Origin of the sequence: Burkholderia sp. L27(2015), assembly GCF_009765705.1 — a bacterium.
In the GTDB taxonomy this organism is placed as follows: domain Bacteria; phylum Pseudomonadota; class Gammaproteobacteria; order Burkholderiales; family Burkholderiaceae; genus LMUX01.
Window position 1 is genome coordinate 26,172 of sequence record NZ_LMUX01000024.1, and the last position, 57,101, is coordinate 83,272.

A 57,101-nucleotide genomic window follows, 5' to 3' on the forward strand; every position below is an offset into this window, starting at 1 on the left:
CTGTTCGCCTCGATCACCGCCGCGCCGTTCAAGGACCCGACCCATGCACGATGTCACCGAGCCCACCCTGTTGCGTCCGACCCAAGCGAGATCGGTGCAGGATTATATTGACGAACGCCCGATGTGGCCCGATGGCACGCATGTGCTTTCGGTGCCGATGACGGGCATGCAATGGCGTATCTGGGCGCTCGCTGCAGCGGGTAAATTCTTCGAGGGCTTCGTCGTCTTCATGACTGGGGTCGCGCTGCCGTTGATTTCGCGCCAATTCGGCATAGGCCCCGCGCAAAACGGTTTCATCAGCGCGGCGAGCCTGATGGGCATCTTGGTCGGCGCGGTATGCCTGGGCGGGATGTCCGATCGGTTCGGGCGCAAGCTGATGTTCATCGCCGAGATGATCATCTTCTGCGCGTTCCTGGTGCTGCTCGTGCTGTGTACCAACTTCACTTCCTTGGTCATCTGCCTGTTCGGCATCGGCCTGGCGCTGGGTTGCGATTACCCGACGGCCCATATGATCATTTCGGAAAGCATTCCGAGCACCAGCCGCGGCAAGCTGGTGCTGGCCGCGTTTGGCTTTCAGGCGCTGGGCGCGCTAGGTGGCACGGCAGTGGGCTATCTAGTGCTGACCGCAACGCCCAATCTGGACGCCTGGCGTTGGATGTACGGCACGGCCATCGTGCCGGCGCTGGCCGTGACCATCGGGCGTTTTTTCATCACCGAAAGCGCAAGCTGGTTGCATGTGCGCGGCGCGGTCGAAAAAGCCGAGCAGGTGACAAAACGGTTGCTGGTTCGGGTGCCGCAATATCCGAGCGAGATCACACTATCGCGCGAAACCGTGCTGGAAAAGGCTGGCCATCAGCAGGGCGGCCTGGGTAGTTTTATTGCCCTGTTCGACAAGCGCAACCTGCGTGCGACGATCTTCGCCTCGGTGCCATGGTTCCTGCAGGATCTGGGCACCTACGGCATTGGTATTTTCACGCCGACCATCCTGGCTGCGGCGATCGGCAACAAGCCCGACCACGTGCGCAGCGTTAGCGACTTGATCCTCAATGACATTCTTGCCGCCAAGGGTGCGGCTTTGATCACGCTGCTGCTCATCGTCGGCATCATCTTCGCCGTGCTTCTGGCCGATAAGGTCGGGCGCATCTGGTTGCAAATACTCGGCTTTATCGGTTGCGCCGCCGGCTTGCTGATCGCCTCGTTCGCGGACGATTTCAGCGGCGGCTCGAAAACCACTGTGATCTTCGTCGGCTTCATGCTGTTCAACTTCATGACCAACATCGGCCCCAACGCGCAGACTTATCTGCTGGCGGGGGAGGTGTTCCCGACTGCGATTCGTGGCACTGGCGCCGGTTTCGCGGCCGCGTTCGGCAAGATCGGTGCGGTTGCCACTGCATTCCTGTTCCCCATCCTGTTGGTGGGTATTGGCACCGCGCCGCTGTTATACATCCTGGTGGCGACTTCATTGATCGGCGCGGTGGTCACCTGGTTGTATCGAATCGAAACGAACGGCGTGAGCCTCGACGCCATCGGGCGTTGAGTGATGAGCGAAGCCCAGGAGATACTCATGAGTCACCCGAGCAAACCGCAAGCCTGCGGTTCGATCCGTCGCCGCACTACCGCCGCTGCCGCCGTCTCCGCCTTCGCCTTGGCCTTCGTTACCGCGGCGCTGCCGATGCTGGCGATCCTGTACGCACCCAATGTTCAAGCCGAGGACATCGCGTTGAGCGAAACGGGCTCGACGTTGGTGTATCCCTTGTTCGGCACCTGGATCGCGGCCTATAAGACGACCCACCCGGGCGTGCAGATCACGGCCGCCGCGACCGGCTCGGAAGCCGGCGTCACACAAGTGATTGCCAGCAAGGCACAGATCGGGGTTTCCGACGCGTATCTGTCGGATGCCCAGGTGAAACAGAACCCGCAGCTCATCGACGTGCCGCTGGCGATCTCGGCGCAAACGGTCAACTACAACGTAGCGGGCCTGAACGCCGTCAACCTGAAGCTCGACGGCCCGACGCTCGCGGGCATCTACACCGGCACGATCCGCGAGTGGGACGCGCCGGCCATTGCCGCGCTCAATCCGGGCGTGGCGCTGCCGCATCGGCCCATCGTTGCGATCCACCGCGCGGAAGGCGCCGGCGATACGTTCATCTTCACGCAGTTCTTGAGCTTTTCGACGCCTTCGTGGGAGGACGACAAGGGCTATGGCACCACGATCGCATGGCCAACGGTAGCGGGCAGTCTGGCAGCCACCGGCAATGCGGGGATGGTACAGACGATAGCCGCGACGCCCGATTCGATCGGCTACGTGGGAGTGAGCTTCAGCGCCGGGATAGCCGACGCCAAGCTCGGCACTGCGGCGCTCAAGAATGGTGCGGGGGAATTCGTGCTCCCGACCAAGGAGACGATTACCACGGGTGCTGCCGCGCTCGGCCCACGTACGCCTCCCGACGAGCGCCTGAGCCTGGTCTACGCTCCGGCGAGCGGCGCTTATCCGCTGGTCAACTACGAGTATGCGGTCGTCTCGACTCGTCAACCGAGCCCCGCTGTGGCAGCGGCCTTGCGGCAGTTCCTGTCATGGGCGATCGTGCCGTCCGAGACCAAGGCACGCTATCTCGACGCGGTGCATTTCATCCCGCTGCCGCCGCATACGTGGGAACTGAGTCAAACCCAGATCCAGTCGATCAAGTAAGGGCCGCGTTTCGGTCGGCCGCGGCAAGCCCCAATTGCCGCGAGATAGGTTCCAGCGAATTCAACGTGACGTTGTACTGCATCAGAGCGCAAATAGCCGCTGCCTTTTTTGGAGTGGCAAAATTTGTGTCAACGCAGCAGTTGGGAACGCGGACACCGAATCCGGCGCTTGGGCCGGTGAAGGCCTGAACCGCGCCGCTGAAGACCGCTTACTAATCCCTTATACACTGGACCTTTCCGGGAGAATCCATGATTTCAAGCCGCAATGAAGTAACGCAGATGATCGTCGCCGCGAAGGTGGCCAAGGGCATCAAATGGGCTGAAGTCGCCAAGGCGGTTGGCCAGAGCAAGGAATGGACCACCGCTGCCTGCCTGGGACAAATGACTTTCAACAAAGGCCAGGCTGAGGTGGTGGGGCGGCTTTTCGCGTTGCCCGACGAAGCGGTCGCGTGGCTGCAGATTGTGCCGTATAAAGGCTCGCTGGAAAATGCCGTGCCGACCGATCCCTTGATCTATCGTTGGTATGAGATCGTCAATGTGTATGGCACAACCATCAAGGAACTGATCAGCGAAGAGTTCGGCGATGGGATCATGAGCGCGATCGATTTCTCGATGGATATCCAGCGTGAGTCGGATCCTAAGGGGGACCGCGTCAATGTGGTGCTATCGGGTAAATTCCTGGGCTACAAAACGTATTGAGGGCACCGCGCCTGACTCCGCACGGCGCCGGGCCGAGTTGGCGTGGCTGCGGCGCGGCTTGAGCCCGGCGCAGACCACGCTTCGGCCTTGCAGATCAAGCTGGCTTCAGCCGTGCCCCAACGCGGTGGTATCCCCATACGCGGATACCACCGTGCGAGGGCACGGCACCTGGAAACTAAATATTCAACGCCCGCTTCTGCACCGCGAGCGCTGCCTCGCGCATCACTTCCGACAGCGACGGATGCGGGTGGCTGATCATGCCGATGTCTTCCGACGAAGCCTTGAACTCCAGTGCAACCACCGCTTCGGCAATGAGGTCTGATGCGTTTGCGGAAATGATATGGATGCCCAGCAACTCGTCGGTCTCGGCATCGGCAATCATCTTGACGAACCCCTCCGTTTTGCCGATCCCCATCGCGCGGCCGTTGGCCAGCATGGGAAACTGACCGGTTTTTATCGCCCGGCCTTCAGCCTTCAATTGCTGCTCGTTTTTGCCGACCCAAGCGATTTCCGGCTCCGTGTAGATCACCCACGGAATGCAGTTGTAGTCGATATGCGGCTTCTGACCATCGATGATCTCTGCAACCATCACGCCTTCGTCTTCCGCTTTATGGGCGAGCATCGGACCGCGCACTACGTCGCCGATGGCATAGACGTTGGGAACGCTGGTCGCGCAGTGCTCGTCCACGGGAATGAACCCGCGCTCGTCCACCTTCAGGCCTATCGCCTCCAAGGCGAGATTGTCCGTGTTGGGCACACGGCCGATCGATACGATCAATCGGTCGGCCTCAAGGGTTTGGGCAGCACCGTCTTTATCGGTGTAGGCAATCGATACGCTGTTTTTGGTGGTCTTGACTGCCCCGATCTTCACGCCCAAGTGGATAATCAAGCCTTGCTTTTTGAACTGCTTCGCGGCTTCCTTCGCGATCGTATCGTCGGTGGCGCCGAGGAAAGCGGGCAACGCTTCCAGCAAGGTGACCTCCGCTCCAAGGCGACGCCAGACCGAACCCAGTTCCAGGCCGATCACCCCGGCACCGATCACCGCGAGTTTCTTCGGCGCCGAGTCGAATGCGAGCGCGCCTTCATTGTCGGACACGATCTTGTTGTCTACCGGCACGCCTGGGAGATGGCGAGCCTTGGATCCCGTGGCGATGATCGCGTCCTTCGCCGTATAGGTTTTCGTGTCGCCTTCACCGCTCACTTCGATGCGGATATTGCCTTCGGCTTTGCCGACAAATTTGCCATGACCTTTGAGCCATGTGATCTTGTTCTTGCGGAACAGGAACTCGACGCCGCCGGTTATCTTTTCGACGATGGCTTCCTTGCGGCCTACCATCTTGGTCACGTTGAGCGTCACATTTTCGACGTCCACCCCATGATCGCTGAGATGGTGCAAGGCGTTTTCATATTCTTCGGACGACGCCAGCAGCGCTTTGGACGGGATGCACCCTACGTTCAGGCAGGTGCCACCGAGCTTGAGTTTGCCGGCAGGGTTTTTCCACTCCTCGATACAGGCCACCGACCTCCCAAGCTGGGCCGCGCGGATGGCGGCAATGTAGCCGCCCGGGCCCGAACCGATCACGATGACGTCGAAATCGGCGGGCGTACCCGACTGCTGCGCTGGGTTCGTCGAAGGACTGGCAGCGGGTGCAGCGGCTGGTGCGCCAGCGGCGGTAGCGGCAGGGGCGGCCGCCGCGGGTGCCGGTGCAGCAGCAGGGGCCGCGGCTTTCGGCGCAGCAGCCGGCACGGCTGGCGCAGCGGCGACGGCCTTGCCCGAGCTGTCGATGGTCCCAATGACCTCTTCCGCGAGGACGGTGTCGCCGTCGTTACGCACCAGCGTTGCCAATGTTCCAGAAGAAGGCGCCGGCACTTCGAGCACGACCTTGTCGGTTTCGATTTCCACCAGGATTTCATCTCGCGTAACCGAGTCGCCGACTTTCTTTTTCCATTGCAGCAAAGTACCCTCTGAAACGGACTCCGAAAGCTGGGGAACTTTGATTTCTATCGTAGCCATTGTTGTTTTCCTGACGGGCGCGGACTGCGCGGTTGAAAGTTGGGGTGACGATCATCGTTGACAGAATACTCGCAAATGCATGACGTGCGCTCGGATGCAGCGGGGCGTGGATTCAACATCGCACGATGCGAGATTGGCAATCGCCCACTATGATTAGACTCAGCGAGTCTATTCAATTGGGGCGCTTACTTTGTGAAATACGGCTGATTTTGAGCGTGTCTGCTAAAGAAACGCTAAAAAACCGCTGTGAGCATCTCGGTGGACTCTATCGCGCTAAGATCTGAGCTTGGCTTCGCGGGTCTGCTGCTGCGCACCGGCACAAGCATACGCAACGAAGCCGTCCGTTCTACCTTTCGGAGTACAGCCATGACGAAAGCCAAGAAAAGCACCGCTGCCGAAGCCGCAATCCTATCCACGCCGCTTTCCGGATATCAACTGCTGGCCGATCCGCTACTGAACAAGGGGACGGCTTTTACGGAAACAGAGCGTGATGTTTTCGAGCTGCACGGTCTGCTACCACCGAATATCGGAACGCTCGACGAGCAGGCTTCGCGCCGGCTGCAGGTGTTGCGCGGCTTTGAGACCGATCTCGATCGCTATGCGTTTCTAAGAGATCTGCAAGACACCAACGAGACACTGTTCTTCGCGTTGCTGGTGCAGAACATCGAGGAATTTCTACCCATCGTCTATACGCCGACGGTCGGCGCCGGATGCGAGCAATTCAGCCGGCTCTTTCGCAAGCCGCGCGGGTTGTTCCTTACCCTCACGCATAAAAAGCGTCTCAAGCAGATTCTCGCCAATCCACGCTTCGACAACGTCGAGGCGATCGTCATGACCGACGGCGAGCGCATCCTCGGTTTGGGCGACCAGGGTGCCGGCGGCATGGGGATTCCCATCGGCAAGCTAGCGCTTTACACCGGTTGCGGCGGCCTCAATCCCGCAACGACGCTGCCGATCCATCTCGATGTCGGCACCGACAATCAAGGATGCCTGGCAGACCCGCTCTATATCGGCTGGCGCCACGAGCGCGTGCGCGGCAAAGAATACGACGACTTCGTCGAGGCCGTCGTGGAGGCGATCGCCAAGCGCTGGCCGCATGTGCTCTTGCAGTGGGAGGACTTCGCCAAGAATAACGCGACCCGGATGCTGGAGCGTTACCGTGACCGGCTTTGCACCTTCAACGACGATGTTCAGGGCACGGCAGCGGTTGCAACCGGCACATTGCTGTGCGCGATCAATGTCACCGGCGTGCCGTTGACGCAGCAGCGTATCGCCGTGCTTGGCGCAGGCTCCGCCGGCTGCGGCATCGCCAGCCTGATCCTCAAGGCGATGGTCGAGGCAGGCTTGGCGGAGAGCGAGGCGGCGAAGCGCTTCTGGATGGTGGACCGCGATGGCCTGCTGGTTGACGGGATGGCCGATATCGCATCGTTCCAGCAACCGTTCTTGCAAGACAAGTCTTCTACCGCGGATTGGGAAACCGATCATCCTGACAAGATCGCGCTGCTCGACGTGGTGCGCAACGCGAAGCCCACAGTGTTGATTGGCGTCTCGGGGCAGCTCGGTGCCTTCTCCGAGACCGTCGTGCGCGCTATGGCCGAATGCAATAAGCGGCCGGTTATCTTCCCCTTGTCGAACCCGACTTCGCGGGCCGAGGCGACGCCCCAGGATCTCGAAGCCTGGAGTGAGGGACGAGCGGTGATCGGCACGGGTACGCCGTTCCCGCCGTTGATGCGTAACGGCAGCAAGTTCAAAGTCGACCAGACCAACAATTCCTACATCTTCCCAGGCGTCGGTCTCGGGGTAATCGCGGTGCGGGCCCGGCGCGTCAATGACGCAATGTTCCTCGCCGCGGCCAAGGCGCTGGCCAACGTGTCGCCGGCTCGGATCAATCCTGCCGCCAATCTGCTGCCGCCTGTCACCTCGCTGCGGGACGTTGCGATCGAGGTCGCGCTCGCGGTGGCGTTGCAGGCCCACAAGGACGGTCTGACCAAAGGCATCGAGACCGACGAGATCGAGGGTTTGATTCGCGCCAAGGTCTGGACGCCGCAATACCAGAGCTATGCTCGTATCTAGGCAGCGCTGCCTGGGCATTCAAATTTGCATCCGAACTCGCATTCGAACTCGCAACCCAGCGCCAACGACGAGAAAGCCAAATGATAACGACGATACTCAACGGGTTGCTGCCTGTCGCCTTCGCCATTGTGCTCGGCTGGCTTTCAGCCCGACTGGGCTTGTTGAAACATGAAGACGCTGGGGTGTTGGCAACCCTTGTGATTCGGTTTGCGCTTCCGCTCGCGCTGTTCGAAGGGGCGGCCTCGACGACTCCGGATAAGCTCGAGAATGTGCCTTTCGTCTTGTGCCTCATACTCGGGTTGATGGGCACGTACCTGATTGCGCTCATGGTCGGCCGCTTTGTCTTCAAGCATGATCTTCGAACCAGCACGATGCAGGCGCTTGTTTGTTCGTTTCCGGACATGGCTTATTTCGGTGCGCCAATTCTTGCGGCAGTCTTTGGGCCGGAGGGGTTTCTCGCCGTGTTGGTTGGCAATCTCGTCACCAGTATCTTCATGCTGCCGCTGACCATCATCCTGACGCGCATTTCTGACAAGACCGAAGCCGGGCATAGCTGGCGTGAAATGGGGCAGATCTTGGCCCACAGTCTGATGGGGGCTGTCACCAATCCGATTGTGTGGCTGCCGATCTCGGGAGCGGTGCTGAGCTTTGCGCATGTCAAGCTCCCGGGCCCGGTTCACGAGTCGGTCGAATTGGTTGCGAAGGCGGCGGGCGGAACGTCGCTCTTCGCGCTTGGCCTGATGCTCTACGGCGAGCGTTTCCGGATCAATGCGGATGTGCTGACGAACATAGGGCTAAAGAATTTCGTGCAGCCTGGCCTGATGTTTCTGGGCGTATTCATATTCGGCGTAACGGGCGCGGCCGCTCATCAAGTGGTTATCACCGGCGCGGTGCCGACGGCGACCGCAGCCTCGATGTTCGCGCTCAAGAACAATACTTACACTGCGGATGCGACTTCGACGATCTTGATCAGTACGATCCTCGGCATCGTAACGGAGGCTTTGCTCATCGCGCTGCTCTCCGTCGGACATTGACGGGATCCGACGCATGAGCCGCGGTCGGCATCGCCGAAGGCGCTTTGTCGGTGATGCCTGATACCGTAAACACCGAAACCAGCTGATTCATTTTACTGGCTTGCTCTTCCAACGATTGAGCCGCTGCGGCAGCCTCTTCGACGAGTGCCGCATTTTGCTGCGTCACTTCATCCATCTGGCCAACCGCCCGATTGACCTGCTCAATCCCATGCCCCTGTTCCGCAGACGCAACTGCGATTTCTCCAATAATATCGACAACCCGACGCACCGCCAGTCGTGCCTCGTCGGTGGTCTTGCCAACCGCTGCAGCTTGACTGGAACCTTCCTGGATGGTCTCGATCGAAGTTGCGATAAGCCCTTTGATTTCCTTCGCGGCAGCGGACGAACGCTGTGCGAGCGAACGTACCTCGGCCGCGACGACCGCGAAACCGCGTCCCTGTTCTCCTGCTCGTGCGGCTTCCACAGCCGCATTCAACGCGAGAATATTGGTCTGAAACGCGATACCTTCGATAAGTGCGGTGATCTCGCCGATTTTGCTAGAGCTCGCGGTGATGGCTTCCATCGTCGCGACCATACGCCCGACAACGTGGCTACCCCGGTCAGAAATTTCCGATGCGCTTATTGCCAGCGTGCTGGCTTGACGCGCGTTATCGGTATTTTGATTTACGGTCGTTGTGAGTTCTTCCATGCTTGCCGCAGTTTGTTCCAGCGATGCCGCCTGTTCTTCGGTGCGTGCGGAAAGATCGACATTGCCCGTGGCGATTTGCCTTGAGGCAATACTGACGGAGGCTGCCGACTGACGCACCTCGCTCACGACCTCTATCACTCGAGTCAGCAGCGCGTTGAATGCAATGGCAGTGCGGCCAATCTCGTCCATACGCGCGACTTTGGCGCTACGCGTGAGGTCAAGGGATACGCTCACATCTTGCAGCGTCCCCTGGAGGTTACCCAGACCGCTATTGATCAAGCGGTAAAGACGAATGCCCGATGTGCCAGTGACGAGCAAAACAAGCGCGATACTGCTGACAAGCAACCAGAAGGCCCGCGTGTAAGCCGTGTTGTTGGCTAGCCGTATTTCACTGCCAAGTTTGCTGTTGTAGTCAGCATGCTTATCGAAGCCGGTAACAAGCGCCTTGGACGCAGTGTCGACAGCGCCTCCGTCCAGAAGAATCGATTTCGCACCGTCGATGTCACCGGCCCGCGCTTTTTCGATAAGGCCGAGTCTCGCTGAGCGGAAGGCGGTGATATGAGTCTTGTCGGCCTCCAATAATTCTCTATCTGTGTCATCTGAAATGTCATCGCGCTCGTAAGTGGCGATGTGCTTGTCCAAACTCTGGTCCAAGCCAGCCATCGCTGTCTCCACACCTGCCTTTGCGGCGGCGTCGGTCAGGATCAGGTATCGATAGTTGAGTCTGCGGAGATCGGCCACATCGTTTTGCGCATCCGTGAGTTCTTTGATACTGGGCATGATGTCCGTCTGGACATTCTCGAATCGCTGCTGCGCTTGTTTCAATTCCCAAACCCCGAAACTTCCTAAGGAAATCAATGCTATTAAGGCGACAGTCAGTGTCAGGATCAAGCGTTTCGAAATGGTCATAAAACCTAGAAAGATTTGAGTGCGACGTTGAGTACAAAGCGGACGTCGTGTGCCGAAAACGCTGTAGGCACATCGAAAGAATGGGGGGCAAATAACAGCATCAAAAATTGTACAATATATATTGTCGACAAAAGACGCTATTCAAGATCGAGGAGGGCTTACGATGGTGTTTCAATTGGGTGCAGACGCTTTTTGAAGCTTCGTTCAAATACGTTGTAGCCACAGCCCTTTGAGGTACTCGCCTTCGGGAAATCCTGTGAGCAGCGGATGATCGACGCCGGCGCCAAGCCGACCAAGGATGCGCACGTCCACGCCTGCGTCGGCGGCCGCACTAGCGACTATCTTCTGAAACAGCGACGCGTCGACTGCGCCCGAGCATGAATACGTGGCCAGCAGGCCGCCCGGGCGCAACAGCTTGAGCCCGGACAGGTTGATGTCTTTATAGGCTCGCGCAGCGCCCTCGATATGGTGCTGCGACGAGGCAAACTTCGGCGGATCGAGCACCACGAGATCGAAGCGCTCGCCATCGTCGTGCAGCGAGCGCAAGGCCTTGAACGCGTCCGCGTCGAGCCACCGCGCTAGCGCCGGATCGAAACCGTTCGCGACGATGTTCGCCTGTGCGTGCGTGAGCGCCTCGCCCGATGAGTCGATCGACACCACGCTTCGGGCACCCCCTTTCAATGCGGCCAGCGAGAATCCGCCGGTGTAGCAGAAGCAGTTCAGCACCTCGCGTCCTGTTGCATGACGTGCAATCAGAGCGCGATTGTCGCGCTGATCGATGTAGAAGCCGGTCTTGTGGCCCCGCCGCACGTCGATCTGATAACGGACACCGCCTTCGTCGACCAACAGCCATTCGGGCGGCTCATCGCCGGCCAGGACACCTGCGATTCGTGGCAATCCTTCTTTGTCGCGCACCGATACGTCGGAGCGTTCGTAGACGTTCGTGCAGCCGGTCGCATCGATCAGCGCATTGACGATGGCGGGCTTCCATATCTCGACGCCCGTTGCGGTGAACTGGCAAACCAGTTGTTCGCGGCTGCCTTCAACCGACCGGTAGTGATCGACGGTCAGGCCCGGCAACCCATCCGCCTCGCCGAAGATCAGCCTGACCGCGCCGGTGCCTGACACCATTGCCGTGCGATGCGCGACCGCACGCTGGATACGACGCTTGAAAAACGCATGGTCGACGGCTTCATCGGCGTCGAAAGTCCAGACTCGCGCGCGGATCGTGGAAATCGGGCTGAACGATGCGCGAGCCAAGAAACGGCCGTTGTGCGCACGAACCAACACCGTTGCACCGGAGGCCAGGCTGCCCTCGGCGCGATCGATCGCATTGGAGTACAGCCAAGGATGCCGGCGTTGCAGTGATTTCTCCTTGCCCGGTGCTAACGTCAGAATATTCATTGCGCGGGCACCAACGGCGGAAGTCCGATGGCCCGTCGCAGCCGCTGACAATCGGGATTGGGCGTGCCGTCGTCTAGCCATACGCGATATTCGCGGCACGGTGTCGGGCGTCGGTCGTATATCGCGCAACGTACGCCAGGCTCGCCGACTGCACCGTGCAAAGCGATACAACGCCCATGGCCGGCTTCCGTTCCCTTCATGCAAACAATGAAGGGATTGACCACGCTGACTAATTCATCGGGTACGGTGCCGCCCGGTGAGCATGCCATTTCGCCGTTGTACATCGATACGCGAAAATGTTGGCAACAGGCGCCGCATGACAAGCACGGGTTGGCTTCGTCGTCGGCCATATCCGCGAAGATACGGTTATCGTCCTGTACGTCGAGACGTTGAACGATGTTGTATTGCGTCATAGTTCACTAGCTGCGTTGCCGGGTGGTGCTGTTAGGGTTTAGAAAGTCAAATGCTGCGTATCGGGTTCTGCGGCGCACGCACGGTAAGCGGCTGGCAAATCGAAGAGCCTAGAGGGTAGTGGTTGCGATGTATCGCATTTGTAAAATTCGTGGCGCGGGACATTAAAAGTCCGCATACGGCGAGGCGGATGGACTACCCAGGCGAGGAGGGGGCTTGGCGAGCTGGACGACGCGATCCGAGCTGGCGAAAAGGCTTGGACGCGGCAGCGCGATGAAGCAATGCGCGGCGGCATTTCAGATACTGCTCGCGTCCAATCGTTGTCAAACCGTCCGACGGTGAATCTTGATCGATCGTGAACTACGGTCGATGTTTTTTTTCACTAAACTTCTGCCTTTCTTACCATGACTAGGCGTGGCGCCTGTCTAGCGGCCGTTGCTCGTTACCTTGGTCGCGTTCTGCTGGGCCAGGTGCTGTTGTTGCATCTGCTCGACGACCTTGGCATAGACCGGGTTGATGTCCGGGTATGAGGTGTCGGTGATGTAGTTCAGGCCATTGTTCTGCGCGTCCACGAGTTCCTGATAGACCTCTGCGCGCGTTTTACTTTGTGCAAATGCGCTTGACGACGCGAGGGTGACCAGAAGAATTGAAATGGCGATCTTGTTCATTTTGGACTCCTTAGAAATTGTGCAGTATGCACATCTGAAAGACACGGGTTCGGTGCACTCTATTCCCGATTTTTATAAAAAAGTGATACGCCCCAGCACAAGAAAATTTCCCCGTATCACGTCGTTGGCCCTTCTAGCAGGTGTGTCATACGTCTACGCTCACGCCAGTTGCGCAACTGACCGATGAGGAAAACGCCAATGATCAACGACAGGTAGATAACGTCCAGATTGTGACGCCATGCATTGAGCGCGACTTGATGAGCGAGCAATTTTGGGTCGAGTGCCGGGAGCGCGGGATGGGCCATTGCGACGTCTCGAATCATCTGGATAAAGCCGGCCGCTGACAGCAACGGTAGAAGGACGAACAGGGCGATCAGCACAGGTTTTGCGCGGCGCACCGTCGTATGATGCTGCAGACGCAGCCACAGTCCGATGCCCCCATGCATCCAGCCGGGTGCCAGTAGCCCCAATTGCAAACCCTGCGTGCCGCTGGTGATCAGCGAGACGACGATACGTTCATAGCTCGGGTCGAAACCATAGAAGGAGGCAGCGAGGCGGGTCATGACCGCATGCCGGATCAGCAGGAGAGGCAGGCTGAATCCGGCCCAAAGACGTACCCATTCTGTCGGAGACAGTGTCCAACGGCGACGCGCGTAGACCGTTCGCATCGCCAGGGCGAAATGTAGGGCGGCGGAACCGTACAACAGGATCGTCCCGGGCATGCTGTGCCAGAGTTGCATCGCCAACGTGAGACCGCGCTCGGCAAGCTCCAGCGACCAGATGCCGAGGGCGTGATTGATAAGGTGCAGGAAGATGTAGAGCAGCATGACCAAGCCCGATCCGAGCTGCAAACGACGCAGAATTGGCGGCATACGCGTTTCTCCTGGTGCGCCCGGTTCCCGCACTCCGGGTTCGGGATACTGGGTTTGGGAAGCCGGGTTTGGGATGTCATGCCCACTTCAAGCTACGCCGGCTGTTATAGCCGCGTATCTATTCGACGGTGATCGTCGCCTTCATATACGGATGGATACCGCAGAAGATCTTGTAAACACCGGGCTTATCGAACTTGAACGAGTAGGTATCGTTCCGATCGAGCGCGCCGGAGTGGAACACGCCAGCGTCATCGACAACCGTATGCGGCTCATCATCGAGATTTTTCCAGGTCACGGTCGAGCCGGCCTTGATCGTGAGCGACATCGGCGAAAACATGAAATTCTTTATCACGACGGCATTGGTCGCTTGCGCTTGTGCTTCTGCGAAGGAGAAATCAGCGGATGCCGCCACGAGCATCACGGCCCCGAAGGAAGCGACGAAGGCGCGGCGGAGGATAGTCGTTAGCATGATTTAGGTTCCGGTTTGTGAGTGGTATCTGGCGAGTCAGGCGAGCGTGGTGTCGGCGATCGTCGCGCCCAGCGGGTCGTGCATGATATTGACGCTGGTCACGCCCAGCATTTTGGCGAGCTGATCGCTCGGCACCTTCAATGGAACAGGGCCGGGGCCATTGCCTGCTGTCGGTTGCGGAAACGCTGTCGAGCGCGCGGTATGGAACGTGACATTGCCTTCCACCTTCGACACGATCTGATGGATATGGCCGTTCAAGACGGTGACCGAACCGAAGCGATTCAGATAGCTCATTGCCTGATCGGCGTCGCCGGTGCCCCAGCCCCACGGCTGATAGATCGTCCACATCGGCATGTGCGCGAAGACGACGATCGGCGTGCTGGACGAGCGGCCCTTCAGATCGGCTTGCAACCAAGCGAGCTGTTCGTCGCCGAAGCTTCCCAAACCGTTCGGCTTGAAATGCATCACGTTGACCAAGGCAATAAAGTGCACACCGTTGTGATCGAAGCTGTAATAGCCTTTATTGTTGGAGGCTTTGCCGAAACGGCTGAAGTACTCCGTGCCTGCGCCATCGGTCACATCATGCTCGCCGGGCACCGTATGCAACTCGGTGATATTCAGGCCCGACAACAATTGGGCCGCTTGGTCGAACTGCTCCGGCTTCGAAAGATGCGTGATGTCGCCAGTGTGTATCGTCAGCGCCGGCTTGATCGGCATGGCGTTGACATAGTCTATCGTCTGCTTGAGTGTGCCCGCCACGTCGGGATTGGCTTCCTGCTTGAAACCAATATGCGTGTCGCTGATCTGCAGGAACAAGGGAATGTCCGAGACAGCCAATGCATTCTTCTGCGTGGCCGCGAGGGCTAAATCCACCGGCGCGAGAATGCCGCCGGCCAAGACAAACAAAGTGCCTGCGCCGCCGAAAGCAAGGCATTTCAACGCGCCGCGCCGCGACGGATTAGATGGGAGATCGGATGACATAGTGGCCTCACGGTTAAGTTCGGAGGTCGACCGACGGAGTATCCGACGGGCCTCTCGACTGGGTTCAACCGAAAGACTGCGGGGCGATTCGTTTTATTCCCGGCGACAGCCATTTCTACCAAGTATCTGATCCTCGCCGAGCCGGTGTGCACTTCCGGTAGCGACACAACACACGAGCGCATCAATTAACAACTCTTTACTTGCTTGAGGCCGGGGCGCATCGTAGTGTGACTCGGAGGCGAGTGCCCAAACACTTTGAATGGAGGTCCCAGAAAATGATGAACATCACGAAGAAAGAAAACGGTCTGATCCGTCACTCTATTCTCGTCGCCATCTTGCTGACAGCAAGCGCTGCACCCGTCGTAACGTTTGCACAGACTGGCAGCGACACGACCGCAGCGCCGACGACATCCGGCAATGTGACACAGCCCATTACCCGCAAGGAATACAGAAAGGCCAATCACGCCCTGGAAAAAAGAGTGCGTACCGCGCTGATAAAAGCAAAGGTCGACCCGGTAAGCGTGACAGTCTTGGCCAAGGGCGGTGCGGTGACTCTGGTTGGCTCGGTGCCGCAAACTGATCAGGTCGATCGCGCCGGCAACGCGACGAAGAGCGTCGCCGGAGTCACATCCGTGGACAATCGCTTGATTCAGTCGGACGAGCACCATTAGCCTTGATAGTCGACTCTGCACAGGGGATGCTCCTCGCTGCGGTTTTACCCGGGCGGGGGCTAACTCTTGGCAAAAGGGCGCTGCTTACGCTCGGAACGGATTGCCGGCCCCGACTCGACTATTATCCGAAAGTGCAATAAACCTTTACGCAGAACGCGGTTTTTCCGACTCGAGGTCTCGCTTATATTCGAGGCCAAGGATGCGGTCGACGCATCCACCCAATCGGAGTCGATCATGAAACTTATCTCTTTGAAATCTACCGTCGCTATTGCCGCAGTCGCCGGCGCCGCATTGTTGGCCGGGATTGCACCTGCTCAAGCCCAGACCACGCGTGCTGAAGTCAAGGCCCAACAGGCTGAACTGGTCGCTGCCGGTTACCGCTCGAACCTTGATGAAACGCAATACCCGAGCAATCTGCAAGCCGCCGAAACACGGGTTCAGGCCCAGGAAGTTGCACGTGCCGCGGCAGCTCACGGCCAGACCTACTCGGAAAGCCAGCCGCGAGTACAGCAGCAATAAGGACTGCAGCGGGCGACTTCAGCTTGGCCGTAAGGCGCCCGCTAGCCGAACCAGAATGGATCTCGGCCCTGTAGTTAGCCTCGCGGGATCTTTACATGGATCCCGTTTTCACCCCTCCTCAAGCGCACCACGGTGCCGCACCCCATAGGCTGAGCGTGCAGCGTTTGCTTTAGCCGCGCTTCCGAATCACGCCCCATTTCTTTTTCACGGTGATGTCTCGCAATCCACCGATCATCGGTTTATCGGCACTCTCGAAGCCGGGGCCGACGGCGTTCATATTGCGCTGTTTGACGCACAAATCTCCCCAAAATCGGCGGTTAACAAGGATTAACTAACGCGCGCAGATTCGGCGAGCTACGATAAAGGCATCTGTAAATTCCACTGTTACTGAAATCGTGTGGATAGCGGGAGTTGTTAAAGCAGGTTAGCGAGGCTTGATTAAGCAGGTTAGCGGGGCTTGATTAAGCAGGTTAGCGGGGCTTGATTAAGCAGGTTAGCGGGGCTTGATTAAGCAGGTTCGATTGAACGTCAAACACTAGGAGAGGGAAATGAATGCAATCCTTGAAATGAATGCAATCCGTAAGGCCGGAATAGCCGTCTTACTAGCAGTCGCCATGGCGCCCGCCGCAACGTTCGCACAGAACAGCAGCGACGCCACTGGAACGCCGTCGGCAACCAGTGCACCGCAACCGCATACCAGCAAGTCAATCAGGCAAGCTAACCGCCGCCTGGCAAGTCGAGTTCGCACGGCGCTCACCAAAGGGAAAATCGACGCGCGTTCCTTGACCGTTCTAGCCAAGGGCGGTGCTGTGACATTGCTCGGTGGGGGGCAGGACACGGCGCAGATACAACGCGCCGGCGAGATTGCGAAACAAGTCCCCGGCGTGACCTCGGTGGACAATCGCCTTGTCCAGCATAGTGACCAGCAATAGCATCAGGACCGCTGCGATTGCGACGGCAACGCCGCCCGACGCTCGTCGAGCAGCGTCGGGTTCTCGGGCCTAGGAATGCAATATAAAATGCAAGCGCGTTCAAACGTGCGCTATCGACGACACGACCTAGACAATGACGAGGCTTAAGTTATGGATACGCTTGCAGTTCTGGTGACGGGGGCATCGAAAGGCATCGGGCTTTCCGTAGCGCATAAATTGTCCGCGCAGGGCTACGAGGTTATAGGGCTGGCCCGCAACACGCAGGGCGTCAGCTTCCCCGGCACGCTCATTTCCTGCGACCTTGCCAAGATCGACGAAACGGATGCTGTTTTACACACTATTGCCGAGCGATTCGAAATCTATGGCATCGTCAACAATGTCGGCGCGGTTTCTCCACAGCCGCTCGGCGCGATTGATCTGGAGCTCTTGCAGAGTACCTTCGATCTGAATGTCCGCGTTGCTGTGCAAGTGACGCAAACTCTTATTGACGCCATGAAGCAGCGCCGCAAGGGACGAATTGTGAACGTATGCAGCCGCGCCCTCCACGGTGCTATTGATCGAACCGCCTACGCCGCGGCCAAGAGCGCACTGGTCGGTTGCACGGGAACATGGGCATTGGAGCTCGCCGAACACGGGATAACCTCGAACGCCGTTGCGCCCGGGCCCATCGAAACGGAGCTATTCCGCAAGAGCCGACCAGTCGGGAGCGACGGGGAAAAGCGCATACTTTCGAGCATTCCCATGCGACGACTAGGAACCCCGGATGAAGTTGCCGCAGCCATCTGTTTCCTATTGTCCGAGGAAGCGAGTTTTATCACCGGACAAGTGCTCGCCGTCGATGGCGGCGGCAGCTTGGGCGGCCGGTAACAGGTGCGGTATCAGTGAGTAAGTTGGACTCTTGCCAGAAATAGGCATGTTCTCGTCACTCCCCCTTTTCGCTAAACGCTCGAGTGGCAACTCTTACTTCGAGCTCGCCGAGCTGTTCGCGAAAGAACGCTCGCATACTGTCCAGCGACGGCGCATCGGATAACAACCGCTCGTACCCTTCATCCGCCGGGTCTGGTCTACAGGCTCGCAAATGCATCGCGGCTATTTCGTAGAGATTCAAGACGGATAGCCGTTCGTAGACCGCATAGAAATCGTCCATCGTGAAGCCGTGCTGGGTCAGCAGCACATAGAGGTCGAACCAGTCTCTCGTCGTCGATCGCTCGGCGCACAAAAGCGCGTTAGTCGCGAATATCTCGTTAAGCGTAGCTACGCGCAATGGCACGGAGGGTGCGCCTTGTAGCACCCGATAGGCGGGGGGGCCAGTACTACGAACGAGATTTTTACCGCGTCATTTGCAATGTAATTTTGCTGATAGTTGGCGAGTTCTAGTCCTGAGTTCATGAAGTCCTCTTCGTCGAGCGGACTCGGATTAGGCGCCAGGGACACGCCCAAGCGATCGAGATCACGCGCGAGCGCCTGAAGCCGCACGCGAGGCAGATGCTTTTCCGTAAACGCGAAGTCGAGGTCTTCGCTCACTCGGTGGCCAATGTGCAGCATCAATGCTGTCCCACCTATCAGAACGAAACCGTTGAGCATAGGATGCCCCTCAAGTTTCTCCCAGACTAGGCGAGTATCAGGCCGAAGCTTGCTCGTATCCACGGCGTAAAGTCATAAGAATGCGGTCGGTCGACGCAGAAGCCCGGGTCACCTCTCTGGAAGCTTCAATCTTCAACGTTGCCCATTCGTTTTCCAGCGTCGGCAGTCCGAACTCAAGCGCTGCGTCGAGCAGCATCGGAAAACGTGGGGCGAGTAAGGCGCGGCGCATATACACGGTGTCGGGCGCGTTACTGTTTGAAAAGACCAGCGACCGGTACTTGTCTCTGAAGCGCCGGGATTGCTGGTGCGTCGAGTCAACAGCGACGCCAGGTGCAACAGCGGCGGAAACATACGATTGCGCCACGACGTGCATGCCTGCAGCGTTCGCCAGCCGCTCTATCGCCTCAAGCTGTCCGGAACCCCGTTTCTTCATACGAGAGAGCCCGGCTTCGGAAATGCCTGCGCGTTGTGCAAGCTTCTTTTGCGTTAGGCCTTGTTGTTCCGCGTGGGCGATAATTTCATCGATTAGTCGAAGTGTTCGTCCTGTCATGACAGACCTCTTGAGCAAAGCGTCAATTATTATCGTACTGAAATTGCTGTTTCAGTCAATTAATACCCGATGCAGACAATTTTGCCGACGAGTCGACCATGCTGACCAACGCTCGCCCAGATCGTCTTGTCTTTCATCGCCCACACTTCATCTCCGCGGATATGAATACGCTACGAACACCGTCCAGGGCTATCATTGCGTCTCTGTTTGCCCAAGTTACGCGAGCCTGCCAATACTTCTCGGAGATGTGTATGGTTTTTTCACAGACAGTTCGGACCGGCGCGTTCGCCGCGCTTATGTTGCTTGGCTTGACCGGGTCTGCTACCGCCCAAGTGGCGCGTGGCCAAGCCGCCAGCAACGCAACGGCAGGTTTGGACACCCCGTCGTCAGAACTCGTCGTGACACCCGGCTTCAGTGGCGACGATCCGTCGGCCGTACGCGATACCTTCATCGGCAAGGAAAATGGAAACGGCGCCAATGGCGGCGCCCCCAGCTCGACGCGCAGTCACATCAAGGAGTGGGTCGGGAAGGTACTGCCAAGTAACCGCACGGTGTCAGCCCTGCTCGGAGACAACCCGGGACGCGAGCTTGCGTTCGTTGCCCCCGTATCGCGTGGAATTCTCTACAGCTCAACGACCCATATCATGAAGGTGGATGTCAGCTTCTCGGACGAGAGCCATCCCGATGACATCATCCTCAGAAGGGTCGTGTCCGGGCCCGATGGACAAAAATTGACTTTTGCCGCGCAAGCCAAATCCGAAGGCTTCGTCCAGACGATCGATCTGATTGACATACAAGCCGCGGGCAAGCGCGATGAAACCACCGTGCATGGACGCTTTGCCCTATCGTCGAGCGCATTCGCTCAAGCCGACGGAAACCTCGCGGTGGTATTTATCTGCCGCGTCGTGCCGCCTTACCTGACTGAGCAACATAGCCATCGTGACGCCACCGATGACGAACCGACCGATATCACCACGCGAACCTCGACCCTCCATGTCGCGGTAGACGATATCTGGTTGATCGATCAAACCAAGGGCGTGGTAATCGAGAAGGGCCTGCGGCTGACGAAATAGTGGCCCGCAACCTCGGGCCTGGCGTTCAACGTTACAGCATGCTCTCCGGTACCAACGGCCCGAGCAGTTCGACTTCCACGCGCTCCCACTCACTGGTGTTCGGCTCATGATCGATCAGTTGCACATAATCTTCCGATGAACCCACCCACTGAAGATGGCCGCTACTCGTCAAACGCACGTTATATGCACTGCCTAAATCGATCAGCGAGTTGACTTCCGCGGTGAGTTCGGGGCTATTGACGATGACGGCCACCTCGGTGTTCAGGTTGGCGGAGCGATTATCGAGGTTCATCGAACCAATGAACAAGGTCTTGCCGTCCACGGTAGCCAATTTGGCGTGAAGCTGCGCACGCGAGGCACCAAAGTCGCCGAATTTGCCGCGCTTGAACGGCTGGGTGGGATTGAGCTCATAGAGCTCGACACCCAAATGCAGCAGACGGAATCGATAACGCGCATAACCGATATGCGCCAATATCGTGTCGTTGGACGCCAACGAGTTGGTGAACACCAGCACCCTCACGCCGCGCTCGCGCATCGCGGCAATATGCGCGATGCCTTCCTTTCCTGGGACGAAGTACGGTGAGATAGCCATGAACTCATGTTGCGCCGTGGCCGCCAGAGCGGAAAACTCCCGACGCACGGTATCGCCGTGATCGCGCCGGCCAGACCCGGCAATTTTATCGGGCATATCCGCCACGACGCGTGCCGGAGCTTGGATCAGCGGCACGGAATCGCCGCGCAACTGATCGATCAGCGCTTCGTAACGCTCCATGCCGAGATTCATTCCCGGGGGATCCGGTTTCATCACCTCGCCGGTTTGGTCCATGAAGTACTGATCGGATCGTCCGCGCGGGCTTGACGAGGCAATCTGTGCAATCGGGTAGGCATACTCGCTGTTCCAATACGCATCGAATGATTTGGACAGATCCCGCACTATCGGTCCGGCCGCGAGCAAATCGAGGTCGAGAAAATTATGATCGGGTTTGCGCAGGAAATATTCGGCCGCGATATTGCGCCCGCCCATGATGGCGAACGTGTTATCGGCGATAAACAGTTTGTTGTGCATCCGATGATTGGTGCGCTGCAGATCGGTCAACGAGCTGGCGAAGCGCAGGGGAATGGAGGAGCGCCCCGCCGGGAAGGGATTGAACAGACGTACCTCGACGTTCGGGGTCTCCGCGAGCGACGACAGCAGTGCGTCTTCACCCACTGTATGCAGATCGTCGATCAAGACGCGCACCCGCACGCCGCGGCCGGCCGCCCGATATAGCGCGCGTAGAAAATACTGACCGGTGGAGTCGGCCGCGATTTCGTAGTATTGAACGTCCAGTGTTTTCTCGGCCCGATCGGCAAGGATCACCCGGGCGGCCATCGAGCCATAGGAAATCGGCAATATCTGGAATCCGGAATCGCCCGGGGTGTGGAGCGAATTCGCGGCGAGCCGCGCCAATTGCGAGTCGGCCGGCGGCTCGAGCGCTGCCGTGGGTGCAGGCTGAGCAAGCGGTGGCAGCGAGGCACAGCCGGCCAGGCTGATAACGAATGCGAAAAGAATGCCAAGCTTCATGAGGGCTTCCTATTCGTTGATGGTCGTGTGCAGGCGGCGTTTGAACTGTTCCAACGACCATTTAATTGGAATTTTCCTCGCAGGTTACATTACTTTACTCCGACCCGTCCGTTCGACAGCTCAGGTGTCGGGCAGCGCTTAGAAAGCGCTCTGACAGAATCCCAACGCAGTCGTACACACCATTGCGTAGGGCGCAAAGATCAATCAGGTCTGGGACGTCGACGCCATCACCGGTCGTCCAATCGTGAGGAAACGAGCCAGCGCCAGCACGGGAAAGAGCGTTCCTACGATAGCCACCCAAGCCCAGCCACCATGCTCATACAGCTCGCTCGCGAGTGCGGATCCCACGGCACCTCCGATGAAGATGCTCGTCATATAGAGGGCATTCAGTCGGCTGCGGCTTGGGGCGTGCAGCGCATAGATTTCGCGCTGTCCAAGCACCATGTTCATCTGCACGGCGAAGTCCAGGATGATCCCCGTCATGACGAGTCCGATCACACCAAGGCGAGGATCCACAAGCACCGGAAGGTAGCTGAAGCAGCCCACACCCAGTGCAATGAGTGTGGCGCGACGGGTATGGCCTGCGTCGGCGAGACGCCCCGCGATTGGCGCCGAGGTCGCTCCGATCGCGCCCACCAGCGCGAATACGGCGATAGCCGACTGCGAGAGCCCGTAGTGGTGCATCAGTTCAACCGGCACCGCGGTCCAGAACAGGCTGAACGAAGCAAACATCAAGCCCTGAAACAGCGAGCGCTGGCGTAGCACGGGCATGCTTGCGACGAGTGACTCCAGCGATCTGATCAGCTGAAAATAGGTCGCCTTGTGGTCGGGTTGACGGCTCGGGATGGTCAGCGCAAGCACTGTTGTTACCACCACCATCAGCACGGTCGCGTACCCGAATACGGCGCGCCAGCCGAAATGGTCGGCGATAACACTGGCGATCGGGCGGGAAAGCAGAATGCCGAGCAAGAGCCCGCTCATGATCGTGCCGACCACCCGCCCGCGCGATTCATCAGAGGCCAGGTGCGCCGCGAGGGGGATCAGCAACTGAACCGCCACCGAACTGAATCCGATCAGAAAGGAGATGGCTAGAAAAGCGCCCGGTTGGTGGACGAATGCCGATGCCGCGAGACTTACGATGGCTACCAACGCCGTCGCTATCATCAGCTTGCGGTTTTCGAGCAGATCGCCCAGTGGCACCAGGAAGAAAAGCCCCAACGCGTAGCCAATCTGGGTAAGCGAGACAATCAGGCTCGCGGTGCCCCCGGACATATGGATGTCGGCGGCAATCAGCGCGGTAATCGGCTGCGTGTAGTAGAGGTTGGCGACAATTGCCCCGCAACAGAACGAAAATAGCAGGATCAAGCCGCGCGTCATCTTGACGCCGGGGTTTTCTGGAGCGAGTGTTTCAACGCGAGTGTTCATTTAACGCCCTCTATCACCTTAAAAAGATTTGACCACAATAATCGATGCGGTCCATGAGAAAACATACGTGCAAGCGACGAAGCTGCATGATACGGTCACCGAGTGAGATGCCAAGCTCCGACATGCTGATGCCGAGCCGTCGTTGCTGCAATTCCCAACGGGATAACGCGGACTGCAGGTGATTGTCTTCGCTGGACAGGGCATGCGCCAGCGCAACCGCGTTCGCCGCTGCTTTCGCGGTGCTTCCTGCGGTATGCGGGCGCGGCACGTACGCAGCGTCCCCAAGCAGGATTGTCCGGCCGAAGACCATTTTATGCACCCGAAGGTCCTGAATCGCTTGAACGAACGGTTCGGCAGTCGCCCTCACCAGGGCCCGCAGCGTCGGGGCGAGCCATTTTCCGGCGGCTGAACGGAGTTCGGCGATATCCTCGTCCTTGGTTATACCCGGCGGCAATGACGTGCTGCGTTGCGTCCCGTTCCTGTCCAGCATCAACGCGCTGAGGCGTTCGTCAGATAGAGGGCGATACCAGACCCAATTCCAACGCCGCTTGCCGACCTCGGTTGCACCGTCTTCCCCAGGGACGAGATAGACCAGGATCAGATGCGCTTCGCCTCGGTGGAAAGTAAATCGACCACGCAGAACGTCTGCCGCGTCGGCCGGTAAATCATTTTCTTCAACGAGGCCACGCCATGCGACATATATGACCCATGGGGAGCTCCTGATAGTTTGCGTCTGCTCGTCTGAAGGGGCCGCGGCCCGATTCCGATGGCCGATACAGCGCCATGACGTTCACGGCGTTCGCCTTCTCGTCTTGGTAGCGGAAGAATAGCCGTTATGTAATCAGCGGAGAATCCCAATGCAATGCAAACCAGCGTTGCGCGAGGCGCATAAATGAGCTGTCGGATGCATTTTGACGCTGCGACTGCGCTGCGCCCATTCCTGCGCACGGGCATGGGCATGTGCGTTCGTACTTACCCAGAAGCGCCGAAGCGTGCCTTTTTGAACGCCGCATTACGGGGAGGGGCCTGTTTTGGCCCCGTCGCCCGTTCCAGCCCCGTTTTTGCCTACCCGGTCCGGCCACTTTCGAACAGAAACCACGTGCGGCGCTCGGCTTCGTCGATCCACTGCTCCAGCACACTCGCCGTGGCGACATCGCCATACTCGTCGCAAAGGCTATGGGTTTCTTTCATGTACCGCACCAGGGACATATTGTCCTCGCGCAGCTCGGCGAGCATGTCGGGCGGTGTCACGAAAGCGGCGTCGTTGTCGAGAATGCGCTGCAGCTTCGTGCTATGGCCCATCGAGCGCAGTGTCGTGCCGCCAATCTTGCGCACACGTTCCGCAATCGGGTCTGTCGTCGCGAAGATCTGGTCAGCCTGCTCATCGAGCAGCAGGTGATAGTCGCGGAAGTAAGGGCCGGACATGTGCCAGTGGAAATTTTTGGTCTTCATATACAACGCCAGGGTATCGGCTAGCAGTGTATTGAGCTCCGTCGAGATGTCGCGGGTCGCGTCCTCGCTGAGGGCATTGGGGGTATTCAGCGGTGCCTTTCTTCGCTCAGCGGTCTTCTTGGAATCGTTCATACATGGCCTCCAGAGAAATACGGGGTAGGCTCAGACACGCTGCGGAATCGTCTTCCATGAGCAGTTTCCATGCGCGTGGTCCACGAGCATTTTTCATGCGCGTTTTCATGAACTGTTGCATGAGGTGTTGCACGAGATGCTGCCTGAGCGGAATGTGCGGCGTAACTTGCATCGACAAAACACGCTTTAGATGAAAAGCAAACGTGCGTAAGCTCGACCGCATGCGTCCAGTGTAGTACCGGGTTGACGAAAGCGGTTACGGTCCCTGCTTAATTGTTCTGCTCATTGCTCCAAATTGGCCGCGCCGTTCGCTCCCTGGCCGACTGTCAGGTGAGCGTCTTCGGCCCGCAACGGTCCAGTTCGTATGCGCGAACCGGAGTTATCCGCGAGCAGGCAGCGCCAGGGTGCTCGTAAGGAAGTCGAGAAATGCAGTGATGCGGTGGGACCCGCGATGGTTAGGCAAGTAAAGGGCGCTAATGGAAGAGCGTGTGTCGTTCGGATTGATCTCATACTGCTCGGAAAGCTTCGTGAGGCGACCGGCCTGGACATCCGCATCGATGAGCCAGCTCGGCAGCAAGGCGATTCCGGAGCCATTCAGTGCTGCTTCGCGTAGCACTTCGGTGTTGTTGGTCTTCAGCCGGCCTGTCACTGCAATTTTCGTGGTGGTAGCGCCGTTAGCGCAGAACGTCCAGACTTGCTGTTCGGTACCGTACGAAAACCGCAAGCATTGGTGTTCTGCGAGCGCCTCGGGCGACTTGGGTATACCGTGAGCATCAAGATAGGATTTGCTGGCAACGACGTACCGGCTGAAATGCTCGATGGCTCGACGCCGCGGTCCGAGACAGAGGCATCCGCTTCGGCGAGGGCTTCAATGATGCGTTTGGCTCGGGTGTAGTAGCTGACCCCGGCGTCCGACAGGGCTACCTGCCTTGTCGTCCTGTTGAAGAGGACAGTGCCTAATGAGTCTTCGAGTGCTTCGACGGCGCGGGTCACCGATGATGTCGCAACATTCAGGCGCCGCGCTGCTGAATCCGCCTGTCTCAGCGACCTCCACAAACACACTGAGCGCCATCAATTTGTCCATGTCATAGCCTCTTGCGCAACGGTGCATTGCTTCGTGTTGCCATTCTATCTGCTGCCTGATGGCCTATTCTATCTAGGCCAACAATTCTTTTGGAGAGGTTCGATGGAAAAGCTGAATATCGAGGTCACATACGATTTCATTTGTCCTTGGTGCTGGATAGGCGAGGAGAAACTGCAGACAGCGATAGCGGAAGCCAACGCCGATGCGCAAACGAAGCTCGTGTTCGTTCCCTACGAGCTCAATCCGGGTATGCCTGTCGAAGGTGTTGATCGCAAAGCGTATCGGTCAGCCAAGTTTGGAAGTTGGGCGCGCTCGCAGGCAATGGACGCTCAAGTTGAGTTGGCAGGACGGGAAGTGGGCCTGGAGTTCAACTATGCGCTAGCGAAGCGCACGCCGAATACGCTCGCGGCTCATCGACTCGTGTGGATGCTGCAACAGGAGCACGACGTGACGGCATTGGTGAAATCGATCTTCCATGCGTATTTTTCCGCCGGCAGTGACATTGGTGATGTCGCTGTATTGACGGAGCTTGCGGTTGCTGAGGGCTTCGACCGAACCAAGGTCAGCTCGTTTCTTTCGTCGAACCAGGGCGTGGACGAGGTGCGTGCGCTTGAAACGGGTGCGATCGAGCGTGGCGTGAATTCGGTGCCGTCTGTGAGGGTAGCCAGTGACATCGTCACGGGTGCGCAGTCTGTGGCGCTGTTCCGGGCGACGCTTGAGGGCGCCTTGAACGGCAGCGCGACGCCGGCGTAAGCGCAGTGGGTAGAGCGGGGGCGCTGGTCGACACAGCGCACACCGCGATGCCTGTTCAGCGGCATCGACTCGACTGGCGCGGCAGGTTCGTAGCGGAGGTGGGTGATGGATGGAGCGAAAGTAGTCCGGGTTCTCGGGGTGGCACACAGCAAGGAGGCGTACGCTATCCGGGACTTCCTCTCTCGAGGCGTAGTCGAATATGAGTGGCTGGAAGTTGCATCCGACAGCGATTGCGTCCGGGAGTTGAGCATTTCAGGCCTTGATGATATCTGCTGGCCCGTGGTTGTGTTTCCAGACGGCTCGATGCTATACGCTCCGACGTTGGCGGAGATTGCTACCAAGCTGGGTTGGGTCTCTCGTCCGCGTTATCGGGAGTACGACCTGTCGATCTACGGAGCGGGACCGGCAGGACTATCGGCCGCGGTCTACGCGGCATCGGAGGGGCTGCGCGCGGTGGTTATCGAGCGCGCGGCGATTGGCGGCCAAGCGGGAACCAGCTCACTGATCGAAAACTATATGGGCTTTCCGAACGGCATCGCCGGCGCAGAGCTGGCGGAACGTGCACGTCAGCAGGCAGTGAAGTTCGGTATCGAACTTCTGATGATGCGCGAGGGCGTGCATGCCACGTTCGTGAATGGGAAAATCGAAGTCAGTCTGGCCGACGGAGCGCGGCTTACGGCGCGCGCCAATATTTGCGCGACGGGTATCGAGTACCGCAACCTTGGGATTCCCGATGAGCAAAGGCTGTTGAATGCCGGATTGTTTTACGGCGCCGGCACCAGCGAAGCGCCGATGTGCAGCGGGAAAAAAGTTTTTATCGTAGGAGGCGGAAACTCCGCGGGGCAGGCCGCGATGAATTTTGCACGTATGGCAGAAAGCGTCACGATGATCGTTCGTGGTCCGTCGCTTGGTGCAACGCTTTCTCATTACCTTCTGGATCGCATAGCGGATACCAGCAACATCAATGTCGTACTTGAATCGGCTGTCTCTGAACTCTATGGCGACACCGAACTTGAAGCGCTGCAACTCACGAACATGGCGGGAAAAACGCAGGTTGTTCCGGTAGACCGGTTATTCGTTTGTATTGGCGGCGCGCCCAACACCGAGTGGGCAAAAGACACTACCATCGTTCGGGACAGGAATGGGTATTTGGTGACAGGCGCGGATCTGAGCGAGTTTTCGCAGTTCGAACGATTTTGGCCACTCAAGCGGCGCCCCTACTTTTTGGAAACGAGCGTGCCGGGCTCGTTCGCAGCGGGTGATGTTCGCTATGGATCCGTCAAGCGAGTCGCATCGGCAGTAGGAGAAGGGGCGATGGCGGTTACGTTTGTTCACCGATATCTGGCGGAATCGGCGTTGTGATCACGTCGAACCGATGCTATCGCGGGCGAATAATTAATCTGGTGGAAATCGAATCTGCGAGAAATGCCTTCCCGCGATGACGGCCCGGCGTTCGATTTCCGCCGCCGACTCGATCAGTTCGCTTTGCTCAAGAAAGAGTAGGAAGGCGCGAGTCGATATCTTGCGACAGTTATCGGGAAGCATGAAACTAGCCCGGGCGATCTTATGATCTTCAAACAGAAAAATACCCGCCCGCTCGGCGGATAGTCCGAGGCCCTGCATCGCTTCCTGAGCCGCGTGTTCGCCGAGATTGGATTTGCGCACCTTCGGTACAGCGCCGGAGGATTGGACATAGTGTCGATAGATCTGGGTGGTGGTAACAGACAGCCCTTTGATGCTGACCCAATCGGCGATCTGTTGGCTCGTGGGAGTCTGGTTACGAGTGACCTCATGGAGCACCATGTCGACAATTTCGACTGTCCAGGACGGCTTTAATAATAGGTCTAATGCGTTCGCGTACGCGAGGGTGATCAGCGGACCTGCATCAGGAAACAAGGTGATGACGCGGCTACTTGCCATCTCTATCTATTAAGTAGCGTACTGAGCTCGTGGGCCATCTGCAGCGTGTCTGTATCGGCCAGTCGCGGCATCGGCAAATGGGCTTGGGCCATTAGCAGAAACAGGTCTTCGTCAGTGTCGATTCCCAATGCATCCATGGCGTTCCTGTCGTCGATCCGTCCCAGCGAGAAATCGAGCAGCGTCTTGAAGTTATGATTACTGCTTGCTTCAGCTGCTTCGAAAGTCTCCACTAGGTATCGCAATTCTGCGTTGAACAGGGCATTGATCGACGTATCCGATTTGGCTGCAAGGATCTTCGCGCGCTTTAGCAAATCGCGATCCACTGCGCCGGTGAAATTGACGGTTTGAGCCATGATGGATTCTCCGATAACAGCCTAAATCGTAGCACATGAACAAGTGCAACACATAATTATGTGTCTATTGGGATGTGTGGCCGCCGAGACCCAAGCCCGGCACGTCCACTTATTGACTGGCATGGGCAACTGGGTTGACGGAATTGCGTACCGTGTGTAGTCAAATTTGGCTGTTGCTGCGGCTGAATTCGCTCACAGCACGTACCAACATGACCGGTACTACAGATAATGCAGAACGATCGTTGCGCTACCGTCGAGATCGCTTGTGTGCGTCATATCCAGCGTGGTTTTAGGCGCGATAAAAGCCTGCAAGGTCAGCGTCGTACTGAACATCTTTCCAGGGGCGGGCTTGCCAGGTTCCGCCTCTGTTGCCATCGAAAACCATTTCGACGACGTTGGGATCAGAGCTTGAGTGGAGGGGCTGGGCTTCCACGTGACGCCGCTGTCGTTCGAGTACGTGCCTTTGGCGGAGTCGCCGTCGATCTGAAAGTCACTCATCGTGATTTCATAGTAGCCCAGGTTCTTGCCTCCCGCCGCACCTAAGCCATAGACATAGGGCACCCCCAACATATCTTGGGGAACCGTGGCGTAGCGCTCATCGAAGGCCTGGAATGCGACTTGCCTGGCACCGCCGCATTCGATGCTCATCGCCGCTGTTTTTGCTTCCAACGGTGTGTAGAAGCTGGCCTGAAGATGGTCTCCCGATATGTCGTTGTAGTCAAACACGCTGGTGGAGAGCGTAGGCACACATCCGGCGGGGACAATGTTACCGGTTACCGCCAAGGGCGCCAATTGTGCCAATGCGGCGGAACAAGCCAATATGAGGGCCGCGGCGGCGCATACTTTAGACGTCAAATTCATGTTCTTACTCTTTATCCTTGGGAAAATCTGAGCCGGGATCTACAGACAGGCTTAGCGCTACTTGCTACGGAGCCGCAGATTGTCATTTGGCAGGCTCTAAGTACAGTCCGGCAACGGCAAAATAAGACCATTCTCGTGGGAACATTGAGGCGCCGGGAGGAGCATTCACTGCCTTCCGGCAGCGCCTATCCGATTGAACGGGCGCCTAGCCGACACCCCTTATATTTCTGCCGCGAGTAAAAAACGTTCGTGCTAAGCGGATCAATAATCTTGAAGCAGTGGGCAACATTCGCGAGCTGCGGCCGTTGTTCACGATGTAATCGATCCAGCGGTCGGGACATCGATAGTCCGCCCGGTCTGGTGCACTGGGCATGCTGTTTACGTGTACATCCCATCGTGATATAGGTGGGTAACGCAGCCGTCCGACACAGTGCCACGTTCGATCGGGGCCGCCGACATTCCTCTGTTTAACTCATCATTGCGGGGTAGAACGATGAGCGAGATGACTGCACCGATCAACGACCTTGCAAAAAATGCTGATGTCGAAGCGCTCCCTGATCAGCGTCTTGCGCTGCGCACTGACGTCCTGATCGTCGGCGCGGGTCCAGTCGGACTCTTCGCCGCGTTCGAGGCTGGTGTCATTGGGTTGTCTTGCCATATCGTCGACGCATTGGCAGAAATAGGAGGCCAGTGCATCGAGCTGTATCCGGACAAGCCGATCTTCGATATCCCGGCGATTCCCGTTTGCACTGCACGCGAACTGGTCGAGCGGCTTGCCGAACAATGCCGCCCATTCGGGTTTCCGATTCATCTTGGCGAGCGCGTGATGAGCATTGCGCAGCGTGACAACGACAAACGCTGGACGGTCACCACGGATCAGGGGCGGGTGTTCGACGTGGCGGCGATATTGCTGTCGGCCGGTAACGGCGCGTTTGTGCCGCAACGCCTCGCGCTACCGGAAGCGCCAGCGCTGGAGGGCCAACATGTGCATTATGCGGTGCGCCAACTCGCGCAATTTGCCGATGCTCGCGTTATCGTCGCGGGCGGCGGCGATTCCGCGCTCGACTGGGCGCTTGCGCTGCGCAAGGTCGCCCGGCATGTGACGATCGTGCATCGACGCGACACGTTCCGGGCCATGGCCGCGACCGTCGAGCAGGTCAAGCAGGCAGCCGCGGCGGGTGAAATCGACATCGTGATCGGTGCGATCGCCGCGCTGCACGCGCCCGGTGGCGTACTGGATTCTGTCGCGATCAAGCAGATCGGCGGGGTCGTGACGCTCCCGGTCGACCATGTCGTTGCACTCTATGGACTTGTCGCCGACCTTGGGCCGATTGCGCACTGGGGGCTCGACATACGCGGTGGACGGATTGCGGTCGACACCTCGGGCTACGAAACGTCGCGCGCGGGCGTTTTCGCCGTGGGCGATATCGCTACCTATCCGAGCAAACAGAAATTGATCTTGTCGGGCTTCCATGAAGCGTCGCTTGCGCTGCGCAAAGCGTACACGTATGCGTTTCCAGAGAAACAACGTGTTCACGTTCACTCGAGCTACGATCACGCGCTGTCGGAACGGATCTTGGGCGCAATGCCACCCCCTGCGAGCGAGTCGGATGACGGTGCCTAGGTTTTCCGGGTAGACGGCACCCACCCCGAATAGCACCGTGCCCGACGGCCGCGGCCAGCTCACACGAACGCCCCATGCTCCGCCGTGCGCGACCGCACAAAGCGGCGCCATAGAAAGGTGCATCGATTTTTATCGATGCGATCGCCGTATTCCGCTTGCTGTTCGGGCAGCCGCTCGACAGGAGATGGCGGTCATAAAATTCGGACATCCGCACGTGAGATCCTTTCCGGTAAAGCTGTTTGGATAACGAAGGAATACCGATTTTGTTGCGAAATTCACAAAAAAATTCAAATAATGATTTGTATAACGAATAAATACCTAGAATTAACCTAGACAAAACTCGAACTGCCAATTTTTCAAATTGGCATCTGGGCGGTAACGGAGCGAACTCAGATGAATCAACCCATCGCTACCGATACAGCACCGGCCGATTTAGCGTGTCCGCCGGCCATGGCAGAACCGCTTTTGCAACTCCCGCTTCATTCTCCCGCAACAGCCTGTGCCTGTGGTTCATCCGAGCCTGACACGACCGTCGCACGCGGCGGCACCGATGCCCAAGACAAGCCTGTACCCACGGTATCTCATGGCTACCGCATCGATCCGGGTCCGGTCGAGTTCGCGGTACCGGGAACTCAAATTCGCTACGACTTTCACTACGGCGCACGCGTTCAGGTCGGCAGCGATCTCGTGCGCGTCAGGCTGATCGATCTCGATGACGATGTCACGCTTTACGACGACCAAGGGCAAAACGTGCTCGTTACCAGCACCAAACGCTATTACGTCCGTTTCCGCATCGAGGTGCTGCGCGACGGCAAGCTGCTGTTCGAACACAATTACGATGCACGGCACCGCAATGTGCTGATCAAGCTGCCGGTCGGCACCCTGGGCGACGCGTTGGCATGGTTTCCGTATGCCGAAGAGTTTCGCCGCAAACATGATTGCAAGCTGTATTGTGCCGTCGCGCCTGAGATCGCAGAGCTGTTCAAGGCGTCCTATCCCGAAATAAACTTTGTGCTACCCGAGGCTCAGGTGGCCGAATGTTATGCAACCTATCACCTGGGCATCTTCTTTCCTTGCGACGACCGCGCGCACCAACCGGTCGACTTCCGGGTGGTGGGTTTGCACAAGACGGTCGGCTATCTCTTGGGTGTGACGCCGGCCGAAATCAAGCCGATCGCCAAAGTATCGGATCCACGACGTCGCATTGCCGAGCCCTACGTGTGCATCGCGGCACAAGCTTCTACCCAGTGCAAATACTGGAACCATCCGACCGGCTGGCTCGAAACCGTCAAATTCCTGAAACAGCTCGGTTACCGCGTGCTGTGTATCGACAAGCAACCGGCGCATGGTCACGGTCTGTCGTGGAATCTGATTCCCTATGGCGCGGAGGATTTCACCGGCGATTTGTCGTTGCAGGAGCGCGCCAGCGTGCTGTTGCACGCCGACTTCTTCGTTGGACTGTCCAGCGGCCTGTCATGGTTGGCTTGCGCGGTAGGCACGCCGGTCGTGATGATCAGCGGTTTTACGCATCCCATCAACGAATTCGCTACGCCTTACCGCGTGATCAATTACCACGTGTGCAATAGCTGCTGGAACGATACGCGCATCGAGTTCGTCCACGACGACTTCATGTGGTGTCCGCGCCATAAGGGCACCGAGCGGCAATTCGAATGCTCGCGCTTTATCACTCCGGGTCAGGTCAAAGCCGCGATTCAGCAACTGCTCGCCGATCGCCGCGATCGGTTGGCGTCGCAAGCGGCGCGAGCGAGTCGCTAGCTAGTATGAACCGCATGAGCGGAAATTAGACGAATCGCGTTACTGCGCTAAACAGACACAGCGCAATGTCGTCACTTTCTCCATTTTTGGAGGACTTTGTCATGCCTACGCAACCTGTAAGTTCGCAACTCGACTTCTTGCTCGACGGCATGCAGAATTGTTGCGTCAGCTCCGGCAGCGACAATAGCGGGGCGTTTCCCACTCGGCCTGTGGCTGCTGCGGTCTTGATGACGATACCGTTGTGTACGCAACACGCATGGGCTCAAAACGTGATTTCCGGTCAGGTGGTCATCAGCGCGATCGTCAGCAATAACATGTTTCAAAACGTGCTCAGCGGCGGCACAGCTTTCTTCACGTCGGCGTTCAATCTTGGCCGTCAGGAGATATCGTTGGGTGGGCTAGCGAGCGGCACAGTGGTTTTCAATGGGGGTGCCCAAAGCAACGGCGGGCTCGCGATTGCCACCACGGCATTCCTTGGCGGGCAACAAGGCATTTTGTCGGGCGGCGTCGCAAGTACCACGATACTCAACGGCGGAGCGTTGGCTATTCTTTCTGGCGGCGTGGCGAGCGGCACGGTCGTCAATAGCGCCGGCGGTATCGCGGTGTCTTCCGGTGGGACGGCAATTGGCACTGCAGTGAATAGTGGGGTGCAGATCGTCGTGAACGGGGGTAGTTCAATCAGCACGACCGTTCTTCGCCAGGGTAGCGAACTTGTCAGAGGGCTCGCGAGTGCCACGGTACTCAGCGGCGGCCAACAATTTATTTCGTCGGACGGTGTGGCGAGCGGCACGGTCATCAATGGCAATTTTGGCTTTCAGGACGTGGGCGCATCGGCAATCGCAACTGGCACTCTGATTGCTAACGGCGGTCAACAGGCTGTCGAGCCCGGCGGTCTTGCGACCAGCACAACGGTCTCCAGCGGCGGCTTCCAAAATGTGTCTGGGCTCGCGAGCGCCACACTCGTCGACGGCGGCTTCCAGGCCATCGCTGGCGGCACCGCCGTGTCGACCACCGTTGTCAATGGTGGCCTTCAAGTCGTGGGACCAGGCGGGCCGTTTGGAACGGTCGTGACTGGGAGTGCGATTGCAACGATCGTAACGGGGAGTGCCGAGCAAGCCGTCTTGTCCGGTGGCGTCGCGGTGTCGACCATGGTGGGTGGCGCAGCAGCAGGCAGTCTACAAACGGTGCAGCCTGGAGGGACGGCGGTGTCGACCACATTGCTTACCAACGGCGTGCAGAATTTGGTGGGCGGCACAGCCTCAAGCACCATCATTTCTGCGGGCGGGCTCCAAATTATCCAGAACACCACCGTTGGCAACTTGGTAATCGATGGCGGCGCCGTTTCAACAACGATCGGTGCCCGCGGGGAACAGCGTATTAGCGCGGGAGGCTCGGCGAGCGTCACCGAGATCGGTAGTGGTGGTCTGCAAAGCATCTTTTCCGGCGGTACCGCGATCAGCACGGCAATTCTTGGTGCCGGGCAGCAAATTGTCGCGGCAGGCGGCATCGCTAATCTGACTACGGTCAACAGTGGCGGCGCGGAAGTCGTGTCCACAGGTGCAGTGGCGAACAGCACCGTGGTCAATAGCGGCGGGGTATTGACAGTGGCATCGGGCGGTACGGCCAATCAAGCCGTGATCGGTGCGCAAGTCGATGCTGTCAATGGCGCCGCGTTCAACGATACCGCGATCGTTGACGGTGGCCAACTGAATACCTATTCCGGCTCGCTCATCGGCGGCATCACGACCATTGCCGGCACACTCGCGATCCAGGACACCAACGAGCAATTCGGGACTCTCACGCTCGCGGGAGGTACCTTGCAGTTCGGCGCAGCGAACACGCAGCCTACCTCGTTCATTTCCACTACCGTCAACACCCTGAACGGCAGTGGCGTGGTCTCGATGAGAACCGACGTCGCCGCGCAAAACGGCGACTTCCTCACCGTGAACAATGCCCAAACCAGCCAGCAGGTTCTTGTACATGACTACTACGACGGCCGTGCGCTGGATCCGACTCAGCGCCTGCGGCTCATCAGCGCCAGCGGTCCCGCTGTATTTAGCCTGGTCAACGGCGCCACCGATGTCGGCGCCTATCAATACGGGCTCGTCAATCAAGGCGGGGATTGGTATCTATTCAATCTCGGCACGCGTACCGAGACCGCCGACTCCGCGCAGGCGGCAGCGCAGGCTGCCAGTTTGGTCTGGTACGGCGAATTGCAGCCGCTCTATCGCCGCCTCGGTGAACTGCGACTTAATCCCGCCGGCGACGGTGTGTGGGCGCGCACCTATGGCGATTCGGTGCATGTCACACCGACCAATGCGGTCGGTGTGAATATCGCCCAGTACGGTGTGGAGGCCGGCGTCGATCACCGCTTCGCCACCGATTTAGGCGCGTGGTACCTCGGCATGGTGGCCGGCACCGGTTGGGTCAATCAGACCTTCGCCAATAACAGCGGCACCGGTAGTGCGACGCCATGGACTATAGGCACTTATGCGACCTGGATGTCCAACGCGGGTTGGTATGGCGACTTCGTCGTCAAATACAACAATATCGATCAGAAGATCAGTACCACCGCGGCTGACGGCCAGGGCGCGAGCTATCGGAAAAACGGCTATACGGTGTCGGCGAGGGCGGACGCTGCTTCGAGCTGGCGCAGCGCCGGTTTGTCGATCCGCAGGTCGAGACGGGACGAATTGCCGAATGAGTTGCAGTCTCCGCGCCCTGCTAGAGATAACTTATGTTTAACCATGCGCTACCGGAAACTGAACCTGCGGTAACGGTTTGATCCGTCTTTATGTATCGAACGCGAAAATCAAACGATTGTAGAGTCAGGGAATCCAGGTTTAGCGGGGCAGCTTGCATCGGAATTGGTTCATTCAATGTGAGCGGCGTTTCACTGGTTGCTGAAAATAGAGCCAATCCTACGCCTCGGGCAGCAGGCTTTTCTGAGGCAACGGGCAGCAAATTAGTTCCTGCGCCTTGGCCGTCTGGCGAGGTAATCGTTATCTGCATTGGAATATTGTGAACATTTGGAAGACACGAAGCCTCGAAATGGGCGAGTTTCTCCCCTTTTGTGATTGCTGAGCCGTTTGCCTGAAGGTCGCTTGGCGAGATATTGCCAAGAGTGATAGTTTGCGCTTGGTAAGCAGGTGAAACGACGCAGGGAATCACAGTGATATGCGGCGCTCCCAACGGCCAAACCCGGGGGTAGACCATTGCAGTGCTGAAACTGAACGACATGTTCAAATTAAAACCTGATGTCCAACCGATGGGCCCGGGGCCATCGTAGGTCCAGACCCAACTAAACATCAGATCTCCTGGATCCAAATAAACTCCCCGCCGTCCGTTGCGGGCAGTGATCGGCAATAACAAGGGCTTGGCGAACACGCAGCCGCGAGCTAATTGGCCAGTGGAAAGGTCTCCTTGCTGGGTATATGGCATTGCGTCATTGAAGCGACACTTCTCTGAAAAGACCCGTTGACCTCTATAGGTCATCTCTATGCTCACAGAGGTGTTTGCGGCGTCGCCGCCGGGACCAATAGAATGGTTATGAGACTCAAACGTATCGCTTTTTTCCCCAAAATTCAAATCCAAATTGGGGGTGGGCATTTCATAGTAGTCAGGACTCTTATCATCGCAATCGGCAAACATCCCTGCAGTCGTGGGGTCAATATTGTCTGGAAGTAGAGTCCCTCGACCCTGATAGAGAATTGTGCCTGGCATCAGCGTAGGCGTCACTGTTATGGCGGTTGTGCCACTGATCCTATAGATATTGTCGAAAGGAGTACATCCAGTAGTCGTTGTTGTTTGACCAGCCGCGGATAAGGACAGCGTAATCGCCCAAGCGGTAAGTATTTTTCTGACAATGTTCATTCGGTTTTTGTCTTTGTTCGAGGATATATTTGTTGGGGCACGCGTATCAGTGCCCCAGCAAACATCAAACGCCGGGATCATGCTGCGCTGCGCGACTGAACAGTGCGTAAGCAAGGCGACTGCTCGTAAAGACCACTGCCCATAAAGGATGGAATTATGACGTGTTCGAAGCGACCGCATAAGGTTAAACAGTCTGATTCTGTGTGTCGCCCAAGTTGTGTCGGCAGCCGTCTAATTTGATCTTTAGGTCGCGCTCAAATGGACGGCCGATAACCTGAAGCCTGTGCGCCGAAGTCGAATTAGGAAATAGATGTAGGCAATCCCGCCACACTGCCGGCCGCATCGGCAGCTCATTCATCCGTTACTCCCGAGACTCGAGCCGATGAATTTAGTCACGACCACCTCGATATACCTTGGAACAGTCGGAAGGAAGGAAAGCGGTGCCGACAACAGCGCATATATTGTTCGTGTACGACTCGGGACGAGCGATGCGTTCGAAGCGCTTTGCGCCAACAGCGACAGCATGGCTACGTTCGGTACGGTGGACGTACCATAGAGGATGTCGCCGATTGGTGGAACACGCGAGCCCGCGGTTTGTAGTTGCGGCGTCAGGTTCGGTGGGCCAGCGGTTGCACGTGCTATCAGTGTGGTCGTAAGAGCGCGCTTGCCGGGAAAGTGTTGGCGCAGCGCGTCTATGTTCAGGGCTACCACAGGCCGTCGCGCTTTTCAGGTAGCCTCCGGGCCGTGCTGCCCGAATGCGAGCAGCTGCCTCCACCAATCTAGAGGTTGTCAAGAAGCAGAGGTGCGTTCAAATCGCTCACCAGTATTGCTTTACGTCCCACATAGTTGCTGGGCCGCAGCCAAGGACATCCGCGATTTCGCGCCGCACACGCTTAGTCGGTGCACCCACTATCGAAATTCTCAGCGCCGCATTAGCAACAATAGCACCAGGCATCCCGAGTCGCGTTTCTTACGAAGGTTAAATGGTCTTATTTTGTGCTCAACTAGCTGTGGCCAATGTGTAAATATTTACAGTGTGCGTTGCATTCACGGGAAGTCGCTCTTTCCCTACGAAAATACGATTAGTACTACGATATTTTTATTCAAGAAGAATTTTAATTTCAATATTTATACCTTTTAGGTTTTCTTAACCTAAAAAATCGGACTGTTTGACCTATGAGCGGTGTGGGATGTCGAAGATAATCTCTGGCTTTGTCGGAAGTGACAATGCGATTTCGTTATGGTCAACGCGCTCGGTGTATTCGGAAAATTTATTGCTGCGGTGGGGCGACTTATGCAGCAAGCGCAGGACGCGTCCGGGCTTTCAGCAAGTCCGGTCCGCAACGAACCCTCATGGCACTTCGGCGTCACGAGTAGGGCAAAGCCGCATCACGCGGCGAATTCTTTTAATTTAGTTGGATGTAGATAGAGGTTTATATGAAAAAGTTGTCTCGCACTCTTGTAACCCTGGGTGTACTGGGCGCATGTGCTGCTCCCATTTCATCTTTCGCCGCCGATGGCACGATCACCTTCGTGGGCTCGGTCATTTCTTCGACGTGTAACGTCAATAGCGCTGGCGCGGGCAATCAAGGCGATAAGACGGTTACCTTGCCGCCCGTCGCCGAAGACACACTTAAAAGTCCTGGAGCGGTTGCCGGCACCACCCCGTTGATTATCACGCTGCAGGGTTGCGGAAATGCTACGTATCACAATGCTTACGCTGTCTGGGAACTGAATAATGCACCGGTCGACTTGAACGGCAATTTGCAAAACATTGCAACCACGCTCCCTGCAACAGGCGTTGCGATCCAGCTCTTGAACAACGGCCTTGTGCCGATCAACCTCCGGAACTCAAACAACGGCGTGCCGGGTCCCTCGACCGGGGAAACAGCGGCAACCCTTGATGCCTCCGGCAACGGAACACTCAACTATTACGCTCAGTATTACGCCAACGCCGCTGCTGTGGCCGGTGCAGTAAGCAGCCGTATCCAGTTTTCCATCGCGTATCAATAAGTCATTCGTACAGCGTTAATTGATGTCTTCGCGAGCGTGCCTAGTGGTGCGCTCGTTTTTAATGGTGTCCCTTATGAAAGTCCGATCGGTCTTAGCTTGTAGCATCTTTTCCGCAGGGCTCTGCGCTAACCTCGCGCAAGCAAGCGTGACTATCAGCGGAACCCGAGTCATTTATCCGGCGGACTCGAACGAGGTCACTGTCAAGTTATCAAACGACAGCGATGTCCCGGCCCTCGTGGAAGCGTGGATAGACGACGGCGATTCAAAAGCCGCTCCCGAAAAAGTCGATGTGCCATTTAATATTGCGCCGCAATTGTTTCGGATCGAAGCACACAAAAACCAATCGCTTCGTATCGTGTACACCGGCGAGGCGTTGCCGCAAGACCGGGAAAGCGTGTTCTGGCTCAATACATTGGATATACCGCCAAAGCCTAAACAGGAGGGGGATCGCAATGTGCTTCAGTTTGCGGTACGCACCCGCATCAAGCTGTTCTTTCGGCCTACAAAGCTTGGAGGTTCCCCGGAGGAAGCCGCAGCGAAGCTTGTTTGCAGCAGGGTTTTGAATGACAAGTCGGGAAAATTGACTCTCCGCTGCCAAAATTCCAGCCCGTACCACATCTCCGTTTCGGAGCTGTCTCTTATCTCGGCAGGGCAGAGCGTCAAGAATGACAGGGGCGGAATGATCAAGCCCAATGAAAGTTACGATTTTGAATTATCCAAATCATTGAGCGATTCGGCCGCGCCAATAACGCTTCAGTACTTCGCCATTGACGATTATGGCAGCGCTCGGAAGTACGAGATGCCGCTCGACCGATAGTCAAGCCTGCACGTCGGCCGAAGACCATTCGTGCCGCGTTCTCCCTCAAGAATTTTAATCACCTGCCAACACGGTGGGCGATCTGACGTGTGTATCAAATGAACCGAAGCATTCCGACACCGCGCATGCGACCCATCAGCGCAATTGTAGCCAGTTGCGTTGCAGCCACCTGCTCGCATGCGCAAGCCGATGATGCGGCGGTTCAGGTTGCGGACGCCGAGTTCAGTTACGCATTTCTTCCGCAGGCCACGCGGCAGAGCGTGGACTTGAAACGGTTTTCGCATGGAAACCCCGTTATGCCTGGGACTTATCGTGCCGACATCTATATCAACGATGTCTGGGCTAGTCGCGAAGACATTGAATTCCGGGACGAACAAGGGGGCGAGAATGCGCGGCCGTGTCTATCGAGCGAGATGCTCGATAAATTGGGTGTCGATTTTTCAAAATTTCCTAAACCGCCTGAAGTTACCGCTGGTGAGGCGTGCCGCGTGCCATCCGATCTAGTGCCGGGCTCCGTCGCTACTTTCGACCAAAGTGAGCAACGCCTGGACATCAGCGTGCCGCAGGCGTACATGAAGCGCTCCGCTCGCGGGTATGTCGATCCAAAAAACTGGGACCATGGCGTAACCGCAGGCTTCGTCAACTATAACGCCAACACGTTCCGGGTAAATGGCGGTGGTATAGCGTCCAACCAGGCGTACCTGGGTCTTAACACGGGCTTGAACGTCGGTTCCTGGTATTTTGGGCATCAGTCGTCGCTTTCATCCGCTTCGGGGACCGGAACGAAATGGCAGGACATCGCGACCTATGTGATGCATGACCTGCCTGGTCTGCATGCTCGCGTGACTCTCGGCGATACATTTACCAGTGGCGATTTGCTCGATAGCGTTGCCATACGCGGGGGCGTGCTGGCGACCGACGATCGCATGCTGCCCGAATCGATGCGTGGATATGCGCCGGTGGTCCGCGGTATTGCCAACTCCAACGCAAAAGTCACCGTGCGGCAAAATGGCGTGCTCCTGTACGAGACGACGGTAGCGCCCGGACCCTTTCAAATCGACGACCTGTATCCCACGGGTTATGGTGGCGATCTAGACGTCATCATCACTGAATCGGACGGCAGCATACGCACTTTCCAGATGCCGTACGCAGCGGTGCCTCAGTCATTGCGTCCCGGTCAGTATCGATACAATGTGTCCGCGGGGCAGGTGCGTGCACACAACTTGTCGTCCGCACCCATCGTCGTCCAGGCTACGTTGCAGAGAGGGCTTAACAATACTTTCACGGGATATGTCGGCACAACGGCGTCGTCGGGGTATGCGTCGGCGCTTTTTGGCGTCGCCGCGAATACCTCCGTCGGGGCAATCGGTGCGGACATTACGTTTTCTGCAACCGAGGTTCCGGGGGAAAACCGCATGGTCGGACAGAGCGCTCGGCTCAGCTATAGCAAGTTGGTCAGCGCAACGAACACAAACTTCTCTCTCGCGGCGTATCGCTATTCCAGTAGTGGCTTTTTGAGCTTTAACGACGCTTTATATGTTCGAGATCAAGCAAGTCATCCGAAGTCAGATTCCTCGCCGATCGGCCGGCAACGCCACCAGTTGCAGTTGAACGTGAACCAGTCTCTGGGCCGATATGGATCCGTGTTTGCGAGCGGGTCAGTGCGGGACTATTGGAACAGCCGGGGCCGGGATGTCCAGTTTCAAGTTGGCTACAGTGGCAGTATTTCTTCCGTCGGATACAGTCTGTCTGCAACGCGCACTCGAAACCTGTTTGGCAAAACGGATACCCAATACTTTGCTCAACTCTCGATCCCGTTGGGCCGCGGGTCGAGAATGTCGTCGCTGAACACCAGTGTTTCACGCCTCGGCGACAATACAAATATTCAGTCGACCTTGAGTGGTTCTTTCGGCACAGCGAATTCGATTGGGTATAGCGTGTACGGCACACACTCGGCCGGCGCAAGCTCAAGCTATGGTGCAAGCGCAAACACGGCTTTGTCGTACGCAAACGTTGGCGCATCAGTCGGTCGGACTGGTAATCGAACACAGTCGTCTTTGAATGTCAGCGGCGGTATCGTCGCACATCCTGGCGGCGTGACATTTTCTCAATCGCTCGGAGACACGTTTGCCATTGTTCGGGCAAAGGGCGCGGAGGGCGCCGCTGTTGTCAATGCGCAGGGTGTGCATGTGAACCGTTTTGGTTACGCGGTAGTGCCTTATCTTTCTCCTTATTTGAATAACACCATTGAGATCGATCCCAAAGGGTCTTCGTTGAATGTACAGCTAAAGACCACGAGTGCTCGTGTTGCGCCATTCGCAGGTGCTGCGGTAATGCTCAACTTCGATACCGAGGAGGGCCGTGCCTTCATCGTCAAAGCACATCGTAAAGACGGTGAGATGCTGCCTTTCGGCGCCTCCGTACTCGACGAAAGCGGTACGCCGGTCGGCACAGTCGGGCAAGCGAACCGTATTTTAGTGCGCTCGGACAAAGAATCCGGCGTGCTCAAAGTCCAATGGGGCAAAAACAGCAACCGTGAGTGCATGATCGGTTATCACTTGTCGAAGAAACAAACATCCAAGGGACGTGTGAAATTTGAAGTGATCAATGCACCTTGTGTCGAGCAGTTTGAAGCGAATGACACGGAACATCCCAAAGCGCTGATCTCGGAGAATCGACCCGGCGGATAAGCGATCGGCAGTGGCGGCGACGCTTGGATCCGCTTTATTGCTACTCCACGAAAAGCATGGCAGGCTGCTCCAACAGTACGCGCACTGCCTGGATAAATTCCGCCGCATCGATGCCGTCGACAACGCGGTGATCGAATGAGGATGAGAGGTTCATGAGTTTGCGCGCCACCACGGTGCCGTTACGAATCATGGGCCGCTCGATGATCCGATTCACACCCACGATGGCAACTTCGGGACGGTTGATGACTGGCGTGGTGACGATGCCGCCCAATGCCCCGAGGCTGGTAATCGTAATCGTCGCCCCCGAGAGTTCCTCGCGCTCGGCCCGGCCGTTACGCACTGCCTGGGCCAGCCGCGATATCTCGGCGCCTATCGACCACAGGTCGCGCGTTTCTGCATGGCGCAGTACCGGTACCATCAAACCCGCCTTACTTTGCGTGGCAACGCCGATATGCACGGCACCATAGCGCGTCACTACGCCAGCCTCGTCGTCAAAACGCGCATTGATCTGCGGGAAATCGCGCAATGCGATCGCCATGGCACGCGCCAGTAGCGGCAATACCGTCAGCCGGCCTCGCTCCTCGCCCCACTTCCGGTTCAATTGCGCACGCAGCTCTTCCAGCTCGGTGACGTCGATTTCCTCGACATAGCTGAAATGCGGAATGTGCCGCTTGGCCTCCTGCATTTTCTGCGCGATCTTTCGGCGTAATCCGATAACCGGCACTGGGTCTTCGTTGTTGCGCTCTATGTAGCCCGTCCGCGCGGTGGCCGTGCCTGCTCGGCCTTGCAAATAGGTATCCAGATCTTCGTGCAGGATGCGGCCGGCCGGGCCCGTGCCGTGTAAGAGGCGCAGCTCGATGCCCAGATCTGAGGCGCGCTTGCGCACAGCGGGGGAGGCAAGGGCGTGTTCTCCCGGTGGGTGCGCGGCGGATACCGTATCCTGCGAGCCCTCGTCGGTCCTCGAAAGACGCTCGGTGACGTCGCTTGTGTCCTCGCTTGTCTCCGGGGATATGCCCTCGGTGAGGGTGTTCGGCGCTACCGCCTGAGCAATCTGCTCGGCGGCCATGGCGTTTTCCTGCACGTCGGTTTTCTGGTTACCCGCGCCCTCGATCTGCAATCGGATCAGCTCGCTCCCGACCGCTAGAAAGTTGCCCACGTCGCCACCTCGTGCAATCACCGTCCCGGCCACGGGCGACGGAATCTCGACTGTCGCCTTGTCGGTCATGACATCTGCGAGCGCTTGGTCCTCGACCACCGTATCGCCGACATTCACATGCCAGGCTGCGAGCTCGACTTCGGCAATGCCTTCGCCGATATCTGGAATCTTGATGACATGCATGCCCATCTCATACCTCCATGACGCGTTGCAGTGCTTCACCTACTCGGCGAGGTCCGGGAAAATACGCCCATTCCTGCGCATGCGGATAGGGTGTGTCCCAACCGGTAACCCGTTCGACAGGCGCCTCCAAACTGTAGAAGCAATGTTCCTGCACCAGCGAGACGAGCTCCGCGCCGAAGCCGCAGGTACGGGTGGCTTCGTGTACCACCACGCAACGCCCGGTTTTCCGTACCGAGTTCACGATCGTGTCCAGATCCAGCGGCCAGAGACTACGCAAATCGATGACCTCGGCGTCGATGCCGGTTTCCTCCGCGGCGGCCAGCGACACATAGACCGTCGTGCCGTAGGTCAACACCGTGACGGCTTCTCCGGGGCGCACAACAGCGGCGGACTCCAAGGCAACCGTGTAATAACCCTCGGGCACAGCGCTGGCGGGATGCTTGATCCAGGACGTGACCGGCCGCTCGTGATGTCCGTCAAACGGGCCGTTATAGAGACGCTTGGGTTCCAGAAAAATCACCGGATCGTCATTTTCGATCGCCGCGATCAGCAGGCCCTTTGCGTCGTACGGATTCGAGGGCATGACCGTGCGCAAACCGCATACCTGGGTGAACATGGCCTCGGGGCTTTGACTATGGGTCTGCCCACCGTAGATACCGCCGCCGCACGGCATGCGTATCGTCATAGGCGCGATGAATTCGGCCGCCGACCGGTAGCGCAAGCGCGCGGCCTCTGAAACGATCTGATCGGAAGCGGGGTAGAAATAATCGGCGAACTGAATTTCGCAGACGGGCCGCAAGCCATAGGCGCCCATACCCACGGCGACGCCCACGATGCCGCCTTCGGAAATGGGCGTATCGAATACGCGCGAGGTACCGTACTTGGTCTGCAAGCCTTCGGTACAGCGAAACACTCCGCCGAAGTAGCCGACGTCCTGCCCAAACACCACTACGTTGCCGTCGCGTTCGAGCATGACATCCATGGCCGAGCGCAAAGCCTGGATCAGGGTCATCGGCGTTGTGACCGGACCCGCCTCTTTTTCTGTAGCCATGATCAAACTCCGAGCTGCAGACGCTGCTGGCGCAGATGCTCCGGCATGTCCTTGTAGACGTCATCGAATATGCTGGTGGCACTCGGGACGTGCCCGTCGTCAACCAGCGTACCGTAGCGTTCGGCTTCCTTTTGCGCGGCCAGGATCTCGGCTTCCAGCGAGGCCTTCAAGTCGTCGTGCGCCCGATCCGACCAGATTCCCAGAGCGATCAAATGCTTCTTGAACCGTGCGATCGGATCCCCCAAAGGAAAGTCGCTCCAGTCATCGCCTGGCCGGTATTTCGATGGGTCGTCGGATGTCGAGTGCGGACCTGCCCGGTAAGTGACCCACTCGATGAGCGTCGGCCCCAGATTGCGACGAGCGCGCTCGGCGGCCCAGCGCGACGCGGCATACACAGCCAGGAAGTCGTTGCCGTCCACGCGCAACGATGCGATGCCGCATCCCACACCGCGCCCGGCGAAGGTTGTGCCCTCGCCACCGGCGATTGCCTGAAAGGTCGAGATGGCCCATTGGTTGTTGACTACGTTGAGGATCACCGGAGCGCGATACACGTGCGCAAAGGTCAGTGCGGTGTGAAAGTCGGCTTCGGCCGTGGCGCCGTCGCCTATCCAAGCGGATGCGATCTTGGTGTCACCCTTGATCGCCGACGCCATGGCCCAGCCCACAGCCTGGATAAATTGGGTGGCGAGATTGCCGGAGATTGTGAAGAAACCGGCCTCGCGCACTGAATACATCACGGGCAGTTGGCGTCCTTTCAACGGGTCTCGCTCATTGGACATCAACTGGCACATCAGGTCGACCAGCGATACATCGCGCGTGAGCAGAATGCTTTGCTGTCGATAGGTGGGAAAGCACATGTCGCCCTTGTCGAGCGCCATGGCTTGCGCGGAGCCGATGGCTTCTTCGCCCAAGCTCTGCATGTAAAACGAGATTTTCTTCTGGCGTTGCGCGATCAGCATGCGTGCATCGAAGACGCGTGTTTTCAGCATGGCCCGCATGCCGGAACGCAACAGATCGTGGCTGACGTCGGGCGCCCAAGGTCCGACAGCTTGACCGTCATCGTCGATTACACGGATCAAACCATATGCCAGGTCACGGGTATCGGCTGCCGCGACATCGATGGGGGGTTGGCGCACCTCGCCGGCTGGCGAGAGATGTAGATAGGAAAAGTCGGTCTTGCAGCCCGGGCGCCCGGTCGGCTCCGGCACGTGCAATTTCAGCGGCCCATATTGGCTCATCTGTTTGTCTCCACGTTTGATTATGTCGCACGCTTCTGGAACAAAGACGTCGCGCAGGGGGGTAACCTTGCGCTCACTGTCGCTGGAACGGCGTACCAGGTGGGGGTACGCCGTTCCAGTGAGATGAGATTACCACAGGGGATCACTACAGGGGGACGGATTGCCACAGCTGCTGCCGCCCACCCCCCTGTCATTCAACGGAAATCAAGCTGCCTCATAGCCCAGAATGCCCTTGATTTCGAGGTAATCGTCCAGGCCAAACTCGGCGCATTCCCGGCCGTTGCCCGACTGCTTATAGCCGCCGAAAGGAATGCCCACGTCCCACGCGGGATAGTTGATGTAGACATTGCCGGTGCGGACTTGGCGGGCGATCTTTCGGGCGCGTTCGAGATCGCGGGTCTGGATGTAGGTTGCCAGGCCGTAGCGCGTGTCCTCGGCCAGAGCGATTGCTTGTTCGGGCGTCTCGTAGGGCAGGATAGAGAGGACGGGGCCGAATATCTCCTCACGCGCAATCCGCATCTCGGGCCGTACGTTGGCAAAGACGGTCGGCTTGACGTAATACCCGCGTTCGAGGCCGGTCGGGCGCCCCAGGCCGCCGGTCACGAGGTTTGCCCCCTGTGCGATACCGCTCTCGATCAGCGCCTGGATTTTGTCGTACTGGGCCTGGCTGGCCACCGGTCCCATCGTCGTATTGGCGGCATTCGCGGGGCCGACGACATAGGCTTCGGCCGCTCGCTTGGCGATTGCGATTGCCTCGGCCTGCCGATCGACCGGAACGAACATGCGCGACGGCGCGTTACACGACTGTCCGCTGTTCAGATAACAACCCGCCACGCCTTTGGTGACAGCCTGATCGAAATCGGCATCAGGGAAAAGGATGTTGGCTGATTTTCCGCCGAGTTCCTGCTGGACCCGTTTGACCGTGTCGGCGGCGGCTTGGGCGACGAGAATACCAGCGCGGGTTGAGCCCGTGAAGGACATCATGTCCACGTCGGGATGGCTGGCGAGTGCTTGCCCGACATCCGAGCCACGGCCGTTGACGAGATTGAAGACCCCATGCGGGACCCCGGCCTCATCCATGATCTCCGCGAAGATGATGGCGTCGAGGGGGGCTATCTCGCTCGGCTTCAATACCATGGTGCAGCCGGCCGCCAACGCCGGCGCTACCTTGCAGGCAATCTGATTGAGCGGCCAGTTCCACGGCGTAATCATACCGACGACTCCGACCGGCTCCTTGGCGATGAGCGTCGAACCCTTGCTGGATTCGAAGGGATATGTCTTGAGGACCGCGATCATTTTCTTCAACTGAGCGGCGCCCATGCCGACCTGCGCATCGAGCGCAAACTGCTGCGGCGCGCCCATCTCGCGCGATACCGCAAGCCCCAGGTCGCGGGCCCGCTTCTTGTAGATCGCGAACACGGCCTCAAGCAGCTCGATGCGCTCGGCTCGCGTTGCTAATCTAAATGTCTGGAAAGCTCGCTTGGCCGCGATCACCGCCCGGTCCACGTCCGCTTTCGCGCCAAGGGAAATCGTTGCAAATGCGTTCTCATCCGACGGATCGATGACGTCGAAATCGTGAGCAATGAGCGGCCCCACCCAGGTACCGTCAATATAAAACTGCTTGTGGTGCGACATGCTTTCCTCCATGTAAGGGGTAAGGCACACTCGGACAGTGCCGTCTCGAGCGCGCATGCGATCCAGATGCGATGTTGATGGCACTGCTAGGCCGAGTGGGCGGGTAGGGCGCCGATCTGCTGCGTTGAATTCAAATCGTGTTGATCGTATGACTAGGATTTCTAAGGCGAACAATGATGCTGCGCAAGACCTCGCCGTTTAACTTGGCGCGAAGATGGGCGAAATGTGTGTCTATCGTTCTTAGCGAGACGCCATGCGCCCTGGCGATTTCCTTGTCGACCTTGCCCGCTGCGCGCTGGAGCAAGTTCAATAGTTCGGCTTCGGTGGGCGGGACATGGAAAAAAGATTCGATCTCAAGGTGACGTAGCGTTTTCCCGATGGCGATTTTCTTGCCGCAGATATGTTTGTACTGCTCGTAAAGCAGGCGATGGGACAAGCGGTGGGTCAGGTCCTGGCTGAACGTGACGATGCCGAACACGTTGCCGCGCATGCCTATCAGAGGTATTTTCGTTGTAGTCTTGTATGACAAGATGCCGTTTTCGTTTAGATACTTATCAGTATCCTCAACGGCACACTTATTTTTGCGGGATAAGCAGTCCATTCTTCGAATTTTTTCGGCCCACGCGTTGCCTTGCTGCGATCGAGAAAAGTTGAGATCGCGGACGGTCAACCCTATCAATTGGCCCGTGGATGCGAATCCCATCAGGTCGGTGTTGGCTGGGTTGGAAAAAATGTACTTCTCGGATTCCGGTGATTTGACACTCGCTGGCTGGGATGAGGCGTTCATGTAATCGAACAGCAGGCTTTCCGGCAAGTGTTCCGGGTGAGCCAATTTCAAACGTCGCTCAGCGATTTGATGTAGGACCGGCGCGGGGTCTCGATGAAATGAAATTCGTTTATCGCGGGTACTTGTCATGCGACCTCTAATTTTAGGATGTGAGGATCGACCGCTTCATCAATGAAAAGCGAATGAAATCGCTAAAATTAAACGCGGTCAGCCTACTTGGCACCTTGAGTATGGCCTCCATTTTTTTTGGAAAATGCGCGGAAATAAGAATAGGACCATGTGAATTTTGGAGTCTTTCTGCAGCACTTTCACTCTGTTTCCGTATCCTGCCTGGATGGCCAAGATGGATTGATCACTAATCTTTCCCATGATGTAACGAAGAGGTTTTTTCTCGAAATAAAAAACTAATTATTCGTATAACTAAACATTATTTTAAGTAAAGTTAGCTATCCAGATGCGCATCGCATTGGAATGGTTATTTAGCCTTATTTCCAAGTCTTGGTCACTACAGGCTTCGTTGCCCGAAGCGGCGCAAAGCACCGACTCGCTGCCGACCGCTGACGTCGCATCGCAGCAATGCTCCGCTGCCGAGGAGGTTCAAGCACACAACACAGAAGTCGTTCCGGACAGAATCGCAGAGCTACAACGTCTGGTAGAGCAGTTGCGCGACGATATCGACGCGGTGCGTCTCGAGAAACAGGAACCCACGAGACAGTGGGACGTGGTGTTCGCGCTCGTCACAGGATGCGATGTCCCGCCAGGCTCAGGCTGAGCGGGAAAACAGGCGCGCGTGATTCTGGGTTCCGCCGAAGCTGCCATTGCCGCGAATTTCGTCGAAGCGGCAAGGGTTTATGAAACACAACCTGGGGCGCTGCAACTGCGCGCAATGAACATCATTTATGAAACGACCAAGGAGCGTGGCGCGACAATTCTGATGCCAACTTCGATGGTCGACAGTCTGAATCCGACGATCGCGCTTGCGGTTGCCGGAAGCAGTCTTTCCGCAGCCCCGGTCACGCCGCTCAAGACCGCAGCGTAGACCCATCACATCGCAAGAAGGCGTCGTGGAATACAGCCGGTATCTTCGTTTACCTGACCGCAGCGGGCGCGAACGTTTCTGCGATTTCAAGCGTTATTTGGAGAAACCTGTCTATATCTGCGGGTGAATTGCAATGCAGCGGCGAAACACGGACGGCACCGTCGATCCCGAAAGAATCCAGCATACGCTTCGAGTACAAGCTGGATGAAACGCGCTCGTACACGATCACATTGCGCTTTTCGTATTCACGGACGGCCTGCGTCTGGCCGATGTGATCGAAGGCGATCGCGAGGATCAGCTCTCTCTTCGTCAGGTCATCGTGATCCAGAAAAACGGTGACGTGGTCGATGTTCCGCAAACCGGCGACAGCATCGCTGCCATTGAGCATTCGCGCTAACAGCGCTCTTTCGTGCAGCGCGATTCTTTCCATGCCGCAAGCAAACAGCGTTCGACGGTCCGTACTGTCAGCGAACTGACTTCCGAGCCAGCACACGTAATCTACGATCGCAGTTACCACTGCAAATTGCCCAGGCGCAGCGCTGCCGAGCTGCCAGAAATTCGGATTTTTGCCGGCCAGCTTGTGGTGGGGCAGATGGGAGGCCCGTTCCGATAACCACGAGATGCCGGAGCCCCGGCAGCCGAAGAACTTGTAGGGCGCGATGTTGATGCCGTCCACCAGTGTCTTCTGCACATCGATCAAACCGTGAGGCGCATGCTGCACGGCGTCCACAATGATGTATAGATCGGGTTTGATCACTCGGGCCTGCCTGACGATCTCTTCGATGTCTATTTTGGCGCCGGAGATGTTGGACGCGTACATTACGCTCAGCAGGCTGGTCTGCTGGTCCACTAGGCCTACGATCTCTGTCACGTCAATGCCGCCGGTCACCGGGTTGCTCTTGGCGACCCGAAGTTCCTTGCCGAGCCGTTGTGCATACAAGGCCATCGCATCGTAGGACGACGGGTGTTCGAGTACGGTGGTCACCATGTTCGTGCCGGGAATGTTCTCGGCCACCGCACGGACCATATCGAACATCGCGCCTGATGCAGTCAACGACGCATAGACGGTTCCCCCTCGCGCGTTCAGGATCGTGCGTATATCAGCCGTACCCTCCGCCTGCACTTGCTGCAGGTACAAGGCGAGTTCGTGAATGCGCTCCGGGCAATCGGGTATCGCGTCGATCCGGGCGAGCTGTTCAACGGCAGTTTTGAGCCGGAAAGAACCTCCAGCGTTGTCGAAAAACAGTCTTTCTCGGTCATTTAGATCGTGGTCCACGTAGTGGAAGCGATGCTTGACCTCACGCATCAGATCGTCAGAAAAGAGCGTGCCGATGTTGTCGTTCATGACCTGTTTAATCCTGGTTTTATTCACGTATTTGGGGCAATTGTTACCGAACAAAATCGTACAAAATAGCGATTTTTTTTGATGAATTTATATGAGAAAAAGTGATTTTAATTTTGCGACCTCTCTGCAGTTGGCTCTGCGAGGCGCTGGCTGAAGGTTTTGTCGCGGTAAGGATCGAAGGGTGAGCGAGATCAATATGATAAGTATTGTGTTGCTTATATTGCGAGGCCGTAGAATTGATCAGCGGCGGATGGATGGGTTCCGCGAGCACATATCGCCCGCTGCATGGAATGCTGCTCTGTCTACTCGATAAGGTATCCTACCTATTGGAAACATCTCAACCGGCTTGTCTACTTGCACCAGAACCATTTTTTTGTCGCTTTTCAAGCGTCGTTTACACCTGCAGTACCAGCCGGGAAAAATCGCAGTATGTCTGGCACAGACTCGCCACCTCATGGAGGAAATCCACATGCTGGGTACGCAGATACATTGCAGCGTATTGGATCTTCGGCAATGCCGGCGTCGTTTTGGTCGTTCGCAGTGCGCCGTGGGCTATCAAGTGCGACAGGCATTCCCTAGGTAGAAAGCTGACGCCCAGCCCCGAAACGGTCAGGCCGATCTGCGCCACCAGGTTGCTGCACACGACGGTTCTGGGCGTATCGATGCCATGGGCGCGGAACCATTGGCCATAGGCGATGCCCATGCCTGAATCCTTGCCTTGGACAATGAGGGTCTGTTGCGCGATCTCGGTCAGGGTAAATGAGCGTTTGACCGGCATGACGCCATCGGCGTACATCCATGCGTTTCCGACCGCACCCACCGGCATGACAGAAAAGCGCGGGTCATTGAACACATCAGGCACGATGATCAAATCTATCGTGTGATCGGCGAGCCGTTCGTACAGCATGCGGCCCAATCCGACTTCCGGCACGATCTCCAACTGCGGAAAATGCTTGCGCAAACGGTCCACCAGGATAGGCAGCCATGTCAGCGCCGTCAGTTCGGTCACACCGAGCCGCAGCCTGCGGAACGTCGCGTTCTTTGCCCCCAGTTGCATCAGCAGGCCATCGCGCATGGCCAGCAGTTGCCGCGCCGAATGAAGGATCTCCTCGCCTTTGGGCGTCAAGACGGCGGAGCGGCGGCTGCGATCAAAGATCAAGAGACCGAAGCGAATTTCGAGTTCCTGGATGCGCTTTGAAATGGCCGATTGCGTCGTGCTGAGTCGCAAGGCGGCCGCATCGAAACTGCCAAGCTCCGCAATCCAATACAGCGCCTCGACTTGCTTTAGCGTAATCACTGCTCAGCCTTCCTATGCTTTATTGGCTCGATTGGACCCAACTTGATGGCAACCCAATACATGAGAAAAATGAATCATATCAGAAGCAAAAAATTCGCTTTTGGACAAAAATCAATATCGATACTCTTGCAGGAGATGCACGCTATTACGCCGAGAAACAGGCAAGCCCTGAAGGGAAAACCCTGAGTAAGGGCCCAGAGGTTTCGATGTACTTTTCAAGCAGCCTCCTCTTGACTGAATTTGAAGCAACCTCCTCGTGACTGAAAATAGGTGACCATGCTTAAGAAAAATGGATTCAAGACAATTTCCGCGATCTCGCTCGCTTGCGCCGCTTGTCTGGGTTTGATCGGCTCGGCGCACGCCGAAAATAACGCCGACGAGTTCGTGATCAATTCGAAAATCTCGAAGGCGGCCCTCAACCCGGCGGCGGTGGCCGCGCTGCCGAGCGACATCAAGGAAAAAGGAGTTCTGACCATAGGCGGCGAAACCACTCTGCCTCCTTACCTTTATCGCCAGGATGGCGGCATTACCGGTATCGAAGCGGATTTCATGCAGGCGCTCGGCCAAGCGCTAGGCGTCCATATCAAGGTCATCAATACCGATTTCGGGTCCATGGTGATAGGCCTTGCCTCCGGCCGCCTAGACGTGGCGATGTCCGACTTCTCCGACACGCCCGAGCGCGAAAAGCAAGTGACCTTTGTCGACTACACGAAGACGGGCCAGCAATTGATCGTGGCCAAGGGCAATCCTAAGAACATCCATTCCGTAGCAGATCTCTGCGGCACCACTGCAGGTGGACCTGTCGGCAGCCTCTCGCTCGCCATCGCTCAACGGCAGTCAGATGCGTGCACCAAGGCAGGCAAACCGGCGGTAAGTGTTCAGGGCTATCCGTCGGCCAGCGCTTCGAACCTCGCCCTGCAGACCGGACGCATAGACACGATGGGCATCGACTACGCAATCGCGGCCGATGTCGTCAAGACTTCGGGCGGCAAGGCCGAACTGACCGGTGATCTTTTCGAATCCGGACTCCATGGCGCGGCCGTCAGCATCAAGAACGCGCAGCTCGCCAAGGCCTTGCAACTAGCGTTCGCGGGCATTTCCAAGCAAGGGATCGATAAGCAGATTGTCGATTTCTACGGTGTGTCCCAAATGCGGATCGACAGTCCGGTGGTCAATGCCATGCAAGGCAAGAATTAAGACCCGGTAATTGAACTATCGCTACGGTGCCCGCATGTCCGCACCGTAGCGCCAGGCAACGCTGGAAAGGGCAGTCCGGTGAAGGTAATGCCGGTGGCGCCAGATGCTCTGAACGCGAGGGATCCTTCCATGGAAAAGAATGACGAGCGCACTCATCAACTGCGCATTGTTCGCAGCAAACATCCAGTTCAAATAGCGATTGGTGCTGTGGTCTTGATATTGCTGCTCTCGTTTTTATTCCGCATCGCGGACAACGAGAACATGCAATGGCCGGTGATAGGCCATTACCTCTTTGATTCGCACGTGCTGTCCGGCGTACGCGTGACGCTGGTGGTAACCATCGTATGCCAGATTCTGGCGATCATCATAGGCACCTTGATCGCGATGATGAAGCTGTCCAAAAGCCGTATATTCGTGACCATCGCGAACGGGTATCTCTGGTTTTTCCGCGGTACGCCGCTCGTGGTGCAGTTGATCTTCTGGTACAACCTCGCCGCTCTGTTTCCGGTCCTGTTCCTTGGCGTGCCCTTTACAAGCCTGGGCGTCACGCTCGAGACCAACGCGGTGATCTCTGGCTTCACCGCCGCCGTTGTGGGCTTCTCTCTACACGACGGCGCCTATATGGCCGAAATCGTCCGCGCGGGCATCATGTCGGTCGATCCCGGCCAGCGGGAAGCGGCAATCACAACGGGCATGACCGAAAGCCAGGCCATGCGCCGAATCGTCCTCCCGCAGGCCATGCGGGTCATCGTGCCGCCCACGGGCAACCAGGCCATCAATCTCCTGAAGGCGACCGCGCTGGTGGCCTTCATTTCCGGTGGCGACCTGCTGAGCAAGGTCCAGGACATCTACGCCGTCAATTACGCGGTCATGCCGCTGCTCGTCGTGGCCACTATCTGGTATCTCGTGCTCGTTACCGTTGCGACGATAGGTCAATACCATCTCGAACGCACCATAGGCAAGGGATATATCCGGACCAACGGTAAGAAAGGCAGCGCAGCAAAAAGCAACGTGAATATGGGCGTCGCATAGGCATCCATGTGTCGGGCGACATATAGAAAGGTTAACGACAATGGCAGAACCTGAAGCTCCGGTTGTAGAGATAGTCAACGTCAAGAAGCGATTTGGCGACAAGGTTGTGCTCAACGGCATCGATCTCTACGTCATGAAGGGCGAGGTGGTCGCGATTCTCGGCCCTTCGGGCTCCGGAAAATCCACGCTGCTACGGTGCGTCAACCACCTGGAGGAGATGACGAGCGGCTCCATCAAAGTGTGCGGCGACTACATCGGCTACGAACGTCACGGCGACACGCTCAAGGAAATCTTCGGCAAGCGCCTTGCCAGGCAGCGGCAGAAAGTAGGTATGGTGTTTCAGCACTTCAATCTCTACCCCAACAAAACCGCGCTGGGAAACGTCATCGAAGGTCCGCTGCACGTTCTTAAAACGCCCCGGGGGCAAGCCATCACCCGCGGGCGCGAATTGCTCCGGCGGGTCGGGTTGGCCGAGCACATGGACGCTTATCCTTCGGAATTGTCCGGTGGCCAGAAGCAGCGGGTCGCGATAGCTCGAACGCTGGCGATGGATCCGGAGGTCATCCTGTTCGACGAGCCCACTTCCGCGCTGGATCCGGAGTTGGTGAATGAAGTGCTCAACGTGATGAAAGAGGTCGCATCCCTCGGCATATCCATGCTCGTCGTCACGCACGAGGTCGGCTTTGCGCGTGAAGTGTGCAGCCGCGTGGTGTTCATGGCCGATGGCCGCATCGTGGAAGAAGGCCCCGCGCATCAGGTCATAGACAACCCCAAAGAACAGAGAACCCGAGAATTTCTTGGCGTGGTGCCCAGAAAAATGGAGAAAGCAAATTGAATCAGTTCCTACCCTCGATTTCATCCGACGCAGCATTGCGTGTCAGGAGCCAGTCTCTGCGGAGCAAGAACCTGATCTCGGGCGCCACCGACAAAATTTCGCTCGCCATCGGCGAGCCGGACTTCAATACGCCACAAGTAGTCATCGATGCCCAGATACAGGCGATCAGCTCCGGTTATACGCATTATTCCCCGCAAGAAGGCCGCTCCGAGCTCGTGGACGCGATCTTGCAATCGGCGGTCGGCGTTGCTGGTAAGGCCTTTTCGTCCGAGAACATATTGGTCACCCATGGCGGCTCGGCGGGCCTCACCGCGACCATTCTGGGCCTCCTCAATCCTGGGGAGGTGGTGCTGCTGGAGGATCCGACCTACTCCCTCTATGCAGACGCGATCAATCTGGTCGGCGCCAGCGTGAAGCGGTTTTCCAGGGACGCGGATGGAAAGCTCGATTTCGATGTGATCGACAAGGATGCCAAGGGCGCCAAGCTGATCGTCCTATGCCACCCGTCGAATCCGACCGGGGCCGTCATCAGCCTAATCGAATGGGCGTCGTTCGCGGAAATCGCCAGGCGCAACGGCCTTTTCATTCTGTGCGACGAGGCCTACGAAGGACTCACCTACGACAACGTTTTCGTGTCTGCGCTGGACATAGCCGGTCTGGGCGACAACCTCATTGTCTGCCGTACGTTTTCGAAAAAATACGCCATGACCGGATGGCGGCTTGGCTACCTCGTCGGCGAGCCGCGCCTGGTTGCGTCCGCCTCCACGGCCCACCGCACGTTTAATGGCTCCATCAACTCGGCCAACCAGCTCGCAGGCGCGACTGCGCTGCTGAAGGCTGGCGAAGATGCGGAGAAGATGCGACGCGTCTTCCAGAAGCGGCGTGACCTCATGGAATCGTGCCTGCGAAAAATCCCTACCATCCAGTTCAGGCGCTCCGACGGAGCTTTTTATTTCTGGGTGCAGTATCCCAGCAAGTTGGGGACGTCGTTGGAAGTCGCCGCCAAGGCCGCGGAAGCAGGTGTGATGGTCAGGCGCGGCGAGGAGTTCGGCAGCAGCGGCAAGCACGCGCTGAGACTGTCGTATGCCACCGATGAGCGCTCGATCGAAGAAGGTGTGGCGCGATTGGGAGGCCTGCTTTCCTGATTCCTGCCTCTGAAGCAAAAACTGGGTTACCCCTATCGATTGCCGTAACAGTTGCCGGGGACCCGTAGCCATTCTGGCAGCGGGCCAGGGCGATTCATTTTACGGCTCGGATTATGCCGAGTCTTTTTAGGAATACTAAACATGCCAATCGGATTCAAAATTCTCGACCGCAAGCGGGCGGTCAGCGCGGAAGTGGCCAAGCGCTTTGCCAACGTGTCCGTGGCCTGCATCAGCGATGTGATGTCGCGCATGACCGCCGGTGGCCCGAGCTTGCGCCCCATGCATGCCGGCGGCGTACTCTCAGGCCCTGCGTTCACGGTCAAGACCCGCCCGGGCGACAACCTCATGGTGCACAAGGCGCTGACGCTGGCCCAACCGGGCGACGTCATCGTGGTGGACGCCGGCGGCGATCTGACCAATGCCATCATCGGCGAGCTGATGCTGTCCTACGCCATGAAGCGCGGCTTTGCTGGCATGATCATCAACGGCGCCATCCGCGATTCGGACTGGATCAGCAAGCACAATATGCCGGTCTATGCCGCCGGCGTGACTCACCGCGGCCCGTATAAGGACGGCCCCGGCGAG

General features: G+C 57.7%; 51 protein-coding genes and 3 pseudogenes (1 of these 54 only partly in view). 26 read left to right on the plus strand and 28 right to left on the minus strand.

All coding sequences use genetic code 11. From position 1 onward, the window contains the following. Positions 1-43 precede the first annotated feature (43 nt). The 3 genes from GSQ77_RS26445 (at position 44) to cynS (ending at position 3,387) form a co-directional block, all read left to right on the plus strand. The gene (locus GSQ77_RS26445) at positions 44-1,537 is read left to right on the plus strand and encodes an MFS transporter (protein ID WP_216854958.1); all 1,494 of its coding nucleotides are present in this window, start codon (positions 44-46) and stop codon (positions 1,535-1,537) included. A gap of 27 nt (positions 1,538-1,564) precedes the next feature. Beyond that, positions 1,565-2,689: a phosphate ABC transporter substrate-binding protein PstS gene (pstS, locus tag GSQ77_RS26450; protein ID WP_158906661.1), complete on the plus strand. Its 1,125-nt coding sequence runs from the start codon at positions 1,565-1,567 to the stop codon at positions 2,687-2,689. A gap of 248 nt (positions 2,690-2,937) precedes the next feature. Next, positions 2,938-3,387 carry a cyanase gene (gene cynS / locus GSQ77_RS26455; RefSeq protein WP_158906663.1) on the plus strand — a complete coding sequence of 150 codons (450 nt, stop codon included), beginning with the start codon at positions 2,938-2,940 and terminating at the stop codon, positions 3,385-3,387. 175 nt (positions 3,388-3,562) lie between these two features. On the opposite strand, the gene lpdA is transcribed toward cynS, so the two are convergent. Both lpdA and GSQ77_RS29695 read right to left on the minus strand, forming a co-directional pair. Further along, positions 3,563-4,972, minus strand: a complete 1,410-nt coding sequence (gene lpdA / locus GSQ77_RS26460) for a dihydrolipoyl dehydrogenase (RefSeq protein ID WP_254067853.1) — start codon at positions 4,970-4,972, stop codon at positions 3,563-3,565. A gap of 210 nt (positions 4,973-5,182) precedes the next feature. Beyond that, a pseudogene (locus GSQ77_RS29695) lies at positions 5,183-5,401 on the minus strand (biotin/lipoyl-containing protein); the annotation flags it as partial. 366 nt (positions 5,402-5,767) lie between these two features. On the opposite strand from GSQ77_RS29695, the gene GSQ77_RS26465 reads away from it, so the two are divergent. Further along, complete coding sequence (locus tag GSQ77_RS26465; RefSeq protein ID WP_158906667.1) at positions 5,768-7,474, plus strand: NAD-dependent malic enzyme; 1,707 nt, start codon at positions 5,768-5,770, stop codon at positions 7,472-7,474. Between the two features lie 80 nt (positions 7,475-7,554). After that, positions 7,555-8,508 carry an AEC family transporter gene (locus GSQ77_RS26470; protein WP_158906669.1) on the plus strand — a complete coding sequence of 318 codons (954 nt, stop codon included), beginning with the start codon at positions 7,555-7,557 and terminating at the stop codon, positions 8,506-8,508. Here GSQ77_RS26470 and GSQ77_RS29865 read toward each other — a convergent pair. The 7 genes from GSQ77_RS29865 to GSQ77_RS26505 all read right to left on the minus strand — a co-directional run bounded on the left by GSQ77_RS29865 (position 8,480) and on the right by GSQ77_RS26505 (position 14,910). Further along, on the minus strand, positions 8,480-10,105 hold the full coding sequence (locus GSQ77_RS29865) for a methyl-accepting chemotaxis protein (protein WP_158906671.1): 1,626 nt from the start codon (positions 10,103-10,105) through the stop codon (positions 8,480-8,482). The two genes, GSQ77_RS26470 and GSQ77_RS29865, sit on opposite strands and share 29 nt — an antisense overlap. A 204-nt stretch (positions 10,106-10,309) precedes the next feature. After that, on the minus strand, positions 10,310-11,509 hold the full coding sequence (locus GSQ77_RS26480) for a class I SAM-dependent rRNA methyltransferase (RefSeq protein WP_158906673.1): 1,200 nt from the start codon (positions 11,507-11,509) through the stop codon (positions 10,310-10,312). Then, positions 11,506-11,922: a YkgJ family cysteine cluster protein gene (locus GSQ77_RS26485; protein ID WP_158906675.1), complete on the minus strand. Its 417-nt coding sequence runs from the start codon at positions 11,920-11,922 to the stop codon at positions 11,506-11,508. Before GSQ77_RS26485 ends, GSQ77_RS26480 begins: the two co-directional genes overlap by 4 nt. 423 nt (positions 11,923-12,345) lie before the next feature. Then, positions 12,346-12,588 (minus strand): DUF4148 domain-containing protein, encoded by a 243-nt coding sequence (locus tag GSQ77_RS26490; RefSeq protein ID WP_158906677.1) that lies wholly within the window; start codon positions 12,586-12,588, stop codon positions 12,346-12,348. Between the two features lie 116 nt (positions 12,589-12,704). Continuing rightward, positions 12,705-13,460 carry a hypothetical protein gene (locus GSQ77_RS26495; protein WP_158906679.1) on the minus strand — a complete coding sequence of 252 codons (756 nt, stop codon included), beginning with the start codon at positions 13,458-13,460 and terminating at the stop codon, positions 12,705-12,707. A 118-nt stretch (positions 13,461-13,578) separates the two neighbouring features. Beyond that, a complete protein-coding gene (locus GSQ77_RS26500) occupies positions 13,579-13,929 on the minus strand; it encodes a cupredoxin family copper-binding protein (protein ID WP_158906681.1) in 351 nt (116 codons plus the stop codon). Positions 13,930-13,965: 36 nt separating this feature from the next. Beyond that, complete coding sequence (locus tag GSQ77_RS26505) at positions 13,966-14,910, minus strand: metallophosphoesterase (protein ID WP_158906683.1); 945 nt, start codon at positions 14,908-14,910, stop codon at positions 13,966-13,968. A gap of 275 nt (positions 14,911-15,185) precedes the next feature. Here GSQ77_RS26505 and GSQ77_RS26510 point away from each other — a divergent pair, with 275 nt between their 5' ends. The 4 genes from GSQ77_RS26510 (at position 15,186) to GSQ77_RS26525 (ending at position 17,899) form a co-directional block, all read left to right on the plus strand. Beyond that, positions 15,186-15,581, plus strand: coding sequence for a BON domain-containing protein (locus GSQ77_RS26510; RefSeq protein WP_158906685.1), 396 nt, complete (start codon positions 15,186-15,188; stop codon positions 15,579-15,581). Between the two features lie 234 nt (positions 15,582-15,815). Continuing rightward, positions 15,816-16,100 (plus strand): DUF4148 domain-containing protein, encoded by a 285-nt coding sequence (locus GSQ77_RS26515; RefSeq protein ID WP_158906687.1) that lies wholly within the window; start codon positions 15,816-15,818, stop codon positions 16,098-16,100. Between the two features lie 548 nt (positions 16,101-16,648). Continuing rightward, the gene (locus tag GSQ77_RS26520) at positions 16,649-17,032 is read left to right on the plus strand and encodes a BON domain-containing protein (RefSeq protein WP_158906689.1); all 384 of its coding nucleotides are present in this window, start codon (positions 16,649-16,651) and stop codon (positions 17,030-17,032) included. A 150-nt stretch (positions 17,033-17,182) separates the two neighbouring features. Next, positions 17,183-17,899, plus strand: coding sequence for an SDR family oxidoreductase (locus tag GSQ77_RS26525; protein WP_158906691.1), 717 nt, complete (start codon positions 17,183-17,185; stop codon positions 17,897-17,899). Between the two features lie 55 nt (positions 17,900-17,954). Here the strand turns inward: GSQ77_RS26525 and GSQ77_RS26530 are convergent, their stop codons facing one another. From GSQ77_RS26530 to GSQ77_RS26540, 3 genes are read right to left on the minus strand one after another with little or no spacing between them, the layout of a single operon-like run. Further along, positions 17,955-18,302, minus strand: coding sequence for a nucleotidyl transferase AbiEii/AbiGii toxin family protein (locus GSQ77_RS26530; RefSeq protein WP_158906693.1), 348 nt, complete (start codon positions 18,300-18,302; stop codon positions 17,955-17,957). Beyond that, positions 18,287-18,616, minus strand: a complete 330-nt coding sequence (locus GSQ77_RS26535; RefSeq protein ID WP_158906695.1) for a nucleotidyl transferase AbiEii/AbiGii toxin family protein — start codon at positions 18,614-18,616, stop codon at positions 18,287-18,289. The genes GSQ77_RS26530 and GSQ77_RS26535 overlap by 16 nt, the downstream gene beginning before the upstream one ends. 37 nt (positions 18,617-18,653) lie before the next feature. Then, the gene (locus GSQ77_RS26540) at positions 18,654-19,166 is read right to left on the minus strand and encodes a helix-turn-helix transcriptional regulator (protein WP_158906697.1); all 513 of its coding nucleotides are present in this window, start codon (positions 19,164-19,166) and stop codon (positions 18,654-18,656) included. Positions 19,167-19,417: 251 nt separating this feature from the next. Here GSQ77_RS26540 and GSQ77_RS26545 point away from each other — a divergent pair, with 251 nt between their 5' ends. After that, positions 19,418-20,239: a hypothetical protein gene (locus tag GSQ77_RS26545; protein WP_158906699.1), complete on the plus strand. Its 822-nt coding sequence runs from the start codon at positions 19,418-19,420 to the stop codon at positions 20,237-20,239. 31 nt (positions 20,240-20,270) lie between these two features. Here GSQ77_RS26545 and GSQ77_RS26550 read toward each other — a convergent pair whose 3' ends face one another. The 5 genes and pseudogenes from GSQ77_RS26550 to GSQ77_RS26570 form a co-directional block, all read right to left on the minus strand. Next, positions 20,271-21,803 carry a phospholipase D family protein gene (locus GSQ77_RS26550; protein WP_158906701.1) on the minus strand — a complete coding sequence of 511 codons (1,533 nt, stop codon included), beginning with the start codon at positions 21,801-21,803 and terminating at the stop codon, positions 20,271-20,273. 204 nt (positions 21,804-22,007) lie between these two features. Further along, positions 22,008-23,228, minus strand: coding sequence for an MFS transporter (locus tag GSQ77_RS26555; RefSeq protein WP_158906703.1), 1,221 nt, complete (start codon positions 23,226-23,228; stop codon positions 22,008-22,010). 13 nt (positions 23,229-23,241) lie between these two features. Then, entirely contained in the window at positions 23,242-23,718 is a 477-nt protein-coding gene (locus GSQ77_RS26560) for a hypothetical protein (protein WP_158906705.1), read from the minus strand. Between the two features lie 575 nt (positions 23,719-24,293). Further along, positions 24,294-24,812: a Dps family protein gene (locus GSQ77_RS26565; RefSeq protein WP_158906707.1), complete on the minus strand. Its 519-nt coding sequence runs from the start codon at positions 24,810-24,812 to the stop codon at positions 24,294-24,296. Between the two features lie 379 nt (positions 24,813-25,191). Beyond that, a pseudogene (locus GSQ77_RS26570) lies at positions 25,192-25,896 on the minus strand (LysR family transcriptional regulator). Between the two features lie 102 nt (positions 25,897-25,998). Between GSQ77_RS26570 and GSQ77_RS26575 the strand changes: the two are divergent. Further along, entirely contained in the window at positions 25,999-26,649 is a 651-nt protein-coding gene (locus GSQ77_RS26575) for a DsbA family oxidoreductase (RefSeq protein WP_158906709.1), read from the plus strand. A gap of 105 nt (positions 26,650-26,754) precedes the next feature. Beyond that, the gene (locus GSQ77_RS26580) at positions 26,755-28,011 is read left to right on the plus strand and encodes an NAD(P)/FAD-dependent oxidoreductase (RefSeq protein ID WP_158906711.1); all 1,257 of its coding nucleotides are present in this window, start codon (positions 26,755-26,757) and stop codon (positions 28,009-28,011) included. A gap of 33 nt (positions 28,012-28,044) precedes the next feature. Here GSQ77_RS26580 and GSQ77_RS26585 read toward each other — a convergent pair whose 3' ends face one another. The 3 genes from GSQ77_RS26585 to GSQ77_RS26595 all read right to left on the minus strand — a co-directional run bounded on the left by GSQ77_RS26585 (position 28,045) and on the right by GSQ77_RS26595 (position 29,783). After that, positions 28,045-28,569 (minus strand): hypothetical protein, encoded by a 525-nt coding sequence (locus GSQ77_RS26585; RefSeq protein WP_158906713.1) that lies wholly within the window; start codon positions 28,567-28,569, stop codon positions 28,045-28,047. A gap of 2 nt (positions 28,570-28,571) precedes the next feature. Continuing rightward, positions 28,572-28,922: a hypothetical protein gene (locus tag GSQ77_RS26590; protein ID WP_158906715.1), complete on the minus strand. Its 351-nt coding sequence runs from the start codon at positions 28,920-28,922 to the stop codon at positions 28,572-28,574. A 219-nt stretch (positions 28,923-29,141) separates the two neighbouring features. Then, positions 29,142-29,783, minus strand: coding sequence for a DUF1120 domain-containing protein (locus tag GSQ77_RS26595; protein WP_158906717.1), 642 nt, complete (start codon positions 29,781-29,783; stop codon positions 29,142-29,144). Between the two features lie 502 nt (positions 29,784-30,285). On the opposite strand from GSQ77_RS26595, the gene GSQ77_RS26600 reads away from it, so the two are divergent. The 3 genes from GSQ77_RS26600 to GSQ77_RS26610 all read left to right on the plus strand — a co-directional run bounded on the left by GSQ77_RS26600 (position 30,286) and on the right by GSQ77_RS26610 (position 35,960). Next, positions 30,286-31,407 carry an NAD(P)/FAD-dependent oxidoreductase gene (locus GSQ77_RS26600; RefSeq protein WP_158907048.1) on the plus strand — a complete coding sequence of 374 codons (1,122 nt, stop codon included), beginning with the start codon at positions 30,286-30,288 and terminating at the stop codon, positions 31,405-31,407. A gap of 393 nt (positions 31,408-31,800) precedes the next feature. Beyond that, entirely contained in the window at positions 31,801-33,183 is a 1,383-nt protein-coding gene (locus GSQ77_RS26605; protein WP_158906719.1) for an autotransporter strand-loop-strand O-heptosyltransferase, read from the plus strand. A 101-nt stretch (positions 33,184-33,284) separates the two neighbouring features. Then, positions 33,285-35,960, plus strand: a complete 2,676-nt coding sequence (locus GSQ77_RS26610; protein ID WP_158906721.1) for an autotransporter outer membrane beta-barrel domain-containing protein — start codon at positions 33,285-33,287, stop codon at positions 35,958-35,960. On the opposite strand, the gene GSQ77_RS26615 is transcribed toward GSQ77_RS26610, so the two are convergent. After that, positions 35,908-37,056, minus strand: coding sequence for a fimbrial protein (locus GSQ77_RS26615; protein WP_158906723.1), 1,149 nt, complete (start codon positions 37,054-37,056; stop codon positions 35,908-35,910). The two genes, GSQ77_RS26610 and GSQ77_RS26615, sit on opposite strands and share 53 nt — an antisense overlap. Before the next feature lie 1,437 nt (positions 37,057-38,493). Here GSQ77_RS26615 and GSQ77_RS26620 point away from each other — a divergent pair. The 3 genes from GSQ77_RS26620 to GSQ77_RS26630 all read left to right on the plus strand — a co-directional run bounded on the left by GSQ77_RS26620 (position 38,494) and on the right by GSQ77_RS26630 (position 42,576). After that, positions 38,494-39,069 carry a fimbrial protein gene (locus tag GSQ77_RS26620; RefSeq protein WP_158906725.1) on the plus strand — a complete coding sequence of 192 codons (576 nt, stop codon included), beginning with the start codon at positions 38,494-38,496 and terminating at the stop codon, positions 39,067-39,069. 73 nt (positions 39,070-39,142) lie between these two features. After that, the gene (locus tag GSQ77_RS26625) at positions 39,143-39,886 is read left to right on the plus strand and encodes a molecular chaperone (RefSeq protein WP_158906727.1); all 744 of its coding nucleotides are present in this window, start codon (positions 39,143-39,145) and stop codon (positions 39,884-39,886) included. Positions 39,887-40,011: 125 nt separating this feature from the next. Then, positions 40,012-42,576, plus strand: coding sequence for a fimbria/pilus outer membrane usher protein (locus tag GSQ77_RS26630; protein ID WP_367889704.1), 2,565 nt, complete (start codon positions 40,012-40,014; stop codon positions 42,574-42,576). Between the two features lie 40 nt (positions 42,577-42,616). Here the strand turns inward: GSQ77_RS26630 and GSQ77_RS26635 are convergent, their stop codons facing one another. From GSQ77_RS26635 to GSQ77_RS26655, 5 genes are all read right to left on the minus strand, one after another. After that, complete coding sequence (locus GSQ77_RS26635) at positions 42,617-43,921, minus strand: dihydrolipoamide acetyltransferase family protein (RefSeq protein ID WP_158906731.1); 1,305 nt, start codon at positions 43,919-43,921, stop codon at positions 42,617-42,619. Position 43,922: 1 nt separating this feature from the next. Beyond that, positions 43,923-44,966 (minus strand): alpha-ketoacid dehydrogenase subunit beta, encoded by a 1,044-nt coding sequence (locus GSQ77_RS26640; RefSeq protein WP_158906733.1) that lies wholly within the window; start codon positions 44,964-44,966, stop codon positions 43,923-43,925. 2 nt (positions 44,967-44,968) lie between these two features. Beyond that, complete coding sequence (locus tag GSQ77_RS26645; protein ID WP_158906735.1) at positions 44,969-46,204, minus strand: 3-methyl-2-oxobutanoate dehydrogenase (2-methylpropanoyl-transferring) subunit alpha; 1,236 nt, start codon at positions 46,202-46,204, stop codon at positions 44,969-44,971. A gap of 204 nt (positions 46,205-46,408) precedes the next feature. Then, the gene (locus tag GSQ77_RS26650; RefSeq protein ID WP_158906737.1) at positions 46,409-47,839 is read right to left on the minus strand and encodes an aldehyde dehydrogenase family protein; all 1,431 of its coding nucleotides are present in this window, start codon (positions 47,837-47,839) and stop codon (positions 46,409-46,411) included. Positions 47,840-47,969: 130 nt separating this feature from the next. Next, positions 47,970-48,755, minus strand: a complete 786-nt coding sequence (locus GSQ77_RS26655) for a LuxR C-terminal-related transcriptional regulator (RefSeq protein ID WP_158906739.1) — start codon at positions 48,753-48,755, stop codon at positions 47,970-47,972. 325 nt (positions 48,756-49,080) lie between these two features. On the opposite strand from GSQ77_RS26655, the gene GSQ77_RS26660 reads away from it, so the two are divergent. Then, entirely contained in the window at positions 49,081-49,398 is a 318-nt protein-coding gene (locus tag GSQ77_RS26660) for a hypothetical protein (protein ID WP_158906741.1), read from the plus strand. Continuing rightward, a pseudogene (locus GSQ77_RS26665) lies at positions 49,361-49,665 on the plus strand (slipin family protein); the annotation flags it as partial. The gene GSQ77_RS26660 and the pseudogene GSQ77_RS26665, both read left to right, overlap by 38 nt. A 49-nt stretch (positions 49,666-49,714) precedes the next feature. On the opposite strand, the gene GSQ77_RS26670 reads toward GSQ77_RS26665, so the two are convergent. Next, complete coding sequence (locus GSQ77_RS26670) at positions 49,715-51,010, minus strand: aminotransferase class V-fold PLP-dependent enzyme (RefSeq protein ID WP_158906743.1); 1,296 nt, start codon at positions 51,008-51,010, stop codon at positions 49,715-49,717. Between the two features lie 394 nt (positions 51,011-51,404). Continuing rightward, complete coding sequence (locus GSQ77_RS26675; protein ID WP_158906745.1) at positions 51,405-52,307, minus strand: LysR family transcriptional regulator; 903 nt, start codon at positions 52,305-52,307, stop codon at positions 51,405-51,407. 14 nt (positions 52,308-52,321) lie between these two features. Here GSQ77_RS26675 and GSQ77_RS26680 point away from each other — a divergent pair, with 14 nt between their 5' ends. The 6 genes from GSQ77_RS26680 to GSQ77_RS26705 all read left to right on the plus strand — a co-directional run. Next, positions 52,322-52,567 carry a hypothetical protein gene (locus tag GSQ77_RS26680; protein ID WP_158906747.1) on the plus strand — a complete coding sequence of 82 codons (246 nt, stop codon included), beginning with the start codon at positions 52,322-52,324 and terminating at the stop codon, positions 52,565-52,567. A gap of 16 nt (positions 52,568-52,583) precedes the next feature. Beyond that, entirely contained in the window at positions 52,584-53,504 is a 921-nt protein-coding gene (locus GSQ77_RS26685) for an ABC transporter substrate-binding protein (RefSeq protein ID WP_158906749.1), read from the plus strand. 129 nt (positions 53,505-53,633) lie between these two features. Next, complete coding sequence (locus GSQ77_RS26690) at positions 53,634-54,536, plus strand: amino acid ABC transporter permease (protein WP_158906751.1); 903 nt, start codon at positions 53,634-53,636, stop codon at positions 54,534-54,536. 40 nt (positions 54,537-54,576) lie between these two features. Next, the gene (locus GSQ77_RS26695) at positions 54,577-55,371 is read left to right on the plus strand and encodes an amino acid ABC transporter ATP-binding protein (protein WP_158906753.1); all 795 of its coding nucleotides are present in this window, start codon (positions 54,577-54,579) and stop codon (positions 55,369-55,371) included. Then, entirely contained in the window at positions 55,368-56,516 is a 1,149-nt protein-coding gene (locus GSQ77_RS26700) for a pyridoxal phosphate-dependent aminotransferase (RefSeq protein WP_158906755.1), read from the plus strand. The genes GSQ77_RS26695 and GSQ77_RS26700 overlap by 4 nt, the downstream gene beginning before the upstream one ends. 141 nt (positions 56,517-56,657) lie before the next feature. Further along, positions 56,658-57,101, plus strand: partial view of an RraA family protein gene (locus GSQ77_RS26705; protein ID WP_158906757.1) — the 5' portion only. Its footprint extends 234 nt past the window's final position; only the first 444 of its 678 coding nucleotides appear in the window; the start codon lies at positions 56,658-56,660; its stop codon lies beyond the right edge, outside the window.

Coding starts and splice junctions, on each gene's coding strand:
- GSQ77_RS26445 (WP_216854958.1), top strand. CDS start 44: ATGCACGATGTCACCGAGCCCACCCTGTTGCGTCCGACCCAAGCGAGA.
- pstS (WP_158906661.1), top strand. CDS start 1,565: ATGAGTCACCCGAGCAAACCGCAAGCCTGCGGTTCGATCCGTCGCCGC.
- cynS (WP_158906663.1), top strand. CDS start 2,938: ATGATTTCAAGCCGCAATGAAGTAACGCAGATGATCGTCGCCGCGAAG.
- GSQ77_RS26465 (WP_158906667.1), top strand. CDS start 5,768: ATGACGAAAGCCAAGAAAAGCACCGCTGCCGAAGCCGCAATCCTATCC.
- GSQ77_RS26470 (WP_158906669.1), top strand. CDS start 7,555: ATGATAACGACGATACTCAACGGGTTGCTGCCTGTCGCCTTCGCCATT.
- GSQ77_RS29865 (WP_158906671.1), bottom strand. CDS start 10,105: ATGACCATTTCGAAACGCTTGATCCTGACACTGACTGTCGCCTTAATA.
- GSQ77_RS26480 (WP_158906673.1), bottom strand. CDS start 11,509: ATGAATATTCTGACGTTAGCACCGGGCAAGGAGAAATCACTGCAACGC.
- GSQ77_RS26485 (WP_158906675.1), bottom strand. CDS start 11,922: ATGACGCAATACAACATCGTTCAACGTCTCGACGTACAGGACGATAAC.
- GSQ77_RS26490 (WP_158906677.1), bottom strand. CDS start 12,588: ATGAACAAGATCGCCATTTCAATTCTTCTGGTCACCCTCGCGTCGTCA.
- GSQ77_RS26495 (WP_158906679.1), bottom strand. CDS start 13,460: ATGCCGCCAATTCTGCGTCGTTTGCAGCTCGGATCGGGCTTGGTCATG.
- GSQ77_RS26500 (WP_158906681.1), bottom strand. CDS start 13,929: ATGCTAACGACTATCCTCCGCCGCGCCTTCGTCGCTTCCTTCGGGGCC.
- GSQ77_RS26505 (WP_158906683.1), bottom strand. CDS start 14,910: ATGTCATCCGATCTCCCATCTAATCCGTCGCGGCGCGGCGCGTTGAAA.
- GSQ77_RS26510 (WP_158906685.1), top strand. CDS start 15,186: ATGATGAACATCACGAAGAAAGAAAACGGTCTGATCCGTCACTCTATT.
- GSQ77_RS26515 (WP_158906687.1), top strand. CDS start 15,816: ATGAAACTTATCTCTTTGAAATCTACCGTCGCTATTGCCGCAGTCGCC.
- GSQ77_RS26520 (WP_158906689.1), top strand. CDS start 16,649: ATGAATGCAATCCTTGAAATGAATGCAATCCGTAAGGCCGGAATAGCC.
- GSQ77_RS26525 (WP_158906691.1), top strand. CDS start 17,183: ATGGATACGCTTGCAGTTCTGGTGACGGGGGCATCGAAAGGCATCGGG.
- GSQ77_RS26535 (WP_158906695.1), bottom strand. CDS start 18,616: ATGCTCAACGGTTTCGTTCTGATAGGTGGGACAGCATTGATGCTGCAC.
- GSQ77_RS26540 (WP_158906697.1), bottom strand. CDS start 19,166: ATGACAGGACGAACACTTCGACTAATCGATGAAATTATCGCCCACGCG.
- GSQ77_RS26545 (WP_158906699.1), top strand. CDS start 19,418: ATGGTTTTTTCACAGACAGTTCGGACCGGCGCGTTCGCCGCGCTTATG.
- GSQ77_RS26550 (WP_158906701.1), bottom strand. CDS start 21,803: ATGAAGCTTGGCATTCTTTTCGCATTCGTTATCAGCCTGGCCGGCTGT.
- GSQ77_RS26555 (WP_158906703.1), bottom strand. CDS start 23,228: ATGAACACTCGCGTTGAAACACTCGCTCCAGAAAACCCCGGCGTCAAG.
- GSQ77_RS26560 (WP_158906705.1), bottom strand. CDS start 23,718: ATGCTGGACAGGAACGGGACGCAACGCAGCACGTCATTGCCGCCGGGT.
- GSQ77_RS26565 (WP_158906707.1), bottom strand. CDS start 24,812: ATGAACGATTCCAAGAAGACCGCTGAGCGAAGAAAGGCACCGCTGAAT.
- GSQ77_RS26575 (WP_158906709.1), top strand. CDS start 25,999: ATGGAAAAGCTGAATATCGAGGTCACATACGATTTCATTTGTCCTTGG.
- GSQ77_RS26580 (WP_158906711.1), top strand. CDS start 26,755: ATGGATGGAGCGAAAGTAGTCCGGGTTCTCGGGGTGGCACACAGCAAG.
- GSQ77_RS26585 (WP_158906713.1), bottom strand. CDS start 28,569: ATGGCAAGTAGCCGCGTCATCACCTTGTTTCCTGATGCAGGTCCGCTG.
- GSQ77_RS26590 (WP_158906715.1), bottom strand. CDS start 28,922: ATGGCTCAAACCGTCAATTTCACCGGCGCAGTGGATCGCGATTTGCTA.
- GSQ77_RS26595 (WP_158906717.1), bottom strand. CDS start 29,783: ATGAATTTGACGTCTAAAGTATGCGCCGCCGCGGCCCTCATATTGGCT.
- GSQ77_RS26600 (WP_158907048.1), top strand. CDS start 30,286: ATGACTGCACCGATCAACGACCTTGCAAAAAATGCTGATGTCGAAGCG.
- GSQ77_RS26605 (WP_158906719.1), top strand. CDS start 31,801: ATGAATCAACCCATCGCTACCGATACAGCACCGGCCGATTTAGCGTGT.
- GSQ77_RS26610 (WP_158906721.1), top strand. CDS start 33,285: ATGCCTACGCAACCTGTAAGTTCGCAACTCGACTTCTTGCTCGACGGC.
- GSQ77_RS26615 (WP_158906723.1), bottom strand. CDS start 37,056: ATGAACATTGTCAGAAAAATACTTACCGCTTGGGCGATTACGCTGTCC.
- GSQ77_RS26620 (WP_158906725.1), top strand. CDS start 38,494: ATGAAAAAGTTGTCTCGCACTCTTGTAACCCTGGGTGTACTGGGCGCA.
- GSQ77_RS26625 (WP_158906727.1), top strand. CDS start 39,143: ATGAAAGTCCGATCGGTCTTAGCTTGTAGCATCTTTTCCGCAGGGCTC.
- GSQ77_RS26630 (WP_367889704.1), top strand. CDS start 40,012: ATGCGACCCATCAGCGCAATTGTAGCCAGTTGCGTTGCAGCCACCTGC.
- GSQ77_RS26635 (WP_158906731.1), bottom strand. CDS start 43,921: ATGGGCATGCATGTCATCAAGATTCCAGATATCGGCGAAGGCATTGCC.
- GSQ77_RS26640 (WP_158906733.1), bottom strand. CDS start 44,966: ATGGCTACAGAAAAAGAGGCGGGTCCGGTCACAACGCCGATGACCCTG.
- GSQ77_RS26645 (WP_158906735.1), bottom strand. CDS start 46,204: ATGAGCCAATATGGGCCGCTGAAATTGCACGTGCCGGAGCCGACCGGG.
- GSQ77_RS26650 (WP_158906737.1), bottom strand. CDS start 47,839: ATGTCGCACCACAAGCAGTTTTATATTGACGGTACCTGGGTGGGGCCG.
- GSQ77_RS26655 (WP_158906739.1), bottom strand. CDS start 48,755: ATGACAAGTACCCGCGATAAACGAATTTCATTTCATCGAGACCCCGCG.
- GSQ77_RS26660 (WP_158906741.1), top strand. CDS start 49,081: ATGCGCATCGCATTGGAATGGTTATTTAGCCTTATTTCCAAGTCTTGG.
- GSQ77_RS26670 (WP_158906743.1), bottom strand. CDS start 51,010: ATGAACGACAACATCGGCACGCTCTTTTCTGACGATCTGATGCGTGAG.
- GSQ77_RS26680 (WP_158906747.1), top strand. CDS start 52,322: ATGCTTTATTGGCTCGATTGGACCCAACTTGATGGCAACCCAATACAT.
- GSQ77_RS26685 (WP_158906749.1), top strand. CDS start 52,584: ATGCTTAAGAAAAATGGATTCAAGACAATTTCCGCGATCTCGCTCGCT.
- GSQ77_RS26690 (WP_158906751.1), top strand. CDS start 53,634: ATGGAAAAGAATGACGAGCGCACTCATCAACTGCGCATTGTTCGCAGC.
- GSQ77_RS26695 (WP_158906753.1), top strand. CDS start 54,577: ATGGCAGAACCTGAAGCTCCGGTTGTAGAGATAGTCAACGTCAAGAAG.